The sequence below is a fragment of the Mucilaginibacter sp. SG538B genome (assembly GCF_013376065.1).
Taxonomy (GTDB): domain Bacteria; phylum Bacteroidota; class Bacteroidia; order Sphingobacteriales; family Sphingobacteriaceae; genus Mucilaginibacter; species Mucilaginibacter rubeus.
This window is the reverse complement of sequence record NZ_JABMJI010000001.1, coordinates 2,246,387-2,304,057: the sequence shown is the minus strand read 5'-3', so window position 1 is coordinate 2,304,057 and position 57,671 is coordinate 2,246,387. Positions and strand designations below refer to the sequence as shown.

General features: G+C 43.3%; 43 protein-coding genes (2 of these 43 running past the window's edge). 31 read left to right on the top strand and 12 right to left on the bottom strand.

The genetic code is table 11. The features are described 5' to 3' along the window. Window positions 1-187, top strand: partial view of a rubredoxin gene (locus FHW88_RS09240; RefSeq protein ID WP_255485250.1) — the 3' portion only. 1,256 nt of this gene lie to the left of the window's left edge; the window shows 187 of its 1,443 coding nt (coding positions 1,257-1,443); its start codon lies beyond the left edge, outside the window; the stop codon is at window positions 185-187. Window positions 188-275: 88 nt separating this feature from the next. Here FHW88_RS09240 and FHW88_RS09235 read toward each other — a convergent pair whose 3' ends face one another. Further along, window positions 276-1,253: a DUF1080 domain-containing protein gene (locus tag FHW88_RS09235; RefSeq protein WP_176624805.1), complete on the bottom strand. Its 978-nt coding sequence runs from the start codon at window positions 1,251-1,253 to the stop codon at window positions 276-278. Window positions 1,254-1,376: 123 nt separating this feature from the next. Between FHW88_RS09235 and FHW88_RS09230 the strand changes: the two genes are divergently transcribed. The 5 genes from FHW88_RS09230 (at window position 1,377) to FHW88_RS09210 (ending at window position 9,147) form a co-directional block, all read left to right on the top strand. Continuing rightward, complete coding sequence (locus FHW88_RS09230; protein WP_176624803.1) at window positions 1,377-1,970, top strand: RNA polymerase sigma factor; 594 nt, start codon at window positions 1,377-1,379, stop codon at window positions 1,968-1,970. Between the two features lie 70 nt (window positions 1,971-2,040). Then, complete coding sequence (locus FHW88_RS09225) at window positions 2,041-2,985, top strand: FecR family protein (protein ID WP_176624801.1); 945 nt, start codon at window positions 2,041-2,043, stop codon at window positions 2,983-2,985. A gap of 122 nt (window positions 2,986-3,107) precedes the next feature. Beyond that, complete coding sequence (locus FHW88_RS09220) at window positions 3,108-6,461, top strand: SusC/RagA family TonB-linked outer membrane protein (RefSeq protein WP_255485249.1); 3,354 nt, start codon at window positions 3,108-3,110, stop codon at window positions 6,459-6,461. Window positions 6,462-6,479: 18 nt separating this feature from the next. Continuing rightward, entirely contained in the window at window positions 6,480-8,018 is a 1,539-nt protein-coding gene (locus FHW88_RS09215; RefSeq protein WP_176624799.1) for a RagB/SusD family nutrient uptake outer membrane protein, read from the top strand. A 76-nt stretch (window positions 8,019-8,094) separates the two neighbouring features. After that, window positions 8,095-9,147 carry a metallophosphoesterase gene (locus FHW88_RS09210; protein WP_176624797.1) on the top strand — a complete coding sequence of 351 codons (1,053 nt, stop codon included), beginning with the start codon at window positions 8,095-8,097 and terminating at the stop codon, window positions 9,145-9,147. A gap of 130 nt (window positions 9,148-9,277) precedes the next feature. Here FHW88_RS09210 and FHW88_RS09205 read toward each other — a convergent pair whose 3' ends face one another. Beyond that, the gene (locus FHW88_RS09205; RefSeq protein ID WP_176624795.1) at window positions 9,278-9,694 is read right to left on the bottom strand and encodes a DUF1003 domain-containing protein; all 417 of its coding nucleotides are present in this window, start codon (window positions 9,692-9,694) and stop codon (window positions 9,278-9,280) included. A 177-nt stretch (window positions 9,695-9,871) separates the two neighbouring features. Here FHW88_RS09205 and FHW88_RS09200 point away from each other — a divergent pair, with 177 nt between their 5' ends. From FHW88_RS09200 to FHW88_RS09135, 14 genes are all read left to right on the top strand, one after another. Continuing rightward, window positions 9,872-11,386: a lipase maturation factor family protein gene (locus tag FHW88_RS09200; protein WP_176624793.1), complete on the top strand. Its 1,515-nt coding sequence runs from the start codon at window positions 9,872-9,874 to the stop codon at window positions 11,384-11,386. A 91-nt stretch (window positions 11,387-11,477) separates the two neighbouring features. Next, the gene (locus tag FHW88_RS09195; protein WP_176624791.1) at window positions 11,478-11,831 is read left to right on the top strand and encodes a HopJ type III effector protein; all 354 of its coding nucleotides are present in this window, start codon (window positions 11,478-11,480) and stop codon (window positions 11,829-11,831) included. A gap of 135 nt (window positions 11,832-11,966) precedes the next feature. Then, window positions 11,967-12,632, top strand: coding sequence for an RNA polymerase sigma factor (locus FHW88_RS09190; RefSeq protein WP_176624789.1), 666 nt, complete (start codon window positions 11,967-11,969; stop codon window positions 12,630-12,632). Between the two features lie 64 nt (window positions 12,633-12,696). Further along, complete coding sequence (locus FHW88_RS09185; RefSeq protein ID WP_176624786.1) at window positions 12,697-13,716, top strand: FecR family protein; 1,020 nt, start codon at window positions 12,697-12,699, stop codon at window positions 13,714-13,716. 243 nt (window positions 13,717-13,959) lie between these two features. Next, window positions 13,960-17,214 carry a SusC/RagA family TonB-linked outer membrane protein gene (locus FHW88_RS09180; RefSeq protein WP_255485248.1) on the top strand — a complete coding sequence of 1,085 codons (3,255 nt, stop codon included), beginning with the start codon at window positions 13,960-13,962 and terminating at the stop codon, window positions 17,212-17,214. 28 nt (window positions 17,215-17,242) lie between these two features. Next, window positions 17,243-18,901, top strand: coding sequence for a RagB/SusD family nutrient uptake outer membrane protein (locus tag FHW88_RS09175; protein ID WP_112652357.1), 1,659 nt, complete (start codon window positions 17,243-17,245; stop codon window positions 18,899-18,901). A 179-nt stretch (window positions 18,902-19,080) separates the two neighbouring features. Continuing rightward, window positions 19,081-19,803 (top strand): rhamnogalacturonan acetylesterase, encoded by a 723-nt coding sequence (locus FHW88_RS09170; protein ID WP_255485247.1) that lies wholly within the window; start codon window positions 19,081-19,083, stop codon window positions 19,801-19,803. Then, on the top strand, window positions 19,793-21,448 hold the full coding sequence (locus FHW88_RS09165; RefSeq protein ID WP_176624784.1) for a glycoside hydrolase 43 family protein: 1,656 nt from the start codon (window positions 19,793-19,795) through the stop codon (window positions 21,446-21,448). The genes FHW88_RS09170 and FHW88_RS09165 overlap by 11 nt, the downstream gene beginning before the upstream one ends. Window positions 21,449-21,558: 110 nt before the next feature. Then, the gene (locus FHW88_RS09160; RefSeq protein WP_176624782.1) at window positions 21,559-22,767 is read left to right on the top strand and encodes a glycoside hydrolase family 105 protein; all 1,209 of its coding nucleotides are present in this window, start codon (window positions 21,559-21,561) and stop codon (window positions 22,765-22,767) included. Between the two features lie 109 nt (window positions 22,768-22,876). Then, window positions 22,877-23,716, top strand: a complete 840-nt coding sequence (locus FHW88_RS09155) for a chromate resistance protein ChrB domain-containing protein (protein ID WP_090525779.1) — start codon at window positions 22,877-22,879, stop codon at window positions 23,714-23,716. A 78-nt stretch (window positions 23,717-23,794) separates the two neighbouring features. Then, window positions 23,795-25,201: a TolC family protein gene (locus FHW88_RS09150; protein WP_176624780.1), complete on the top strand. Its 1,407-nt coding sequence runs from the start codon at window positions 23,795-23,797 to the stop codon at window positions 25,199-25,201. Beyond that, window positions 25,198-28,359, top strand: coding sequence for an efflux RND transporter permease subunit (locus FHW88_RS09145; RefSeq protein ID WP_176624778.1), 3,162 nt, complete (start codon window positions 25,198-25,200; stop codon window positions 28,357-28,359). Before FHW88_RS09150 ends, FHW88_RS09145 begins: the two co-directional genes overlap by 4 nt. Continuing rightward, window positions 28,356-29,444 carry an efflux RND transporter periplasmic adaptor subunit gene (locus FHW88_RS09140; protein WP_176624776.1) on the top strand — a complete coding sequence of 363 codons (1,089 nt, stop codon included), beginning with the start codon at window positions 28,356-28,358 and terminating at the stop codon, window positions 29,442-29,444. The genes FHW88_RS09145 and FHW88_RS09140 overlap by 4 nt, the downstream gene beginning before the upstream one ends. A gap of 92 nt (window positions 29,445-29,536) precedes the next feature. Then, window positions 29,537-30,055 carry an energy transducer TonB gene (locus tag FHW88_RS09135; RefSeq protein ID WP_176624774.1) on the top strand — a complete coding sequence of 173 codons (519 nt, stop codon included), beginning with the start codon at window positions 29,537-29,539 and terminating at the stop codon, window positions 30,053-30,055. Between the two features lie 7 nt (window positions 30,056-30,062). On the opposite strand, the gene FHW88_RS09130 is transcribed toward FHW88_RS09135, so the two are convergent. Beyond that, window positions 30,063-31,562 carry a malate:quinone oxidoreductase gene (locus FHW88_RS09130; protein WP_176624772.1) on the bottom strand — a complete coding sequence of 500 codons (1,500 nt, stop codon included), beginning with the start codon at window positions 31,560-31,562 and terminating at the stop codon, window positions 30,063-30,065. Window positions 31,563-31,864: 302 nt separating this feature from the next. Between FHW88_RS09130 and FHW88_RS09125 the strand changes: the two genes are divergently transcribed. After that, window positions 31,865-32,395: a hypothetical protein gene (locus FHW88_RS09125; RefSeq protein WP_176624770.1), complete on the top strand. Its 531-nt coding sequence runs from the start codon at window positions 31,865-31,867 to the stop codon at window positions 32,393-32,395. 20 nt (window positions 32,396-32,415) lie between these two features. Here the strand turns inward: FHW88_RS09125 and FHW88_RS09120 are convergent, their stop codons facing one another. Further along, complete coding sequence (locus FHW88_RS09120) at window positions 32,416-36,720, bottom strand: hybrid sensor histidine kinase/response regulator (RefSeq protein WP_176624768.1); 4,305 nt, start codon at window positions 36,718-36,720, stop codon at window positions 32,416-32,418. Between the two features lie 173 nt (window positions 36,721-36,893). Here FHW88_RS09120 and FHW88_RS09115 point away from each other — a divergent pair, with 173 nt between their 5' ends. Continuing rightward, complete coding sequence (locus FHW88_RS09115) at window positions 36,894-37,106, top strand: VF530 family DNA-binding protein (protein ID WP_176624766.1); 213 nt, start codon at window positions 36,894-36,896, stop codon at window positions 37,104-37,106. A 63-nt stretch (window positions 37,107-37,169) separates the two neighbouring features. Here the strand turns inward: FHW88_RS09115 and FHW88_RS09110 are convergent, their stop codons facing one another. From FHW88_RS09110 to FHW88_RS09095, 4 genes are all read right to left on the bottom strand, one after another. Further along, entirely contained in the window at window positions 37,170-38,468 is a 1,299-nt protein-coding gene (locus FHW88_RS09110) for a DEAD/DEAH box helicase (RefSeq protein ID WP_176624764.1), read from the bottom strand. A gap of 406 nt (window positions 38,469-38,874) precedes the next feature. Continuing rightward, window positions 38,875-39,687 carry a tRNA pseudouridine synthase A gene (locus FHW88_RS09105; RefSeq protein ID WP_176624762.1) on the bottom strand — a complete coding sequence of 271 codons (813 nt, stop codon included), beginning with the start codon at window positions 39,685-39,687 and terminating at the stop codon, window positions 38,875-38,877. Window positions 39,688-39,780: 93 nt separating this feature from the next. After that, a complete protein-coding gene (locus tag FHW88_RS09100; protein ID WP_090525766.1) occupies window positions 39,781-40,005 on the bottom strand; it encodes a CDGSH iron-sulfur domain-containing protein in 225 nt (74 codons plus the stop codon). A gap of 102 nt (window positions 40,006-40,107) precedes the next feature. Further along, window positions 40,108-40,335 (bottom strand): hypothetical protein, encoded by a 228-nt coding sequence (locus FHW88_RS09095; protein WP_139159937.1) that lies wholly within the window; start codon window positions 40,333-40,335, stop codon window positions 40,108-40,110. 149 nt (window positions 40,336-40,484) lie between these two features. On the opposite strand from FHW88_RS09095, the gene FHW88_RS09090 reads away from it, so the two are divergent. The 4 genes from FHW88_RS09090 (at window position 40,485) to FHW88_RS09075 (ending at window position 45,581) form a co-directional block, all read left to right on the top strand. Next, window positions 40,485-41,516, top strand: a complete 1,032-nt coding sequence (locus FHW88_RS09090; RefSeq protein ID WP_176624760.1) for an aldo/keto reductase — start codon at window positions 40,485-40,487, stop codon at window positions 41,514-41,516. Window positions 41,517-41,680: 164 nt separating this feature from the next. Continuing rightward, the gene (locus FHW88_RS09085) at window positions 41,681-42,499 is read left to right on the top strand and encodes a peptidoglycan-binding domain-containing protein (protein WP_176624758.1); all 819 of its coding nucleotides are present in this window, start codon (window positions 41,681-41,683) and stop codon (window positions 42,497-42,499) included. Between the two features lie 318 nt (window positions 42,500-42,817). After that, window positions 42,818-44,149 carry a Gfo/Idh/MocA family protein gene (locus FHW88_RS09080; protein WP_176624756.1) on the top strand — a complete coding sequence of 444 codons (1,332 nt, stop codon included), beginning with the start codon at window positions 42,818-42,820 and terminating at the stop codon, window positions 44,147-44,149. 70 nt (window positions 44,150-44,219) lie between these two features. Continuing rightward, the gene (locus tag FHW88_RS09075; RefSeq protein WP_176624753.1) at window positions 44,220-45,581 is read left to right on the top strand and encodes a DUF1080 domain-containing protein; all 1,362 of its coding nucleotides are present in this window, start codon (window positions 44,220-44,222) and stop codon (window positions 45,579-45,581) included. 107 nt (window positions 45,582-45,688) lie between these two features. On the opposite strand, the gene FHW88_RS09070 is transcribed toward FHW88_RS09075, so the two are convergent. The 4 genes from FHW88_RS09070 to FHW88_RS09055 all read right to left on the bottom strand — a co-directional run bounded on the left by FHW88_RS09070 (window position 45,689) and on the right by FHW88_RS09055 (window position 50,494). Further along, the gene (locus tag FHW88_RS09070) at window positions 45,689-46,717 is read right to left on the bottom strand and encodes a GntR family transcriptional regulator (RefSeq protein ID WP_176624751.1); all 1,029 of its coding nucleotides are present in this window, start codon (window positions 46,715-46,717) and stop codon (window positions 45,689-45,691) included. A gap of 112 nt (window positions 46,718-46,829) precedes the next feature. Next, on the bottom strand, window positions 46,830-47,843 hold the full coding sequence (locus FHW88_RS09065; RefSeq protein WP_317171345.1) for a cytochrome d ubiquinol oxidase subunit II: 1,014 nt from the start codon (window positions 47,841-47,843) through the stop codon (window positions 46,830-46,832). Beyond that, a complete protein-coding gene (locus tag FHW88_RS09060; protein ID WP_176624749.1) occupies window positions 47,840-49,162 on the bottom strand; it encodes a cytochrome ubiquinol oxidase subunit I in 1,323 nt (440 codons plus the stop codon). Before FHW88_RS09060 ends, FHW88_RS09065 begins: the two co-directional genes overlap by 4 nt. A gap of 294 nt (window positions 49,163-49,456) precedes the next feature. Next, window positions 49,457-50,494, bottom strand: a complete 1,038-nt coding sequence (locus tag FHW88_RS09055; RefSeq protein ID WP_176624747.1) for a LacI family DNA-binding transcriptional regulator — start codon at window positions 50,492-50,494, stop codon at window positions 49,457-49,459. Window positions 50,495-50,624: 130 nt separating this feature from the next. On the opposite strand from FHW88_RS09055, the gene FHW88_RS09050 reads away from it, so the two are divergent. From FHW88_RS09050 to FHW88_RS09030, 5 genes are all read left to right on the top strand, one after another. Further along, window positions 50,625-52,100 (top strand): xylulokinase, encoded by a 1,476-nt coding sequence (locus FHW88_RS09050; protein WP_176624745.1) that lies wholly within the window; start codon window positions 50,625-50,627, stop codon window positions 52,098-52,100. 111 nt (window positions 52,101-52,211) lie between these two features. Beyond that, window positions 52,212-53,537: a xylose isomerase gene (xylA, locus tag FHW88_RS09045; protein WP_176624743.1), complete on the top strand. Its 1,326-nt coding sequence runs from the start codon at window positions 52,212-52,214 to the stop codon at window positions 53,535-53,537. Window positions 53,538-53,585: 48 nt separating this feature from the next. Beyond that, window positions 53,586-55,292 carry a sodium/sugar symporter gene (locus tag FHW88_RS09040; protein WP_176624741.1) on the top strand — a complete coding sequence of 569 codons (1,707 nt, stop codon included), beginning with the start codon at window positions 53,586-53,588 and terminating at the stop codon, window positions 55,290-55,292. A 208-nt stretch (window positions 55,293-55,500) separates the two neighbouring features. Continuing rightward, entirely contained in the window at window positions 55,501-56,901 is a 1,401-nt protein-coding gene (gene uxaC, locus FHW88_RS09035; protein WP_090525733.1) for a glucuronate isomerase, read from the top strand. Then, window positions 56,902-57,671: the 5' portion of a sugar kinase gene (locus FHW88_RS09030; RefSeq protein ID WP_176624739.1), read on the top strand. 262 nt of this gene lie beyond the right edge of the window; 770 of the gene's 1,032 nt are visible here — the first part of the coding sequence; the start codon lies at window positions 56,902-56,904; its stop codon lies off the right edge, out of view.

The window sequence follows — 57,671 nt, the reverse complement described above, 5'->3', positions numbered from 1 at the left end:
TAAATCACCCAATCAAAAAACAGTTCATCAATGTAAAAGCTGTTTCACTATTTATGACGAGTTGTATGGAGATATCTTTAATAATATAGAACCCGGAATGCCATTTGAAAATTTAGGCGACTATGAATGCCCAACCTGCGGCGCCGAAAAGGAGAACTTTGCAGAACTGATGTATCAAGCCGATTAATGGTTTTTAAATAAATCAGTTTGAAAAAAATCGGCCTGTTTGCTTAGGTTAAACGGGCCGATTTTTTTAATAATATACCCTCGGTAATTTATTTTGCAGGAGTAATGATAATGTTTCTGTAATCGATAGGTCCGTGATCCCCCTGAATCAGCAGCGGCCCTGGTTCACCTTCTTTACTGTCGATAGCCCCGCCGGTAATGCCCGGAATTTCCTGCTGGCATATCACCATAGTACCGTTGGCTACGATGGTAACTAACCGCCCTACCAGTGTAATATCATATGATTGCCATTCCCCGGCGTTTTTTGCCATCATTTTATTAGGCGGTAGGAAACCGTAAATAGCGCTAAACTGGTTATTGATAGGTTCAGGCTCACCGGTTTTAGTGTCGATAACCTGTACCTCATAGCGCCCTCTCAGGTAAACGCCGCTATTGCTGCCTTTTTGATAGCGAAATTCGATGTGTAATTTAAAATCGCTGAATTTTTGATCGGTAATAAGGTTTGCGCCGGAGTGCTTGCTCCTCAATATGCCCGATTCTACTACCCATTGGTTTTTGCCGTCCGTATGCCAGCCTTTGGTGTCTTTACCGTTGAACAGTTTAACAGGTTTGCCCCAAACCGGTGCCTTTGTCCTTGTCATTGACGGAGCTCTGACACCTGTAAAATGATAAGTAACCCCATCTGAATATACCATTGTTCCGGTTAATTCTTCGCCCTTAACCTCAAATTCAAAATCCATGTTCCGGTTTCCCTCTTCCCATTGCAGCGGGATAGAAAAGCTGTATTTGCCGTCATGTGGTTTTACTTCTGATATTGGTCGCGCACTTCCGAAAGCATAGGTAAAACGGCCAATCAGGGTATGTGTGCCTGATTTTTGAACTTCCAGCCAGGAAGGAAGGCTTTTACCACCTTTGTCGATAGTTATATCCCATCTGCCGATAACGGCAGGGTCCTTTGCCTGTTGAGCTTTGGCTCCCGAAATCATTAAAAGCAGCAATCCTGCGATGAGCTGTATGCGGATGAATCTGCTATTTGAGTTCTTTTTAATAGTAGGTTGGTTTCTCATAATTTTTAAATCTACAAACTATCATCCAATATTTTATTAGACGGTTAGTTTTTTGTAACAACCATGCAGCGATCATTTTCTTAAAGTTTAGTTAACATTAGTAATGTAGGTTTGTAGCATCAAATGATAGAAATTGCCGATACTATTTTACTTTCACGAATCAGGGAAGACAATCATTCGGCTTTTGATCTGCTGTTTGAGCGTTATTGGGAGCGCGCGTACCAGGCAGCCCGTGCCAGGCTTGATGATGAAGCGCAGGCACAGGACCTTGTGCAGGAGATTTTTATAAAACTGTGGCAACGCAGACATACCTTAGCCATTCAAACAAGTTTTGAGCAATATTTATTGAGCGCGGTACGTCTGAGTGTGATCAGTTATTTCAGATCGCAAAAGGTTACGCATGTGCGCCTGGAGGATGCGCTGCAGCGGGTAGAACTGCTTGAAAATTCCATACATGACCATTCCGGATATCTTGAATTGGAGCAAACGCTTGAACAGGCGGTTAAGCATATGCCCGAAATGCTGCAAAAGGTTTACGAACTGCGCAGCGAAAACCACTCGGTAAAAGCAATTGCCAGCGAATTAGGACTGGCTGAGCAAACGGTAAAAAATTACATCTCTGAAGTACTGCGCCGGCTCCGTATCGCTATCTCCGAAAAACACCCCGAACAAAGCGCCGCCTATTTAGCACTAATACTATTTGTGCTTTACAATTAATTAACAAAATGTTGATGTAAATTATAAGTACCTCCAGGGCCTTTTGACGACTTACTGTTGAAAACCCACTATGGAGCTACGTAAATTTATAAAACAACTGGGCCGGTACCAGAAAGGCGCAACTAACGAAACCGAAAAAGCGATCATTGAAGCCTGGTATGATTCATATGATGCCGGGAATGAAAAGCAAGCGCTGCCGGCAGAAGAGCTGGAGCGCGTAAGAAATGCTATGCACGCAAAGATCAGCAGTTCCATCAATACGCCTGTACGGTTAATGTGGTTCAACTATCGAATCGCGGCAAGTATTTTGTTGTTATGCTGTTCGGCTGCGTTGATTTATTTTCTGAGAAAGCCCGCAACTGTAGTTCCGGAAACTTATACCACTTTAAGTACACATAACGGTGAGATCAGGAAACTGACATTGCCGGATAGTTCTGTTGTTTGGTTAAATGCCCAAAGCCGTGTACGGATCCCTTCTAATTTTGATAAAACTATACGCCAGGTTTACCTGGATGAGGGGGAGGCTTATTTTGAGGTTAAGCACAATGTTCACAAACCATTCAGGGTTATCACCGCTCCTTTACAGGTGCAGGTTTTAGGAACCTCGTTCAACATCAACGCATATCACAGCCTTTCTCATGTTAAAATTACTGTTGTTACCGGCAAGGTAGGGGTAAGTAAAAGCACAAAGCTGCTGTCATTCCTCACGCCGGGACAGGAACTTAGTTATACAACGGACGATGGCACTTTTGAGCAGAAAAAAGTGGATGCCGGTCAAAGCCAGAGTTGGAAAGATGGTGACACTTATTTAAATCGAGTAAAGTTTGAGGAACTGTCATTGGTTTTTAAAAACCTGTATGGCCTTACTTTAAAAGCAGGCAGCAAACGGGTGCATGATTATTTATTCACCTTACGTATTAAGCGCAATACACCGGCCACAGAAACGCTGAAACTCATCAGCGCCATACATAATGCACATTTCAGAAAGGAGGGTACTGAAGTAATTATTTATTAACCCTTAAAAAAGAAACCGGTCCTGTTTCAGCAGGAGCCGGCTTTAATTTCAGCAGGTGAAGGTTTGCCGACCCCAGCCTGCAAGGCTCAGCAAAATTTGACTATTACAAAGCAATCAAAAATATGAATTTCCATACACAGTTATGCAGACAGTTTATGCGTATCTCTTTTTTACTAATTTCCATATCAATAACCATCGGCCTGGTATCAGTAAAGGCCACTGAGTTAGCGGCCCAGGGGGTGAATACCCGGCTTGATATTAGCATCGGAAACGAAGACCTTTCTTCAGTTATAAAAAAACTGGAGCAAAAGGCCAACGTTGCTTTTGCCTATGACGAGTTGTTTTTAAAACTCGCTAATAAACACGTCAATGCGGCAAATTATCAGAACGAAAGCCTGAAAAACATCCTTACTGCATTGCTAAAAGGGCAGGAGATAGGCTTTAAAGAACAAGCCGGTAATATTATATTATACAGGCAGCTCTCAGGGCGCGTAAGCGGCAGGGTAACAGATGAAAGCGGGCAGCCCTTGCCCGGTGCATCGGTAAGTGTTGTTGGCACCTCGTTGGGAATGATGACCGATGCCGAGGGCAGGTATAATATCAGCCTGCCCGAAGGTACTTATACTGTGACCGCTTCATTTGTGGGTTACACCCGGGTTGAATCTGCCAATGTTACAATCAACGGTAATCAAACAACTACTTTAAATATAAGCCTTGTGGCCGGTAGCCAGTTAAAAGAAGTTACTGTAAGTTATGGAAAACAGCGTGCAAGGGAAGTTACGGGTTCGCTTACCCAGGTTGATGCAGCTCCGCTTCAGGATATGCCTGTAATGCAGTTTGCTCAGCAATTGCAAGGTAAGGCGGCCGGTGTCCAGGTTGCGCAAAGCAGCGGACAACCGGGCCGTGGCGTAGAATTCAGGATCAGGGGTGCGGCTTCTTTTTATGCCAGCAACCAGCCTTTGGTAGTGATTGATGGAATCCCTGTTACAGGCAGCATCAATAACATGAATCCTGCCGAGATCGAAAGCTTCAGTATTTTAAAAGATGCTTCGGCTACAGCGCTTTATGGCTCACGGGCAGCAAATGGCGTGATACTGATCACTACAAAACATGCTAAACCGGGCGATGCTCAAATTGAATTTAATGCTAATTATGGTGTGCAGAAAATACCGGGCGAGCGTGTTCCAAAAATGATGGATGCCCGTGGCTTTGCCCAGTACATGAATGAAAAATTTGCCGATAGCCGTCAGTACGAACCTGGCTATACAACAGCTACCCCAGCCGATTATTTGAACCCGGAGCAATATGGCGAAGGTACTAACTGGTATAAACTGCTTACCCGTACTGCTCCGATTCAAAGTTATGACATCACCATCCGCAGCGCGCGCGAAAAATCAAGTTCGACAGTTATGGCTGGTTACCAGGAGCAGCAGGGCGTACTGATTAATACCGGCACCAAATTGTTTTCATTGCGTATAAATCAGGACCTTTCATTAAGCAACAATAAATTAAAAATAGGCTTTAATCTTGCGCCAAGCTATCGCCTTGATCATAACAACCGTTTAGGTACTGATGGGGTTGGCGGTTTGTTTGAAAGGATTTTTGAAGCCAGTCCGTTAAAGTCGCCTTATAATGCAGATGGCAGTTACAACCGTGATACTTATTCACCGGGTATGGTGGCTTATATTAACCCGCTGGCCCAGTTCAACCTTACTAACGATGATTATAAAACTACACGCATCCTGGCCAATGGCTATTTAAACTACGAGTTTTTAACCGGCCTGAGCATTAAAACTAATATCGCTGTAGATAAAGGCGCCGAAACCCGGCAGTATTTCCAGTCGGGTGTAGTTACTTCAACGGTAGGTCAGGCCACCGGAACCAGCAGTTCAGTAGATAATGGATCATATACTGCGGAGGCGAACCTGGTTTACCATAGATCTTTCGGAGATCACAATATTGAAGCACTGGCAGGTTATTCTGCTCAAAAATATAGCGGTACTAATAATACGTTAACCGGTTTAGGTTACCCAAGCGACGATATCCCATATTTAAACGCGGCTACAAGTTTATCAGAAGGTGGCAGTTCATATAGTGCTTATTCGTTGTTATCTGGTATCGCTCGTATTAACTACAATTATAAAGGCAGGTACCTGCTGCAGGGGGCTGTTCGTCGTGACGGATCTTCGCGCTTTGGTGCGAACCAGCGCTATGGTAATTTCCCTTCGGTATCGGCAGGCTGGGTAATAAGTGATGAAAAGTTCATGGATCGTTTCAGTTTTCTTAACCTCATGAAGATCCGCGCGAGCTATGGCGTAACCGGTAATAATTTCTTTCCGGGTTACTATGCTGCACAGGCAACAATAGCGAAATATTATTATGAATTTGGTGGCGCATCTGTAGCAGGGCAAACCATTAACCGGTTGGCTAATGATGACCTTCGCTGGGAACGCAATAAACAATTCGATATCGGTTTAGACCTGTCGCTGTTTAACAATCGTTTGAATTTCACTTACGATTATTACCACAAAATATCCGATGGGCTTATCATGCAGCGCCCTATACCTAAGGCATCGGGCTTTACCAGCATCCTGGATAACGTGGGTGCTATTGAGTTATGGGGACACGAGTTTACGGTTAACTCAACCAACCTTACCGGGAAATTGAAATGGACAACTAACCTGAATGTTTCCTTTGATCGCAACCTGATCAAAAACCTGGTTTCTCCGGGTTACATCCGCAGAAACAACACGGTATCGTCTGATTATTACCGCCAGCAGGAGGGACACCACCTGGGCGAGTTTTATGGCTTTGTATTTTTAGGATTGTATAAAGATGCCAACGACCTGGCTAATTCGGCCAAGTACGGCAGCGCTTCTGACGTCGGTACTATCAAGGTTAAGGACATTAATGGCGATGGCGTTATCGATGATGTGAACGACCGTACCTTTATCGGGGATCCAACGCCAACATTTACCGGTGGCCTTACCAACAACTTTGTTTATAAAAACTGGGACCTGAACATACACATGGCCTTTTCAGTTGGGGGCAAAATATTAAATGCCGCTAAATGGGCTTATCAAACCAATCTCGACGGTTCACGTGTGATGCTTGCCGCGGCAGCCGACCGCTGGAGATCGCCGGAAAACCCTGGTTCGGGCGTTTATCCTCGTACAAAAACCGGTACTACAGCAATGGGAAGGCAGGTTAACTCGCAATGGGTTGAGGATGGTTCATACCTAACTGCAAAGAATATTTCGCTGGGATACCGGTTTAATTTGGGCGAAAAGTTTTTGATGCGCAGCCTGAGGGTTTATACATCTGTTCAGCAAGCTTTTGTATTTACAAAATATTCGGGCATGAACCCCGAGATCAACTTTGCCGGGCTTGACCCTACGCTGGGTATTGGCGTTGATGAAAATGCTTATCCTATCCCACGCACCTTTTCATTTGGTGTTTCAGCAACTTTTAAATAATCTCCCAAAGACCATTGTATGAAAAAGACATATATCATCCTTGCATTAACAGCGCTTACCGCTGCTTCGTGTAAAAAAGACTTTATCGACCTTACACCAAAGGACTCCTATACCGATGCTACATTTTATAAAACTGTTGATCAGTTTAAACAGGCCGACATCGCCGCCTACGCACCACTGCGTGACGTTTTGGTAAACGATTACTTTACTTCAGAAATGCGCTCGGACAATACCATTTACCAGCCTTATCCCAGCAATCGCGGTACTGCATATTTATATCGCGAAAGCATTTCAAACTTCACAAATACATCTACTAACGATTACATAAACGCTGTTTGGCAGCATTGCTATACCGGCATCTCCCGCACCAATATTGTTATTGAGCGATTGAAAACAACAGATTTTGATGCAGCAGTTAAGGCGCCCATTGATGGGCAAGCCAAATTTTTAAGGGCTTTTTATTACTTTAAACTGGTTAGGTTATTTGGTGGCGTTCCTTTATTTTTAAAGGAAGTGACCAAGGCCGAAGATGCCTTTTTACCACGTTCAGCAGCTGACGCGATATATAATCAAATTATTGCCGATGCTAAGGATGCCATCAGCGAGTTGAGTGCACCGGCGAAATTCCCTCAAACAGGAGAAGCCACCAAAGGATCGGCAACGATTCTCCTGGCCGAGGTTTACGCTACTCAAAAGAAATGGGCAGACGCTGAAACCTTACTAACTACGCTTTCGGGCATGGGTTACGGATTAAACGCTAATTACGCAGATGCCTTTACACCCGGAAATAAAAACAGCAAAGAATCATTATTTGACATCCAGTTTTTAGAAGGAACAGTTTTAGGCACAACCCCAAATCCGCTGCCTTTTCATTTTTTGCCGCGGAGTACCAACACCTCAATCATCACCGGGATTAATATCAACAACAGCTCAACCGGTGGCTGGAATACACCTACACAGGATTTGATCAATGCCTATGAGCCCAATGACAAGCGCCTTGATGCTTCTATCGGGATTGTTGAAGGTACTTATAACGCCAGCGACCTGTTTGTTTATTCGGCCAATAAAAGTGTAATTGGTTATACACCGGCAGCAGGTAAAATGGGCGTACCTTACATCAAAAAGTACGAGCACCCGCCACTCATTGCGGTTACCGGGTCAAGTGATAACTTCCCTGTTTACCGTTATTCAGATGCATTGCTGCTTTTAGCCGAAGCACAGAACGAGCAGGGTAAATCGCCATTAACTGCACTGAACACAGTAAGGTCAAGGGCAGGGCTACCCGCAACAACCACTGCCGACCAGGCATCTTTGCGCACTATCATAGCACATGAACGCCGGGTCGAGCTGGCCTTCGAAAACCACCGCTGGAACGATCTTGTACGCACCGGCAAAGCTGTTGACGTGATGAACGCTTTTGGAGCTGTACTAAAAACTCAGGTAAACTACCTTACACCTGATACATACAATGTAACAGCCAACAAATTGTTATATCCCATCCCTCAGCCCGAAATTGATTTAAATCCGGGTCGAATGACTCAAAACCCGGGCTATTGATCCATTAAAACTTATCATCCCTGCTTTTCAGATTGCTGAAGGCAGGGATCAGGTTTAACCCTTCAAACAAAAAATTATGTTACTGAAATACAGAAATGCATTATCGGCGGGGCTTTGTTTTGGCTTATTGTCGCTGAATTATAACGCGCAGGCAAAAGAGATATTGCCTTCAATTGATACCGTTTTAAACGCTCCCGGGCCCGCGGCAACGGTTAAACCCGGTGATTTTTCAATCGCTGTAATTCCCGATTCGCAATACTACCTGGCCCAGGCTCAGCTTGGCGGAACTTTTGATATGTTCAAAGCCCAGATTGACTGGATCCAGAAGAACCAGGCCAAAGAAAACATCGCTTATGTAGCACACATGGGTGATATTACCGAACATGGTGATAACCCGGTAACAGCCAGAAGTGAGTGGTATCTTGCCAAAGCCGCGCTTTATGGCCTGGAAAACCCGGTTAGTATTCCTTATGGTTTGGCTGTTGGTAATCATGACCAGTTCCCGTCACAGCGCCCGGTTACAGGCACTACTAATGGATATAATCAATATTTTGGTGTAAAACACTTTGAGGGCCGTTCATATTATGGTGGCCATTACGGCAACAATAATGATAGCCATTATGACCTGTTTACTGCAGGCGGCTTTGATTTCATAGTAATGTTCCTCGAATTTGATGCTTTTAATGAAGATCAGGCTGGCTTGTATGGCTGGGCTAACCAAATGTTAAACAAATACGCTTCGCGGAAAGCGATTGTTGTAAGTCACTCCATTTTACATTTTAACCCTGTAACCGGCTCTAACACACCGCAAGCCCCTTTTAACGCACAAGGTAAGGCTATTTATGAAAGTCTTAAAAACAATCCCAATCTGTTTATGATGCTTTGCGGGCACGTTGGTGATAATGGGGAGGGTTATCGTACAGAAGTTTTTAACGGCCACACAATTAAGGCTTTCCTTAACGATTATCAAAGCAGGCCAAACGGCGGTAACGGGTTGATGCGTTTGTATAAATTTTCGGTTAAGCGCAACGAGTTGTCAGTCAAAACATTTTCTCCTTATGCTAAAACAAGCGAAACGGACGCCGATAGCCAGTTTACGGTTTCTTTATTTGATACATCTGTAAAATAATAGCTATGAAGATTTTTTTTAAAGCGCCGGCAATCATTGCCCCGTAGTTTACACTCCATAACGATTGGCAAAGATTACGAAACCAACTATCCTGAAAAGGCGGTTGGTTTCGTGTTTGTGCGATTATGGATTATTCTTTATCCATTTTTTCAAGCAGTGCCAGGATCCTGTCGAGCTTGTCTACTTCAATGGCGTTTAAGCGCAGTTGTAATTCTTCAATTTCTTTTTTTGCTGCCACATTGGTTCGGAAATCTTCATTGGCCTGGGCGCGGTCACGTTCATTTTGGCGGTTTTGTGCCATCATGATAATCGGGGCTGCATATGCTGCCTGGGTTGAAAACAACAAGTTTAATAAAATGTATGGGTAGGGATCCCAATGACCAATAAAGGCCACTACGTTTAGCGCCATCCACAATGCAACAATTAAGGTTTGAATGATGATGAACCGCCATGAACCCATGCCAGCCGCTACAGAGTCGGCCAATCGCTGCCCAAAGTTCATGGAATCGATATGTCTTTGATACCAGTTTTTTTTATTGTTTGACATTTTTTAAGAATTAAGCTTTAGGTAATAAATATATAAATTTAATTGCCATGGCTGCTTTTATTGGGCTGAACTCCTTAAGCTATGAGCAAGAAAATTCATTTTGATTCGAACACTGCGTTAATTAAATATTTCTACCCATAATCTTCAAATCTCTGTAACTTTAAGATACACGTCACTATGTTATATAGCTTTGAACATACCTCAGCACCTCAGTATTGGCTCACTCGTTTTGTGATCCTTCGTTTGCTGGGTGCGGTTTACGCGGTGGCGTTCCTTGTGGCTATAACCCAGGTGCTGCCATTAATCGGCTCAAATGGCTTATTACCGGTTGATCATTATTTGCATCAGGTAAGTATAGCACTGGGTTCAAAAGGAGCAGGGTTTATGCGGCTGCCTTCAGTGTTTTGGTTTTGGCATTCAGATCAGGCATTACTGCTTGTTTCATGGACAGGTTTAATTTTATCCCTGATTGTTGTGGCCGGTTATGCCAACGGGCTTTCAATGGGGGTATTGTGGGTATTGTATCTATCATTGGTACATGTTGGACAGGAGTGGTACGGTTATGGCTGGGAAATCCAACTTACAGAAACCGGTTTTCTTGCTATATTTTTATGCCCTTTGTTGGATATGCGGCCTTTTCCCAAACGTCCGCCGCCTTTGCTGGTTATCATCGTGTTTCGCTGGCTCATCTTCCGGATCATGTTTGGCGCGGGGATGATCAAATATCGTGGCGATGCTGTGTGGCGTAATGGCACAGCATTGTATTATTATTTTGAAACCCAACCAATACCGGGACCATTTAGCCGCTGGTTTCACTTTCTGCCACATTCGTTATTGCAGCTTGGTGTTTGGTTCAATTGGCTGGCCGAACTATTGGCACCCTGGTTTGTTTTTGGCCCGCGGATATTCAGGCACATCGCAGGTACCGTTATCATTCTGTTCCAATTTGCAATCATCCTGAGCGGGAACCTCTCTTTTTTGAATTGGCTTACCATTGTGCCTGCGCTGGCTTGCCTTGATGATGGTTTTTGGGCTAAACTTTTGCCGGGCATACTTGTACGCAAAGCTGCGAAGGCCGAAGAGCAAGCTGAAGTTTCGCTGCCTATGCAGTACACCGCACTGATAGTAACTTGTATAGTAGGATTGCTAAGCTTCCAGCCCGCGTTTAACCTCCTGTCGCCCAAACAAATTATGAATACCTCATTTGACCCTCTGGAGCTTGTAAATACCTATGGTGCATTCGGCAGCGTGGGACAGGAACGTTTTAATGTAGTTTTTGAAGGAACAAGAGACCTCAATCCCGATAGTGCAAACTGGAAAGCTTATCCTTATAAAGGGCTGCCTGTCGCGCCTGATGGTACGCCCCGCCAGGTGGCGCCATACCAATTAAGACTAGACTGGCAGATGTGGTTTGCCGCAATGTCCACAGCCGATCAGTACCCCTGGACATATCATCTGGCCTGGAAACTATTGCATAATGACCCGGGGGGAGTTGGTTTATTTGCCGGAAATCCCTTCCCGGGAAAACCACCGCGTTATATTCGTGCAGTTATTTACCGTTACCGCTTTGCCCGTCCCACGCCTGGTGCCGGCCCTTACTGGGAGCGGGAAAAGTTAGGATTATGGTTACCCGTACTTTCCGTGCAAAACCCGCAATTTGTTGCTTATCTTAAAGGGCAGGGCTGGCTATAAGCTACGGTTAATCTGGCTCCATTTCAATTGAAATCAACCACCTGCATCAATAACTGTTTTTAAATTTTATTTTCGCAAAAATATTTTCTTAATGAAAGAACAACTGTCTGATCTACTTACCGCCCTAAAAGAGGGTACGGTTACATTTAATGAAGTTATTGAATTTATTGCCAATTATTATGAGCATCAGCCAACTGCATTTAAAAATGGCAATGTTTATAACGAAGCAGCACAAAACCAGGGCAGCGCCAGAGTTTTTGCTTTTGCTCAACTCAATAATCTAAGTGAGCCTGATACGCTTTATTTATTTGCGGAGCATTACAGGGCCGTACTGGCAAATCCAGATGGTACAGATCATCAAAATATCCGACAGTTTATGGCCTATGGCTGGCCGGGAATCAGGTTTGAAAGGGATGGACTTGTATTGAAGTCAGGACAGGTCTGAAGGAGGCCGTAAGATTCCGTTATCACTATATTTAGCAATAATTTAGGATATATCATTTAAGTATTGGTTGACCGGTACGGAGCGTATTATTAATTGTATTCTAAACAATCATTTATTCACTTACTTATTGATTATTTGAATAATAGATTGTTACTTTATGATTCCAATTATAATATTGCCTTGTTCAACAATTTGGGCTCATCCGATACAGGTGACGAAATATCAAATTCGCTGCACCAGCGTCTGTCATCGGGCGATGAGCTTGCTTTTAAGTTATTCTTCCAAAAAAACCAACCCCGGCTTTTCGCCTATATTTATAAAGTTGTCAAGTCTCGCGAAATTGCAGAAGAATTGGTGCTTGATATTTTTGTAAAGATCTGGTCGGCTAAAGAGATCTTAAGTGAAGTAGAAAATGTTGATGCTTTTCTTTACCGGATGGCTGTAAATAAATCACTCGACTTTTTACGTACGGCCACCCGCGAAAAAAAAATACAGCAGCTCCTTAACCAACACATGCTGTATGAGCAGGCAACTGCAGCCTCAAATCACGATTTTAAAGAATATAACCAGCATGTGATACATTGTTTGCAAATGCTTACTCAACAGCAACAATTGATACTCAATTTAAGCCGGGAAGAAGGGCTTACGCATGAGCAAATTGCTGATAAACTAAACCTGTCAAAAAACACGGTAAAAAATCACATTGTTACTGCTTTAAAAAAAATGCGCGAGTTTATAAAACACGGTCAACTATCCATCTTGCTTACAATCTCGTTTTTTTTTATTTTTTTTCAGATCTGATTAGTCCTCTCTTCTCTTTTTATCGTCATGTATATGAATTGGTTTTAAACCAGCCAAGTGCAGCATGTCAACAGCCTCTGTTTTTCGCATAAAATACTTATTTCAAAAATACCTGGACACCTCGTGTACTACAGAAGAGTTTAACGAACTTTTTGAGCTGATGGCCAAAGAGGAGAATTTGCCAGAAATTGAAGGTTTATTGGAGAAACTATGGGCCGATACTGAAATGAAACCTGATGCTGACGCAGAAGTCGTTCACCAGGAAGTTTTATACAATAAGTTGCTTGAGATTGTAAAAAAGGAAAAAAACGTTTACTCATTTCAAAAAAGAAGCTCCAAAACAATTATCCGTTCGGTTGCCGCTACCATTGCATTGTTAATATGCGCAGGCCTGTACTTTTTACACACAAGGCCTAAACCAATGCCCATGCAGGCCCGGGTAACACTATCAAACTCCGTCCGCCATGTGCACGAGATCAGGCTGACCGACGGAAGCGTAGTGACATTAAATAAGAACAGTCATTTAGATTACCCGGCAAAATTCACCGGGAAAACCCGCAAAGTATATTTAACCGGCGAAGCCTATTTCGATGTAAGGCATGATCCGCTTCACCCTTTCCTGGTGCATACAGGGCAAATTACAACCCGCGTGTTAGGTACGGCATTTAATATTAAATCGGCAGGCAGTTTGATCCAGGTAACGGTAACCCGTGGAAAAGTTAAAGTATCTACCCCTAAAAAAACCTTAGGCATTGTATTGCCCAATCATCAGATAAGTTATAACGAAATCAATAATCAATCTTCCATAGATATATTGAATGCCAAAACAACGGTACTTTGGAAAGAGACCGATTTGGTGATGGATCATATAACATTGAAAGAAGCCGCGGCCGTTTTAACAGAAAGATATGGTGTAAAAGTTATCCTTGATAACGAAAAGATAGGAAGCTGCCGTTTTAGCGCAACCTTCTTAAATACCACGGGGTTGGAACAGGTTATCAAAGTATTATCGCACCTGAATAATCTGAGCTATAAATGGAGTAAGGAAGGTGATGTTACGCTATCCGGTTCCGGCTGTGAATAATAACCAATTTTTTACCTCTTAAATAAAAAACCTATGAAACATTGATACTTTAAACCTTCCAGATTAAAAAAGCCCCGTTGCTTACGACTTCTCACATCATTCGGCGACAGGGCAAGTATTTAACCAATTATTATTAACCGATTAAAACCAATGCAAGTTATGAAAAAAACTCTTGCGTTTAAGCAATGGTGCACATTATCCGGTGCCTCTGCACGCCAATTTTTAAACACGTTCCGAAAAGTTATGCGATTCAGTTTTATGATCCTGTTGGTATTTCTGGTCTCCGGCCAATTGCTTTTAGCTTCCTCAAGCAAGGGTCAATCGCTGGATAAGATCAATGTCAGGCTGGAAGTGGGTAACGAAACGATAAAATCGGTAATCAAAAAAATTGAAAAGCAAACCAATTTGCGGTTTGCATACAAAGACAATGTCCTGTCACCCAACACCCGCGTTACCGTTTCTTCCCTCGACAAATCGGTAAAGGATATCCTTGACGAGCTTTTTGCCAACCGGGGAATTGGGTATAGCCAGATAGACAACAATATTATTTTGTTTAATACCACAACTGCAGGGCCTGCTGCGAGCAACAATGGGCAAATTGAAACAATAACCATAAATGGCAAAGTAACCGACGAAAAAGGCGAACCCCTGCCTGGTGTATCGGTAAGGATAAAAGACACTGATATCGGTGTAGCAACTAATGTTTCAGGCGATTTTACCATTACTGTTCCCAATGCCAATACCGTATTGGTATTTACTTTTTTAGGATTCAGGCCGTTAGAACAGAGTGTTAATGGCAAAACCTTTTTAAAGGTGGCTTTAGTTCCTTTAAGCAAATCGCTCGAAGAGGTGATTATTGTGGGTTATGGCGCGGTAAAAAAGAGGGATCTTACCGGTTCCGTTGTTTCTGTTAAGGGGGATGAGATCACCAAAGTTGCGGCATCAAATCCTATGGAAGCGCTTCAGGGAAAGGTTTCGGGTGTAGATATCGTGCGTACAAGCGGTGCTGCAGGTGCAAATGTAAGCGTAACTGTTCGGGGTAACCGGTCTCTATCTGCAGGTAACGGCCCGCTTTATATAGTCGACGGAATCCAGTACAGCAATTATGAAGATATCAATCAAAACGACATTGCATCAATGGAGTTTTTAAAGGATGCTTCATCAACCGCTATTTATGGTTCGCGCGGAGCAAACGGTGTAATTATAATTACAACAAAAAGAGGCAGCAGCGGGCAACCGAAAGTAGCTGCGGGTTCATACTATGGAATTTCGGATGTTGCAGGCTATCCGGTACCCATGACAGGGCCGCAATATGCAAACCTGAAACGTGAAAGCTTCAGAACTATCGGAACATGGAATTCCCCTGCCGACGATCCGAAAGTTTTTACCAGTGCAGGCGATCTGGCTGCAGTTCAAAGCGGCCTGTCATATTACTGGCCGGGATTTTTACTGCATAAAGGCTCCCAACAGGATTATAACGCCAGCGTTTCCGGTGGTAGTGAAAAAACAAAAGCTTACTTTTCTTTTGATTATTTTAAGGAAAAAGGGTTATACGCTAATGATTACTCAAACAGGTATACCCTGCGGTTAAATATAGATCACCAGTTATTCAAAGCTTTTAAAGTGGGGCTGCAAAGTCAGCTTGCTTATTATGATCAAAACCTTCGAAACGATGGGGTATTATCCATAGCCAATAAAATTATTCCTTATTTTAATCCGTATAATGCAGATGGTAGTATAGCTAAATTTCCGGGTAACGGTAACCAGGCCAATCCTCTTTTTGATGATGATGCATCCCAGTTTGTAAATAAAAACAAGATTACTCATTTGCTTTCAACCGCCTATGCAGAATGGAAGCCAATAAATGGTTTAACCATACGGTCAAATTTAGGTATCACACTATCTGGTTCACGAAACGGCCATTTTGAAAGTGCCAATACTATAAACCGGGCCTTATCTTCAGGGTCATTATCGTCAGTAACCAATTCAAACGAAACTAATTTGCTTTGGGAAAATATTATTACTTGGCAAAAGACAATAGCCAGGCATAGCGTAATTGTAACGGGTGTTACCAGTTATCAATCAAATGTTATGGACCAATCTGCAGCACAAGGCACCGGACAATTAATACCCGACCAATCTTTCTACGCGCTGCAAAACAATCCGTCTAACTTAAAAATATCAAGTAATTACGTTGGGCAACATTTAACTTCAGGAGCATTACGTTTAAATTATGCGTTTAAAGATAGGTATTTACTAACCCTCACCGGGCGTGCTGATGGTTCATCCGTATTGTCGTCGGGAAATAAATGGGCATTCTTCCCTTCGGCTGCCGCGGCCTGGCGTGTGGTTGATGAGGGATTTATGAAAACCCAAAACGTGTTTTCTGAGTTGAAATTACGTTTAAGCTATGGGGTTGCCGGCAATGCTGCTGTAAGCGCATACCAAACCCAAAGTAAGGCAGTGCTTATTCCATTTTCATGGAACGATATAACCGCGTTAGCATATGGCCTTGACCCCAATATCGGAAACCCTCAATTAAAGTGGGAGTTAACAGGAACCTTAAACGCCGGTATAGATTTCGGAATTTATAAAGACAGGGTTTCGGGCACTATAGATTATTATGATTCGCACACCAGGGATTTGTTATTGCCACAGCAATTACCTGCCTCAACAGGAGCGCAAAGAACATTGGCCAATGTTGGCAAAAGTCGTAATACAGGTATTGAGATTGCACTGAAAACCATTAACATCCAATCAGAAAGCTTTACATGGACATCCAATATCACCTATACACGCAATAAGGAACGCATCACTTATTTACCAAATGGTGTGAACGACCTTGCCAATGGCTGGTTTATAGGCTACCCGGTTGTATCTTTTTACGATTATCAAAAAACAGGTATCTGGCAAACATCTGAAGCCGCCCAGGCTGCAACTTATGGGTACAAGCCAGGTGATATTAAGGTTGCTGATTTAGATAATGACGGAAAGTTTACCACAACATTTGACCGTAAAATACTTGGCTCAGCTGTCCCAAGGTATAGCTTTGGCTTTAGCAACGATTTTAAATATAGGGGCTTCGATTTAAATGTGCAGGTATTTGGACGTATCGGGCAGATGTTCGTATCTCAATACGCATTGAAGTATGAGCCTAATGGAATTGAAAATGGCGCCAATGTAGACTATTGGACGCCGGAAAACCCAACAAACGCCTACCCAAGGCCAAGTGCCAATATCACAAAGGCATCAGAGCCATTTGCTTCAACCTTGGGCTATAAAGATGGTTCGTATGTTAAAATAAGGAACGCAACGCTTGGGTTTACCTTTCCCGCAAGTGTAACTAAACCCATCCATGTGTCTAATTTAAGAATCTATGTGAGCGCCAAAAACTTTGCGACCTTCTCAAAGATAAAAGATTATGATCCGGAAGGCGGTGGTTCATTTGACAGGCCACTTACTAAATTGTTCCTGGCCGGTGTAAACCTTTCTTTTTAACAAATACTAATATCTTAAAAAATATATTATGAAAAATTTACTAAAAAGTTGGGCGCTGCTGCTTATAGCCATTGCCACTTTATTTAGTGCCTGCAGCAAAAAGCTCGAAGAATATAACCCCAGTAATTTAACCGCTACAACAGTTTATACCAAAGCGGTAGGTTTTGAAACATTGGTTAATGCAGCCTATACCTATACCCGGTTTTGGTATGGGAAGGAAGAAGGGTACCTGGCCTCTGAAATGGGAACGGATATCTGGACGAGCGGTACCGGCGACCCATACCCAATGTTTACTCAATATATTAATTTACAAGGCACCGCAGACCCGCTGCCTTTATTGTGGAACAACTTGTATGCCGGTGTAAATTTATGCAATACGGGCATAGCCCAGATTGCTGCCGTTACAGATTATACGGCAGCCCAAAAATTGAACCGCGAAGCCGAGCTGCGTTTTTTAAGAGCATTTTATTACTGGCATATTGTTGAAACCTGGGGCGGTGTAAACTTTACCACCAAACCAACCGCAGGTGCCAATACAGAAGCTAATAAAACACCGGTTGAGACTTTTTATAAGCAGATATTTGAAGATCTTACATTTGCAGTAGCTAACCTGACTCCAACCACCACCGATTATGGACGGGCAACAGTGCCGGTAGCTAAAGCTTTTTTAGCACGGATGTACTTAACCCGGGGTATGAATGCCGAGGCATTTAACATGGCCGATGATGTGATTAAAAACTATAGCTATGTATTGCAGCCTAAATATGCTGATCTGTGGAATATGGGGAACCTGAAAAATAAGGAAGTGATTTGGGCCATTGATTATTCAACCAACCTGGCCAATAATGATCTTACCTCGGCAACATATCCAAACGGGCACTATCGGGGTTCAAACAACGGGCACTTACTATACCTGATGGTTTATGACCAGGTAAATTCAAGCCTGCTCGTCCGTGATATTCCAAACGGAAGGCCGTTTAACAGGTATATGCCCACTTTAGCTTATTTAAACATGTTTGATCAGCAAAATGATTCACGCTATGCCGGCTCCTTTCAGAGTGTTTGGTATGCTAACAAAGCAGGTACTTATAATGGTAATGCTGTTAAAGTTGGCGATACGGTTTGTTATACCCCTAATGCAACTATACCTGCAGCCTCGCAGAGCAGTAAATACGTTACTTATGACCTGTCCAAGGTATATAAATCAAATGGGGTACCTATTCAGCGTAAGTTTTATGTTTCTTTATCGAAATTTAAAGATTCAACACGCGCAAGTGTGGCTGAGGCCCAAAGTGCCCGCGATGTCTTTGTGATCAGGCTGGCCGAGATGTACCTGATTGCTGCCGAAGCAAAATTAAACCTGGGCGACCCGGGAACCGCGGCAACTTATATTAACGTACTCAGGACAAGGGCAGCAAAACCTGGTCATATAGCAGAAATGCAGATCATTCCCGCACAGGTTTCGCTCGATTTTATTTTGGACGAAAGAGCACGTGAGTTGGGCGGCGAACAGTTACGCTGGTTTGATTTGAAGCGGACGGGTAAATTGGCAAGCCGGATCCAGGCTATGAACCCGGACGCCGCAGCCAATTTCAAGCCATATGAATTGGTACGACCCATACCTCAGGGACAAATTGATGCCGTAACCAATAAAGATGTATTTAAACAAAACCCGGGCTATAATTAATTTGAAACGGTATAAAAGGGATCTGATAAATGATCCCTTTTTATAATTTTTGAGCCTGCTATAAGCATGCAACCGGAGAGAAAACATTTTGCTAAAAACGATATATGATGTATAGGAGTGGTAATATTAAAATTAAAGGCTTATTATTTATTTGTGTTTTAATAAGCGCGTTGTTGTTGATGTCTTTTCTGATTACTCCCAGCCATACCACCGTATACCTGGCGGGTGATTCAACAATGGCCAATAAGCAGCCAAAGGCATTTCCCGAGACAGGCTGGGGAATGCCTTTCAGTGCTTTTTTTGATAGTACGATAGTTGTTGACAACCGTGCGCAGAATGGCCGAAGCACCAAAACGTTTATTAGTGAAGGCTTATGGAGTTCTATTATCGGCAGTTTAAGGGAAGGCGATTATGTATTTATACAATTTGGCCATAATGATGAGGTGCCTACTAAAAAGAGCTATATCAATGAGCAGGGGTTCCGGGATAACTTAGCAAGGTTCATCCGCGAAACCAGGGAAAAAAAAGCAAACCCGGTATTGCTGACACCAGCAGCGCGAAGAAAGTTTGATACAACAGGAACCATAGTTGGCACACATGAAGTGTATTCGGCCATAGTGCGTAAACTGGCAGCAGAACAAAAGGTCCCGCTGATTGACCTGGACAGGGAAAGCCAGGCTTTATTGCAAAAACTCGGACCCGAAGGATCAAAAAAGTTGTTTAATTACCTTACTCCGGGAGAAAGTATTAACTATCCGGAAGGCCGGGCTGATGATACGCACTTTAGTAAGTTGGGAGCCCTGAAAATGGCCGAAATAGTTTTAGCAGGCATCCGGTCGTTAAAGCTTGGACTTACCCCGCATATCGCGCATTCAAATGTTAAACCTTTATATGAAAAATAAATTACTGTTCGTTACGCTATTAATTATAAACGGACAGGTTCTTGCGCAGCAAAAAAAAGGACTATCCGTAACTGGTGCCAATTATATCTCTAAAGTATGGGTGGCAGATCAGGGTAATGGCACCTATAAAAATCCGGTGATAAATGCCGATTATTCCGATCCTGACGCTATTCGCGTTGGCAACGATTTCTATCTTGTATCTTCAAGCTTTGAAGCAATTCCAGGTTTGCCTGTTTTGCATTCAAAAGATCTGGTTAACTGGAGCATCTTAGGTTACGCGTTATTGAAGCAGCCACCCTTTGATCATTTTGACGTACCGCGGCACGGCGATGGGGTTTGGGCTCCCGCCATCCGCTATTACCATAACGAATTTTATATTTATTATCCTGACCCTGATTTTGGCATTTACGTGGTAAAAGCAAAAAATCCCGCCGGCCCCTGGAGCAAACCCGTTATGGTAATGGAAGGCAAAGGTATAATAGATCCCTGCCCGCTGCTGGATAGCGACGGCAGCATGTACCTTGTGCACGGCTTTGCAGGAAGCCGGGCAGGTATAAAAAGCGTAATCGCTGTAAATAAATTAAATAATGACGGAACCAGGGTAGTTGACGATGGCGTGATTGTTTATGACGGACATGAAATGGACCCTACCATAGAAGGCCCGAAGTTTTATAAGCGTAACGGGTTTTACTACATTTTTGCTCCGGCAGGGGGCGTCCCCACAGGCTGGCAACTGGCGCTGCGTTCAAAAAATATCTATGGGCCATATGAGCGGCGGGTGGTAATGGATCAGGGGAAAAGTAGCATCAATGGCCCGCATCAGGGTGCATGGGTGGATACACCAACCGGAGAAGACTGGTTTCTACATTTTCAGGATAAGGGCGTTTATGGGCGCGTAGTGCATTTACAACCAATGATCTGGAAGGATAACTGGCCTGTTATTGGTGTGGATAAGGATGGTGATGGCAAAGGCGAACCGGTATTAACGTATAAAAAGCCCAATGTTGGTAAAATATTTCCGGTGAGCACTCCGCAGGAAAGTGACGAATTTAATACCATGTCTCCAGGCTTACAATGGCAATGGATAGCTAACGCGAAGCCCGTATGGATGTTTATGAACACCAATAAAGGCGCTTTGAGGCTTTATAGTTATCAACCCCCAAATGATCCCGCTAACCTGTGGTTTACGCCAAATGTGCTGTTACAAAAGTTTCCGGCTGATGAATTTATGGCTACTGCCAAAATCACCTTCACGCCTAACTTAAAGCTGGAGGGTGAAAAAACGGGACTTACCATTATGGGTTTCAGCTACGCTAATATAGCCATGCAAAGTAAAAAAGATGGCATATACCTGGTATTTACTACTTGTACGGAAGCAGATAAGGGCAAAAAGGAGCTGGAGGAAGTGATTACGAAGCTATCGTCACCAATTGTTTACCTGCGTGTTAAAGTAACGAAGAATGCCGTATGTAACTTCAGCTACAGCACCGATGGAATAGATTATAAAAGTACCGGCAGGCCATTTACGGCCGAGGCAGGCCGTTGGATTGGGGCCAAGATTGGCTTGTTTTGTACACGTACAAGCCAGATCAATGATTCGGGTTATGCTGATGTAGATTGGTTTAGGGTAACGCCTAATAATTAATACGATGTGTGAGCATATATTGGAACCGGTATCCATCAATTGTAAATCAACAATAAATAAAAATAAACGAAGATGATCCGGTTAGTTTATCATCACCAAAATAAATTTGTATGAGAAGTGATCAGCTTATAAAAAGGTGCCTGCTTGTTATTGCCATCCTTGCACAGTGTTCATTGATATTACAGGCTCAAAACAAGCAGCCTTATTCGCAGCGCATGGCACAAACGGTTATGACTATCTGGAAAGACAGCCTGACAACCGGCGACAAGTGGACTTATGACCAGGGCGTGATTTTGAAAGGCATAGAAGGCGTGTGGCAACAAACAGGCGACAAAAGATACTTCACCTATATACAGCAATGTATGGACAGATATGTTACGGCCGACGGCAATATCCGCACCTATCGGCAAGCTGATTATAATATAGATAACGTATTGTGCGGCCGTAATTTGTTGACGTTATATAAAGTGCTGGGTGCCAAAAAATACTATAAAGCGGCAACGTTGCTGCGTGAACAACTGCGGAAACAACCGCGTGTACCACAGGGAGGCTTTTGGCATAAAAACCGTTACCCAAACCAGATGTGGCTGGACGGTTTATATATGGGCGAGCCTTTTTATACTGAATATGCTGCCGCTTTTCATGAAGATACCGCATTTAATGATATAGCCAGGCAATTTATCCTGATGGAAGAAAAGGTCCGCGACACAAAAACCGGGCTGTTGTATCATGGCTGGGACCAAAGTAAAAAAGAACGTTGGGCTAACCCGGAAACCGGTCAGTCGCCTAATTTTTGGGGCCGGGCAATGGGTTGGTATGGGATGGCATTGGTTGATGTGCTTGATTATTTTCCGGCGCAGCATCCCAAACGCGTGGAGTTACTGGCAATACTTAACCGGTTTGCCGAGGCAATTGTTAAATATCAGGATGAAAATTCTGGCTTGTGGTACCAGGTACTTGACAAAGGTTACGCCAAAGGGAATTATCCGGAAGCATCGGCATCATGCATGTTTGTATATACCATGGCAAAAGCGGTGTGGCAGGGATACTTACAACCAAACTATTTACCCGCCATTAAAAAAGGCTACAACGGAATTATCAAAAAGTTTATTGAAACAGATGCAAATGGGCAGTTGAAGCTTAACGGCACCGTGAGTGTGTCGGGGCTTGGAGGGAAACCATACCGGGATGGAAGTTACGAGTATTATTTAAGCGAAAAGGTAATAACTAACGATGCTAAAGGTGTCGGCGCATTTATATTAGCCAGCGTTGAGGTAGAGCGCCTGGCCGATGTGTATAGCGGAATGATAAACCAATAATTCTGGTAGTCGAAAAAATCTTATGTATCATAATTATCACTAATTCCATTGCCGATTATAGGAATGGGGTCGCCACTAATATGCTTTAGATTTTTAACTTTGATCCACTATGAAATGGATCACGCGTGCCCGTCCTAAAATTGACCGTATTGCCTGCCCCTGGCTCATCAAACGCTTCATTGATCCTGAAGGTGAAATCATCTACGTTCCGTACGAGGAAGTGCTGGCGAAGGCAGCTGAACTGGATGCTATCCCCTTTGATATTCCCAATGTAGAATATACCCATTACGAAGATCAATGCACCTTTGATTATTTCCTTAAAAAACACCAGTTAAAAGATGCAGCTTTAAATCGACTGGCCTCAATAATCAGGGGCGCGGACACCGACCGTCACGATTTTGCGCCGCAATCAGCCGGTTTGGAAGCGGTATTTTCGGGGTTAAGGCATGATATTGCCGATGATCAGCAACTCCTGGCATTAGGCATGGTGATCTACGACGGACTATACAACTGGGCCAAATACCTCCATAAACAAAAACATACAGACGGGCCTGTTGAACAAAGGCTTATAGAGGTTTACCACCAGTACCTCAAAACTAAAGAAGATAAAAAAGCGCCATCCTGGACAAAGGAACTGAAAGAGATGATCCAGGACCAGATCGATACCAATATGAGCCTGAGCCTGCAACAGGCGTCTGAAGAGTTGGAAATCAATCCGGCCTATTTATCCAGGGAGTTTTCCAAATATTTTGAGAATATGAGCTTTGGCGATTATATCCGGAAAATGCGGATTGAAAAAGCCATTAACCTGATGGGGACCACCACCCACAGCTTCACAGAGATTGCTTACCTGACCGGATTTTCTGATCAGGGCCATTTTTCGAGGATTTTTAAACAGCATACGGGGCAAAGCCCTTCGGAGTATAAAAAAAGCCTGGCCAAAAAGTAAAATCTATCCAAATGGTAAATTTTATTCAAGCTTTTCCAGTAGATTGTTTATAGCGTTGCAACCATAAATTTATATATAGTGTATTCAAAAACCTATTCGAAATTTTATCAGGCTAAAACCTCAAAAATTATACTGTTGATGCTGGCCATGGGGTTGTTTTGTCAGCAGCTTCATGCACAGCAATCCGGCAGCATTTATCTTGATTCCCTGCTCAGCACGGCGGCCCGTAATTATCCGCTGATTAAAGCCAAACGTTTGCAGACCCAGGGATTGCAATATGCCGTTAAATTACAGCAAAACGGCATCATTCCTTCTATAAATGCATCTTACCAGGTAGATTACGCTACTTACAACAATATTACGGGTATGATCTACCCGCAATACATCACACCTATCAGCGGCCCGCCAAGCAAATCAAATGATTATAAAGGCACGCCAGGAAGTGCCGCAGCTCTGAACCTGCAATGGGAGCCTTTTACCTTTGGGCAGCGTGGAGCAACCGTTGAATTGGCCAGGGGGAAACTCAAAAACGGGCAAGCCGACGAAACGCTTACCATTTTTCAGCATAAGATATTTGTGATTAATGCCTGGCTCAATTACCTGCTTACGGCCGACCTGGTTAAAGTTTATCAAAGTAATATCAGCAGGGATGCTTATCACCTGAAACAATCGCAGGCTGTTGTATCAAGCGGGTTAAGGCCCGGAACGGATTCATCTACTTTTCACGCCGAACTGGCTAAAGCGCAGATCCAACTCATAGCTTTTGAACGCCGAAGGGATTCATGCCTGATCGTTTTAAAAGAACTTACCGGTGGTAACTTACCCGGTACCCCGGTGGCAGATTCTGCGATGTTTAAGAGCCTGCCTGTTGTTGCGCTCAATGCTGATGATATTGAACATCCGGAGGTTAGCTTGCAAAAAACCAATGTGCTGACCAATGAATTAACCCTAAAAACCTATAAAAAGAGCCTTTTGCCTAAACTAACCATCTGGAGCGTGGGTTATGGCCGAGGATCAGGCGTCGCCGCCGATGGGGCGGTTAATAACGGTGATGGGTGGCGTTTTGAGCGGTATAATTATGGTATCGGCGCACAGCTTTCTTTTCCTATCCTGGAAGTATTTCGACAGAAACCCTTGTTCAAACAACAGCAGCTTAATATCGAGGCCAGCCGGGAGCAGCTTAAACAAACCGAATTGCATTTGAATACTGAGCGGGAAATAGCAGATTCCGCTTTAACTAAGGCCATACAATCCGCCCGCCTGGCCCCGGAAGCATTGAAAACGGCGCGGTACGCCTACCAGGCAATACAATCCCGCTATCAGTCGGGGCTCATCAGTTATTATGATGTGATCCAATCCCTGCAATTGCTTTACCAATCGGAAGCCTCGGTTAAGATCGCTTATTGGGGAGCCTGGAAATCTTTATTAACTAAGGCCGCTTACCAGGGCAATATAGATCTCTTTTTAAATCAATACGGAAAATGAATATCATCCAGCTTTTATATGGCTCATTAAGAAAACCGGTAACGATCATTGTCGCGGTTATCGCCATCATTTTCTTTTCCGTAATTTCTATTCGCAATATGCCCGTGGATATTTTTCCAAAACTGGGCACCCCAACCATTTATGTAGCACAAACCTATGGCGGCCTGTCTGCCGAGCAATTGGAAGGTTATATCACTTCTTATTATGAATACCACTTTCTGTATGTTACCGGCATCAAATCGGTTGAAAGCAAGACTATACAAGGCGTAACCCTGCTAAAGCTGAACTTTCACGAGGGTACGGATATGGGCCAGGCCACCGGAGAGGTTGTGGCGATGGTGAACCGGGCCAGGGCATTTATGCCACCGGGTACTATATCCCCCTTTGTTACCCGTTTTGACGGTGGCAGCGTACCGGTAGGGCAACTGGTATTCAGCTCAACGCGCTCCCTGTCTGAAGTGCAGGACCTGGCCTTGTTTAAGGTAAGGCCCATGTTCTCAACCCTGCCGGGTGTTTCCGCCCCGCCGCCGTTTGGGGGTAACCAGAGAACCGTACTCATTAAAGCTGATCCTGATAAATTGCGTAGTTACAACGTTACACCCCAGGACCTGGTAACCGCCATTGCCAAGGGGAATGTCATCACCCCATCGGGCAATATTCGTGTGGGCGACCAAACGTTGATCACGCCGCAAAATACGGTTGTGGAAAATATCCAGGACCTGGCTAATATTCCCATTAAAACTGGCAGCGGCCCGGCTGTTTTTGTACATGATGTGGCCGCGGTAGATAATGGGGCGGATATTACATCAGGTTATGCGCTCATTAACGGCAAACGCTCAGTATATATTCCTGTAACCAAAAGGGCCGATGCTTCTACCTGGGATGTGGTTCAGCGGGTTAAAGCGGCATTGCCGGATATGCAGGCTGCCATACCGCCGGATATCAAAGTGAGCTACGAGTTTGACCAGTCGGGCTATGTCATCAATTCGATAAAGAGTTTAACTACAGAAGGGATATTAGGCGCCGTACTCACTGGCCTCATGGTACTGTTATTTCTGCGCGATTGGAGGGGATCGCTCATTGTGGTACTTACTATTCCGCTGGCTTTGTTATCAGCGGTTATTTGTCTGAAATTATTCGGTCAATCCATCAATATCATGACTTTAGGCGGCCTGGCGCTGGCCGTTGGTATTTTAGTAGATGAAGCTACCGTTACTATAGAAAATATCCATCATCACCAGGAAAAAGGCGAGTCGAAAGGCCGGGCGATACTGGAAGCTTCTAAAGAGATAGCATTACCCAAGCTGTTAATATTGCTATGTATCCTTGCGATATTTTTTCCGGCATTTTTTATGTCCGGTATTCCCAAAGCAATGTTTTTGCCTTTATCCTTAGCGGTAGGTTTGGCCATGATCGCGTCATTCCTGCTTTCACAATCCTTTGTCCCGGTCATGGCCAACTGGCTTTTTAAGGATCATTTGAGCGAAAACGCGAAAGAGGGCGAAAAGATGAGTAAATTTAAAGACCGGCATGGCAAATGGCTGAAAAAAGCCGCCACCGCATCTACATTGATTGTTACGGTATACCTGTTGGTATCTGTGGTTGCCGCGGTTTTATTGTTCAATGTTTTAGGAAAAGAATTATTTCCTAAAGTTGATGCAGGCCAATTCCAGGTCAGGGTTCGTTTAGCCGATGGCACCCGTCTTGAGCGTACTGAAACCAAAACCAAAGCATTGCTGGCTCTGATAGATAGTTTATCGGGCGGACAAAAAATAGCCATTACTTCTGCCTTTATCGGCAACCAGGGTTCGTCATACCCTGTTAATGCCATCCACTTATGGACAAGCGGCCCCCAGGAAGCAGTTCTTAAAGTCAATTTCGTGGAGAATACAGGCATAAATCTCGAAGATTTTAAGGAAACTTTGAGAAAAGAAGTGGCCCTGAAAATACCCGGTATGCAAATTTCCTTTGAGCCGTCGGACCTGGTAGACCAGGTGATGAGCCAGGGCACCAATACCCCTGTACAGATTAGGATATTGGGTAAAAATTTATTACAGGACAGGGATTTTGCGCAGCGGATCCTGGATCAACTACATAAATTGCCATACCTGCGGGATATTACCTATGGCGCACCTCAAAGTTACCCCGCCATGAAACTGGAGTTTGACCGGGTTAGGTTAGGACAATTAGGCTTAACGGTAGATGACGTCAGCAAATCACTGATAGCGGCCACTTCTTCCAGCAGGTTTACCCAGCCCAATTACTGGCTGGATAAAGCTAATGCCACTGCTTACCAGGTGCAGGTTCAGGTGCCGGAGTTTGTCATGAACGACCCTGGTAAGGTAGATAATATCCTATTGGGTTCAAATGGCGGCAAACAGGTGTTTATGCGTGATGTGGCCAGTTGGAAGATGGGTAGGATAGAAGGGGAGTATGACCGTTTAAATCAAAAGCGCTTTATCACGCTTACGGCCAATCTGCACGGCAAATCGTTAGGCGCGGCCATCGACGACATTGATAAGATTATTGCAGGTTTAGGGAAGTTGCCCGATGGTATGAAGATCCAGCAGCAGGGTCAGGCAGAAGTGTTTCAGCAAACATTTGATGAACTGCAAACAGGTGTCCTGCTGGCCATTGTCGTGATATTCCTGTTGCTGGCTGTTAATTTCCAATCATTCAGGATTTCGCTGATCGTGATCGGTATTATACCAGGCGTATTGACCGGGTGTTTTTTACTGCTGTGGCTAACGGGCAAAACCTTAAACATTCAATCTTACATGGGTTGTATTATGGCCATTGGCGTGGCGGTGGCCAATGCTATCCTGTTTATCATACAGGCGGAAAACTATCGTAAACTAAGAACCGAAAATTCATTTCTGATCGGGATCAGGGATAGGACAAGGCCAATCCTGATGACCGGCCTTGCAATGATTGCAGGTATGGTCCCGATGGCATCGGGAATAGGTGAGGGCGGGGATCAGACCGCACCTTTAGGCATAGCGGTAATAGGCGGGTTATTATTCGGGTTGCTCTTGAGCCTGTTGATTTTACCGCTGATCTATCATGCCTTAGCCGGCGATCGCCCGGTTAAGTTAATCTCACTTGATCCCGACGATAAGAAAAGCAAATACTTTACCATTACCGAACCAAACGCATGAAAGCATTACATACATATTTAGGATTAGGCCTGTTGCTGGTACTTGGGGCTTGCGGCAGCAATGGCAATAAGACGCCGGTAGCTACGGTGGCGCCAGCAAAACAACCTGTAGAGATCGTTGAGCTTAAAGCCGGTAAAGTGAGCAATAAACTCAGCCTCACCGGAGAAATTATACCAAACGACCGGGCCAATATCTATGCCCGTACAGCCGGCTATGTAAAAGATGTAAAAGCGGACATTGGCAGCACGGTGAGTAAAGGCCAGGTGCTTTGTATCTTGGACGCGCCTGAATTAAAAGCCGGCGAGGCGCAGAGCCGCAGTAACAGCCAGGGAGCTTATTCTAAGTTCCTGTCCAGCAAAAGCATTTACTCACGGTTGTTAAAAGCATCCAAAACACCCGGCGCCATATCAGATAACGAGCTGGATATTGCCCGCAACCAAATGAAAACGGATAGCTCCGCTTACGAAGCTTCCAAAGCTGCCAACCAGGCTAACCATGCATTAGAAGATTACCTGGTTATCCGGTCACCATTTAACGGAGTAGTTACCGCGCGTAATATTTTTAAAGGCGATTATGTGGATAATACCGGTAAGATCCTGCTTTTTACTGTAGAGGATAACTCGTTGTTAAGGATCCAGGTCCCGGTACCGGAGGCTTATAATGCCACTAAAATAGAAGATAACCAGGCCTCATTTACTGTTTCTGCTTTGCCCGGAGTTGTATTTAAAGCCAATCTTGCGCGAAAATCGGAAGCGATCAGCTCAGATACCCGGAGCGAAACATGGGAGTTTAGTTTCCCCAATCAAAAAAAACAGCTTAAGCCCGGTATGTTTGCCCAGATCACCTTAAATGTTGATCGTCCTGATCCTGGCTTTACGGTACCTTACAAGGCTGTTGTAACCACGCAGGAACGCAAGTTTGTGGTGAAACTGGTAAACGGCAAAGCCAATTGGGTAGATGTAAAAACAGGATTTACAGGCAAAGAAAAAGTAGAAATTACCGGTGAGTTGAAAGATGGTGACAAGCTGGTTAAACAAGCTAACGAGGAGATGAAAGAGGGCACAATTCTTCCTGTTAAGCAATAGTTGATTAATGTATTACACCGAGGTTATAAATTAATTTCGGGGTTCCAATCGAAACATTGACAGTAAGCCAATGCAGTGACTCAACAGGGCGGATGTTAGCCGAAAACGGCAACGGAATTGCAATACTTTATTCAAATGATTTTAAAAGTGTAGTCGGTACCGGCCCTATAAAAGACGGTTTAAAAGACGGCGCCTGGAATGGATCATTAAACGATACCTTACGATATGAGGCAACTTATAAAAGCGGCAACGTGATTAAAGGAAACGGCTATGCTAAAAGCGGTAATAAATATCCTTTTAATATGGAATATACTGTCCCTGAATTTATGGGAGGGCTAAACAAATTTGGAAGCTATCTTGCGAAGAGTATAGTATACCCGCCTGAAGCACGCAATCATAATATACAGGGGCGGGCAATCTTAACCTTTACTGTTAACCGGCTGGGTATTCTACATGACATTCACTGCGTACAGGGAAATGAAATCCTGGCCGAAGAAGCTTTGCGTGTAATTCGTTTATCCCCGCCCTGGAAACCCGCCACCAGTTATGGAATTACTGTTGATGCAATTTATTCTGTACCAATAAGTTTTTCCTTGGCTTATGAAAACTAAGCTAATTTTAAATCAATCCTAACACTTTGCTCGTTCTTTCCCTGGTCTCGTCACTCAAAGCCTCGTTACTGGCCAATGACACACCGTATGAAGGGATCATTTGCCTGAATTTTTGTTGCCAGGCCTCTGTTTTGACATGGTTTTTAAAACAACGTTCGATAAGCTGGATCATAATAGGTACCGAAGTCGAAGCGCCTGGTGAGGCGCCTAACAAGGCTGAGATACTGCCATCAGCAGAGGTAACCACCTCTGTGCCAAACTCCAGCACACCAGTATGTTTGGCGTCCTTTTTAATAACCTGTACACGCTGACCGGCTATATCCAGATCCCAATCTTCGGCTTTGGCCGTTGGCATGTAATCCTTAAGTGCGTTAAGCCTGTCGGCAGGCGATTGCATAACCTGAGAGATGAGGTACTTGGTTAAAGGCCAGTTATCGCGCCCCACAGCAAGTAAGGGAAGTATATTGTTTAACTTAATAGAACCAAAAAGATCAAGCAATGATCCTTTTTTCAGGAAGCGGGTTGAAAAACCTGCATATGGGCCAAAAAGTAAAGCTCGTTTACCGTCAATCATCCGGGTATCCAGGTGAGGAACCGACATTGGCGGCGAACCAACCGATGCCTTACCATAAACTTTGGCTTCATGTTGTTTTACCACATCGGGGTTGTTACACACCAGCCACTGGCCGCTTACCGGGAAGCCGCCAAAGCCTTTACTTTCCGGGATCCCTGATTTTTGCAGCAAAGGCAAGGCACCACCACCGGCACCAACAAAAACAAATTTGGCATTCAATTTTCTTTTATTGCCTGTGTTCTTGTCTTTCACGGTAATTTTCCAGGTGCCGTCGGCATTGCGTTTAATATTCCTTACATCATGATTAAGGCTTATGTTTACGCCCCCTTTTTGTTTAAGCTCGTCTATAAGCGCACTGGTAAGGCTGCCAAAGTTAACATCCGTACCAATATCCATAAACGTTGCCGATACTTTTTCATCAGGGTCGCGGCCTTCCATCACCAGCGGGATCCATTTCTTTATTTGAGCCTTATCCTCCGAGTATTCCATCCCTTTAAAAAAGTGATGCTTGGTAAGGGCCTGCTGACGTTTTTTTAGATATTCAACGTTTTCTTCGCCCCAAACAAAGCTCATGTGCGGCACTTTACGGATAAAACTTTGCGGGTTATTTAAAAGGCCCTGTTCAATAAGATAAGCCCAAAACTCCTTACTGGTTTCAAACTGCTCGGCAATTTTAATGGCTTTTTTTATTTCAACGGTACCATCGGGAAGCTGGGGGGTGTAGTTTAATTCACAAAATGCCGAGTGACCGGTACCTGCATTGTTCATCGGGGCCGAGCTTTCGGCAGCGATAACATCCAGGCGTTCAAAAATTTCAATCGTCAGATCGGGCTGCAGCTCTTTAAGCATTACACCAAGGGTGGCGCTCATAATACCTGCGCCAATTAAAACCACATCAACTGTTAAATTTGAACCTGTACCGCTATTAGTCATTTTATTATGATATCCTGCATATGCCGCAGTGTTATTTATAACAAGGTAAACCCCCGTTTTTTTAAAATTGTTATGATGGTTTAAGTCCTGCCGCTAATTAACCGGCCCGGCAAAATAAATCAGGCAATTTTAAGAAATTTTTATAGAAAAACTGTCCTTTACCTGTCCATTAAATGCAATAAAATCTATGTTTAAATTGTTTAAACTCCATTTATAGATTAATACTGCATTTGGTATATCAAAACACTATAACACAAAACGGCTAAAATGATGTATATAAGTTAAGAGCTAATTTATAAACCATGATTCTGTTTAAACCATGTATTTGTTTTTGCGCCTTGGCGATGACCATATTTGCCTGCAAACAAAATAAACCGAAACCTGTATCAAATGATATTTCAAAAACAACAGTTACCGTTGCAGGTAAAAAGGATAGCGTGATCAATAATCCGCGCAAAAAATATGGGGAAGCCACGGTGGGCGATCCATGCGTAAAATGTTTGCTTGCAGTTATTCAGGATAGTAAAAGTTACAAAGAAAGTACTAATGGTATTTCGCCGCAAAGTATAAATTATACCATTAACTGGGTAAAAGCGTCGGCCCCTGCATTAACACCAGACACCAGTAACCAAACCAACGGTATAAGAGTTGACGTGAAGAAAGATGAAGACGGTGAAGACGCGCGTTTATGCTCATATATTTATAACAATACCAGCGGTACCATGTACCTGCTCAATAACCAAAATAAATATCAGCATGAAGTGTCAAGCATAACACCTGCCATTCTTAAAAAAATCCGCCATAGTTGTTACTGGGGTGTGGCATCACAATAATTAGCTTTTGTTTGCAACAGTTAAACATACTTGCCCTTTAAATTTTTCATCATTTTGTAAGCACCCTTTAAAACATTGATCAATGCTTCGGTTTTCATAGGCTTGGCAATATAATCGTCCATGCCTTCGCTTATACACATATCCCGGTCGTCGGGGCCGGCATTAGCGGTCATAGCAATGATAAAAGGCTGCTTAAAAGCATATTGACGAATATGCCGGGTTGCCTCAAAGCCATCCATCTCAGGCATTTGTACATCCATGAAAATTACATCGAAGGTTGGATTAGCCTTTAGTTTATCGAGCGTTTGATGCCCATTATGGGCCAGTTCAAAACTATAGCCCAGCTTCTCCAACATGCGGCTAATGAGCTTTTGATTAACCGTGTTATCTTCAGCTACAAGTATGCTAAGGGGGTGATCTTTCGCGAAATTTACATCGAGCAGTCTATCCGGCTTTGCTTCAGGAGCCGGCACCGGTTTTTTCCCTTGGAACTCGGCCTGTAGGCTTTTACCTAATTGCGATTGTTTTACTGGCTTGGTTAAAATAGTTGAAAATAAACCCGGATATTTTTTCTTTGAACCATCGCCTATGGAACTGAGCATAATTACCGGCAATTCCCCATAATTGCTCTTGATTTCCCGGGCCAATCCTACGCCATCCATCTCAGGCATTTCCATATCGGTTATAACCAGGTTAAATCCATTATTGGCAGTAAGGATGTCAAGCGCCTGCCTGCCCGAGGCCGCCGCCACCGTTTGGATTCCCCATTGTTCGAGCTGCGTTTGCAGGATAAACCGGTTTGTTTTATTATCATCAATTATAAGTACCTTTTTGCCCTCCAGCTCTTCGGCATTAAAAACAATAGGTACATGTTTGGACTGTTTGTTGCTGATAGTGGCTTTTATGGTGAATACAAAAACAGAGCCCTCTCCATAAACACTTTCAGCCCATATTTCGCCCCCCATTAAGTTTACCAGGCGCTGGCTGATCACAAGGCCAAGCCCGGTGCCTCCATATTTGCGCGTGGTAGATGAATCAACCTGCGAAAACGCATTAAACAAAGTTGTCAATTTATCCTCCGGGATTCCTATACCGGTATCCATCACGCTAAAACCAATCTCAATTTCCTTATCGCCAATATTTTTGGATAAAAACACTTTAATAAATACTTCGCCGCATTCGGTAAACTTAAGTGCATTACCAGTTAAATTAGTGAGCACCTGTTTTAATCTCAAGCTATCGCCAATTACCTGCTGTGGTAGGGCGGGGTCAATCTGGTAAACCAGCTCCAGTTCGCGTTTGGCTGCATTTTGCGAAAAGATATCCATCACCTCTTCGATACACTGGCGCAGGTCAAAATCTTCCTGCTCCATTTCCATCTTTCCTGATTCGATTTTGGAGAAATCAAGGATATCATTGATCACATTTACCAAACTATCACCGCAGGAAATAATGGTATCCGTATAATCACGTTGCTCGGCATTCAGTTCAGTTTCGCCCAGTAGCGAGGCCATGCCAATAACGCCGTTCATGGGCGTCCTGATCTCATGGCTCATGGTAGCTAAAAATATGCTTTTGGCCTGGTTAGCTTTATCAGCTTCTTCCCGGGCCTCACGTTCCTGTTCTTTTTGCAGTTGCAGCTCTTCCGATTGGGAAAGCAGTTCTTCGTTCAAAGCCTGTAACTCTTCTGACTGATTTTGGAGTTCGGCATTTAAGGTCTGCAGGTTTTCGGACTGTGTTTTCAACTCTTCCGATTGTTGCAGTACCTCGGCGGTACGTTCGCTGACCTGCTTTTCAAGCAGGTTTTTTTGTTTAACTATAGCATTTACTTTATAGCGATAAAATGCATAAATGGCCGTAACAATCAGCACAATCAGCAAACTGATAAACCACCAGGTAAGCCAGAAAGGCGGAAGCACAGTAACATTCAGGCTTACCTGCCGGATAGACCATTTTCCATCGGCGCTGCGGCTTTTCACCCTGAATACATAATTTCCGGCCGGCAGATTGGTATACGTGGACGTGTTTTTATTGCCTACATAATTCCAGGTTTTATCAAAGCCTTCGAGTAAATAAGCATAGGTTCCCTTATTGCTTAGGGCAAAGTCCATAGATACATATTCAAACGATATAACCGATTGATCATGCGTTAAGGTTATTGATTTTGTTTCAGAAATATCTTCTTTCAGGGGCGAAGGATCATCGCTGTTTTGAGCTACGCGGATAGAATTGTTATAAATCTGAAAATCGGTAAGTACCAGCGGAGGGTTATATACATTTTCATGGATGTTTTCAGGATTGAACATGTTAAACCCGTTGACCCCGCCAAAGTACATGGTGCCATCATGACTTTTTACAGCCGAGTGAGGTTTAAACTCGTCGGCCTGTAAACCATCCTCAATGGTGAAATTTCTGAATTGATTAGTTTTAGGATTGTATTTGGAAATGCCTTTATTGGTACTGATCCATAAATTACCGCTGTTATCTTCTTCAACAGCATAAGCGTAATCATTAGGAAGGCCATCCTTTGCTTTAAAGTTTGTAACCTTACCTGTAGCAGGATTTAAGCGATAGATGCCGCCGTAAGTGCAGATCCAGATATTACCCAGGTGATCTTCAAAAAGGTCGAGCGCTGTATTGTTGCCTACCGCGCTGTTCAGTTTTTCGTATTGTACCGGTTTAAATGAATCAGTTGCGGCATCATACAGGTTTACACCTCCATCATTAGTGCCCACCCAAAGGTTACCTTTCGAATCGCCAAGCAGCGAATTGATGTTATCGCTGCTTATGCTTTTGGGGTTATTGGCTTTATGGCGGTAATGAATAAATTTATTGGTTTTAGGGTCAAATAAATCAAGCCCTGTCCCAAGCGTGCCAAACCATAGTTTTCCATCAAGTGTTTTGGTTATGGCATAAATGTTATTGCCGCTTATGCTTGTACTGTCGTCCGGGTTGTGTTTAAATGTCCTGAACCTGCGGGTTTGCGGGTTCATCATGCTTACCCCATCGCCCCAGGTGCCAATCCACAGGTTATTTTTAGCATCTTCCTGTATAGCCAAAACATAGTTGCCGCAAATACTGGCATTGTCGTTTTTGTTATTTTTATAAACCTTAAACTCACCCTTCTCCGGGTTGAAAAGATTGAGGCCGCCGCCATCTGTGCCTTGCCATACGTTGTTATTTTTGTCTTCGTAAATGCTTAATACAAAGTTATTTGACAGACTATTTGGCTGGGCGCCGTGCTTGTAGTGTATAAAGTTTTCGCTTGTTTTTTTATAAAAGTTAAGGCCTGATGCAAATGCAGCGATCCATATATTCCCGCTCTTATCTTTCAGGATCACATCTACCGAGTTATTAGCAATACTGCTGTTATCTACATCATCCTCAAAATGGTTGTTAAATTTTCCTTCGGCATAATTAAAAATACTTAACCCGCCGTTTTCCGTACCTATCCACAAGTTATGATTACTGTCTTCGACCATGCATTGCACCGTGTTGTACGAAAGGGAATTATTATCGTGCGGATCATTCTTATAATGAGTAAAAGTTTGGGTTGCCGGATTAAACAAATTAAGGCCCCCATCACTCACCCCAACCCATAAACGATGATCGCTATCCTCCAAAATAGCATTGACCTTGTTGGCTGATATAGAAGAGGAGATGCTTTCATCATGATCAAAGCGGGTAAAATCACCGCTTTGAGGCTTATAAAGATTTAGTCCGCCGTAGGTTGTGCCCACCCATACCTTATTTTGACTGTCCACATAAACTGTACGGACATTGTTATCGCTTAAACTGGTTGCATCGGCTGCATTATAGCGGTAATGTGTAAACTTTTTTTTAGCAATATTAAACTGATCAAGACCTTCTTTTTGATTCGAGATCCACAGGTTGCCGCTTTTATCAAGCGCTATTTTAACTAAAATATCGCTCGCAATTGAATTGGTATTGTTTCGGTTATGGCGATAATGGATAAAACGATCAAGTTTACGGTCGTACATGTTTAATCCCCCGCCGCTGGTCGAGATCCACAGGTTTCCGTTTTTGTCCTCGAGTACATCCTGAACAAAGCTGTTGCTGATACTGTTAGTATCGTTAATGATGTTTTTAAAAACTTTGAATTTGTTACCGTCATAACGGTTAAGACCGTCGCGCGTGCCCACCCATATAAAGCCGCGGCTATCCTGCATAATGCAATTGATGTTTAACTCAGAAAGCCCTTCACGGCTGCCGATATGCTGAAAATGAATGGGGCGTTTTTGTGAGAACGCGCATAACGAAATAGCTTGCAACAATAAAACAAGATAACACTTATAGCTATTCATTAAAATATTTTTGGGCAAATTGAAGAAGTGGTTTAACCGTGCATGATTGGCTGCATTAAATTTAATAAAATTTACCGTTTATTAAATATCAGCTAATATCATTTACTATTTAAACGAGATGGTAACAAATTTTGTTATACCATTTTAACAAAACAAACATTTACTTTTGCCATATGCAGCAACAGCCCAATAACCCCTTACATGGCAAAACACTTGAGATGATCCTTAATGAACTGGTAGCTCACTATGGCTGGAAAGAACTGGGCACACGGATCCGGATCAATTGTTTTAACGATGATCCAAGTATAAAATCAAGTCTCAAGTTTTTGAGAAAAACCGATTGGGCAAGGAAAAAGGTAGAAGAGTTGTATTTGGAGATAGTATAGTAAAAATGCGATAGAGACTTACGAAGTTTTTAAAACTTCGTAAGTCTGGATACAACGGAGTCTTTATCCGTGCTTTTTCTTCTTGTTCATTTTGGCCTTAGTACTGGCGCTTAAATTATAAGTTTTGGCATTCGACGCTTTCTTTTCATGAAAAGCTTCGCCAACGCCTGCTGGTTTAACATCTTCCTTAGCATCCGCTTTTTTAGGCTTCGACTCGGTTACTATCATCAGGTCATCCGGCAGCTCGGCTACTGGGATTTTATTCCCTATCATCTGCTCAATCTTTTTTACCTGGCTCAACTCGATATCAGTAGCAAAGGTCATGGCCAGCGTTTCTTCCTTATCGTCGGGATTAGCATTTGCCACACGGCTAATAAACAGTTCATTATCTGTAGGCAAATCAAAATGGATCAGGAAGGGGATACCGCTCAGGTTAAGGTTTTCGTCATTTTCGTTAGTCACGATCAGGATTCTTGCACCCGCTTCGGCTTTAAACTCTTGAATGGTTTTGAACCCCTTTGAGTCGAAAAACTTAGGGTTTAAATATGCTACACCGGTACGTAAACGGCTTTTAAGGCTTTGAAAAAGCTTTTCGGCAGTTGTTTGGGTGTTTACGAATACAATGGTTTTAGTAAACAGCTCTTCATCGTACATGAATAAATTGAGCAGGTTTAGCTTCGTGCCAAAGTTTGGTACGTTATATAAAAGCTGCTCATGGGTTTCAATTGCCGTTTCGCTCAGTTCCTCAATCTCAATTGTAGCCGGTTGCCTCATGAAAGGATCAAGCATTTTTTCGAGTTTGGCGTGCAACACCTCGGTAAACACCAGGTGTTGGCCCTTGTCAATACTGTTAGCCAGTTCAACAACCGGCAATTGCAAACCTTTTTTTACAATCTGGTCGGCATCATCTATCACCAGCAAATCAACCTTATTTAAATTTAAGGCCAGTTTAAGATAGATGGCCCTCGCCCTGTCGGGAGTGGCTACAACAATGTCGGCACCGTCGGCAAGCTCATCCATCTGGCTTTCAAAGCCAGGGGTGACGTACAGGCCAACTATGCGGATAGATTTATTTTTGTTAAGCCTGTCAAACTGTTCTATAACAGCAAACACTTGTTCCTTTTCCGGCACAAGCACCAATACACGCGGAACGCCTTCGGGGGCATAGTTAAAGCGGTTTAATACGCCTAATACATAAGTGGTGGTTTTTCCGCTGCCTTCAGGGCCAATGGCAATAATGTCCTGCCCGCCAATAATGCGGTTGATGGTTTTAAGCTGGAGCTCTTTAGGGTTTGCAAAACCGGCTTCGTTAACCGAACGCAATAATTGTTTGTTAAGCTTCAATTTATCAGACCACGCCATCAGGATACTTATTAAAATTTAAAATGAGGGTGCAAAAGTACCAAATTAACGCGTCATATTTTTAAAAATCAGCAGATAAGGCAGGGGAACTGCATCTAAATATTTAGCGGCGACGATTTGTTATAAGATCGCTAACGATATAAGGTTATGATCTTGATGAGCAATCAGTATCAAATGATACTTGTTTTAGGGCCTGATCGCGGTTAATGTCCCTGATTTCATATGTACCTGCTTTTGCCGATAACCAGCACAAACATTCGGACATGTTTAAGTGCTCAAAACATCAGTTAGTGTAACCCTTGCTTCGGCTTAAGTGTCTTAATGTTAGTTATTTAAACGCGTTTTATTTAAAAAGTGTTAACCCTGTTAACCCCCATTTACATACGTTTGCCATGGCAAATAAATGTTATAGGGGGTACCAGTCTGTACTGTTGAGCAGTGAAAATGCCGACCGCGGTTCAAGATCAAGGTAACGATAAGTTACTTTTGAAAGATACAAGCCCTGGGGGTGTGCCGGAATAATGATTTTGGGTGTTTGTTTGTTGGCAATATAAAACTCAAATTCATCTGTGCTCATCTGTCCTTTGCCAATTTCAAGCAGGCGGCCAACAGTGATCCTGATCATCTTATATAAAAAGCGATTGGCAGTAATGTTGAATCTGAGTTTGCTTCCATTGCCGTCGATATAAAGCCCTGCAGATTTTACGTGGCAAATCGTGTGCTCAATCCTGTCGGGCGTTTTGCATAAGGCGCGGAAGTCGGTGTAATGAGGCAGGATGGAAACAGCCTTTTTCATTGCATCCAAGTCAAGATCCTGATCCGGATAAAGTGAACTGAAGTTACTAAGAAATGGGTCTTTATAATTATGGATGAAATAATCATAGGTACGGATTACGCCATCAAAACGGGCATGCGGATCGCCCTGCATCGGGATAATATCGAATACAGCAATATCATCCGGCAGCAGTTTGTTAAGGCGAAATAGCAGGTCGAAATCTAAATTATCAGGAATATCTGCGTGAAAAAAATACTGACTTGCATGTACCTTGGCATCGGTACGGCCGCAACCATTAATGGCAACAGGTTGTTTCAGGATTTTGGAAAGGGCCGTTTCAATCACCTCCTGCACCGTAATTGCTTTTGAAAGTTTTTGCCAGCCCGAATACCTGGCGCCATGATAACCTATATGAAAAAAGTGCCGCCTTGTTGATTTAAGCATAGTTTTCAAAAATGCAGATTATTTTAAAAATCGTGTATAAAACAAAAGCCCAATGTAATTAAACACCGGGCTTAATGTATATAAAACAATTGTTTATACTTTTTTTGGAGGCAGATCAAATGCGATAGCGTTATGCTCGAAATGGCCTTTGTGCGAACCATCACAAAATGGTTTGTTTGCTGATAAGCCGCAACGGCAAATAGAAACCACAGTACGGCCCTGTAAGCCGTAAGCGTTGCCCTGCATATCAACAATTTCAAAATCGCCTTCTATTTTAACCGAACCGTTATTATTAATGGTAAGTTTAGTTTTCTCCATGTGTTAAATTTTGGCCAAAGTTAAAACTTGACAAGCCGTCAAAATTGTTTATTTGTTATTTAGAAGTGTTCCTGATTGGACGAAGCAGGGGGAGCGGATTAATTAGTTGAATGACTGGTTAAACGCTACAAGCACCTGCAAAAACACATCCCTGTCGAGTGCAAAGGAGGAAGGCTGTTCGGGTTTTAACGGTCTGCCATTTTTTATTTTAAGCGGAAATAACGCTATGAAATCACGGATACTGATTTCATACCTTAGCATAGGATCGCGGCGATGGATTTCTTCCAGCCTCATCTCAAAAAGGGAAACGCTTAGCGGGTCTGCAATCATTACTCAAAACTAAGATTTGTTTACTGCTCTGCAATGAAACACTGGCCATAAATGACAAACTTATGATGCGCAAAAACCCCACCGGGAGATCCATTCAACATAAATTTGCGATACAGGCTGCGGCCATTACATCACAAAAACATTAAACTATGGAATACAGACAATTAGGCGCATCCGGTTTAAGGGTGCCAGTATTAAGTTTTGGCACAGCCACATTTGGCGGCGGCAATGAGTTTTTTAAGGCATGGGGCAATACCCAGGTTGACGAGGCAAAGAAGCTAATAAATATTTGCCTTGATGCAGGTGTTAATTTATTTGATACCGCAAACGTTTATTCGCACGGCATCTCTGAAGAAATATTAGGTAAGGCCCTGGAAGGTATCCGTAATGAAGTACTGATCTCAACCAAGGCTACTTTCACGATGGGAAAAGGGGTTAACGACTTCGGCTCATCACGCTATCACCTGATCAAATCGGCTGAGGACAGTCTTAAGCGTTTAAATACCGACAGGATTGATATTTATCATATGCACGGCTTTGATGCCAACACCCCGGTTGAAGAAACATTAAGGGCACTTAATGATTTGGTGACCAGCGGTAAAGTGCGCTACATTGCCTGCTCAAACTTTTCGGGCTGGCATTTAATGAAATCACTGTCGGTGTCTGAAAAATATGGATGGAGCCGTTATGTAGCCCATCAGGCATATTATTCGTTGCTTAACCGCGAGTTTGAATGGGAGCTGATGCCATTAGGTATCGATCAAAAAGTAAGCACTATTGTTTGGAGCCCGCTATCATCCGGCCAGCTTAGCGGAAAATTCAGGAGGGGAGAGCCGATCCCCGAAAACTCAAGGACCGTGCAGGGTGGCGCACATGGTCCGGCCACAAATTTTGAGCATTTATATGCCATCGTTGATGTGCTTGACGAAGTTGCTGAAGAAACCGGTAAATCTGTGGCACAGGTAGCATTGAACTGGTTACTGCAAAGGCCTACTATTGCCAACCTGGTAATTGGCGCACGTAACGAAGAGCAGCTTAAGCAAAACCTCGGCGCCATAGGATGGAATTTGACGGTTGAGCAGGTTAAAAAATTGGATGCCGCCAGCGAGGTAGACCCAATATATCCATACTGGCACCAGCGCCAGAACTTAAAGCTGGTACCGCTGCCAATACAATATTAAAAATCATTAACAGGAAAGCTTACGTAGTTTTACGTAAGCTTTCCTGTTAAATCCCGTAACAGTACGCTGTTATAGTTGTAATGATTGCTTTAGCTTTGCTTTTGAAGGTAATAAAATATCCATTATTACGATATCTAAACCTTATCACTATTAACCTTTCCTTTATGATTAAAAAACAATACCTTAAAGAAATAGCTATATCAGCTACCCAACAAAAAGGCAGTGCCTCAAACAATCAAAAAGAAGTAAGTAAAATTCAAAGCTGGCTTAACCTGTATGCGGTTACCAACCCTTCGGCAGGTACAGCAACAGGCATTGACGGGAGCTTTGGCCCGGGTACCGAAACAGCGGTTAAGAATTTCCAGAAGGCAAAAAACCTGCCGCAAACCGGCATTGTTGACAGTAGTGTTTTCGGTGAGTTATGCCAACCCATGATAAAAGCATTTAAAAGCCCAGTTGCAGGTACCGGCTTAAGGGAATTGGTTGTGAATACGGCTATACAGCATTTAAGCAACGCACCATTTGAACTTACTGTTAAGGGGCAAAGTAATTGCGGTCCCTGGGTGCGGGCCTATATGGATAATAATGAAGGAACGGAGTGGTTTTGGTGCATGGGTTTTGTACAAACCATTATTGACCAGGCTGCAAGCCAGTTAGGAAAAGATTTTCGTACACTTATGCCGCTAACCTACAGTTGCGATACTGTTGGTACTACCGGCATTAATAAAGGTTTGTTAAGCCGTGTTGCAACAGTAAGATCTAATCCTGCTGTAGTAAAGCCCGGCGATATTTTCCTGGTTCAGAAAACGCCTAACGACTGGGTACATACAGGCATTGTTATTGGCGTACATGGCGACTTATTTGATACTATTGAAGGAAATACCAATACCGATGGAAGCAGCAACGGCAACGGCGTATACAAACGTGTACGTAATTTTCAATCTTCAAAGCTCGATGTTTTTTCGATACAACCTCTTGTTTAGAGCATGTCCTGCAAATTAATACTCCCGGAGCCCCTTGATGGGGCTTTTCGCTTTAAAAGCTAAAAGCTTAAGGCTGAAAGCCTAAAGCCAATAGTTTGATAGTCGAAATTATTTAACGTTGACTACTTCGCTTTCAGCCTTAGGCTTTCTGCTTAAATAACATTTATGATCTTCGCTTTCAGGTCAATTAAGTAACAGTTAAATTACAATTGCTCCATAAAAAAATGGCCGGATAGCTTTAGCCCTTTCCAAAACTTAGCTAATTTGCGGCGCAGTCCGCCGGGGCGCGCTTATCAACCCAATTAACCTGTTTTGAATATGATCAATCGTAGAAAGTTTATTCAATCCACTGCTGTAGCTGGTACAAGTTTCCTGCTTGCGCCGCAACTATCAAAAGCTACCGGATTTTTTAAAGGATCGCCCAACGAAAAAGTAGTATTGGGAATGATGGGCACTAACAGCCGGGGACTATACCTTGCTCAAAGCTTTGCCAAGTTACCCAATGTAGAGATAGGTTATATCTGCGATGTTGACTCAAACGTAGTTGCAAAAACGATTGATGCCATCTACAAGCAAACAGGCAAAAAGCCGCAGGGATTAACAGATATCCGCAAAATGCTGGAGATAAAGGATCTTGATGCAGTAGTGGTTGCCCCGCCCGATCACTGGCACGCACCCGCAACCATTATGGCCTGCCAGGCCGGCAAACATGTGTATGTAGAAAAGCCTTGCAGTCATAATCCGCACGAGGGAGAGATGGCCGTTGAAGCAGCAAATAAATATAAACGACTGGTGCAAATGGGCAGCCAGCGCCGCTCATTCTCCAATGTGCAGGCCATGGTGAAGGAATTGCATGATGGGGTGATCGGTCGTACTTACTATGCAAAGGGCTGGTATACCAATCATCGCGCAAGTATTGGTAAAGGCAAACAGGCATCTGTACCTGCCAATTTAAATTATGATTTGTGGCAGGGGCCGGCGCCACGAAAGCCGTACCAGGATAACCTGATCCATTATAACTGGCACTGGTTTTGGAACTGGGGCACAGGCGAGGCCCTGAATAATGGTACGCATGAACTGGACGTGATTCGTTGGGGGCTCGGAGTTGATTACCCGAGCAAAGTGGTATCAACAGGCGGCCGCTTCCATTTTAATGACGACTGGCAAACGCCGGATACGCAAAACATCCTTTACAATTTCCCCAATAACACCGCTGCAGAGTGGGAATGCCGTAGTTGCAACGGCTTCGATATCGAAAAGTTAAGCAGGGGGGTAGTGTTTTATGGAGATAAAGGAACTCTTTTTTATGATAGCGGCAATAGCTACCGGGTTTACGACGGTGATAACAAACTGGTAAAAGACGTTAAAGATGATACCAAGGTTGATGGCACCAACAAGGTAAGCCCAACGGAGGCGCTGGATGGCTTCCACATGAAAAACTTTGTCGATTCAGTAAGAGGGACAGATAAACTGAACTGCCCGATTGAGATCGGTTTCAAATCAACCCTGTTGCCGCAATTAGGCAATATCTCATATCGCGTCGATCGTGTATTGCATATCGATCCAAATAATGGTCATATTTTAAATGACCCCGAAGCTCAAAAGCTTTGGCGCAGGGAGTATGAAAAGGGTTGGGAAGTGAAAGTGTAATTTCTTAATTACGTCGTTGCTTCGTGTTCGCAATGACGATTTATTTTAATCAAACAAGACAATATCAAATATGAAAAAAATAATCTACCCTGCAATTATGCTTTTGGCGTCAACGGCATTCAGTCCGGTAAACGCGCAAACCAAACTGTTTGATGGTAAAACCCTTAAAGGCTGGAAAAAGCTTGCCGGCAACGCCGATTATAAAGTAGAAGACGGGGCCATAGTAGGCACTACTGTGCTCAACTCTGGCAATTCATTTTTAGTTACCGAAAAGGAATACGGCAATTTTATATTAGAGCTTGATGCTAAAATCGAAAGTGAACTGAGCAATTCGGGCGTGCAAACCCGCAGCCATTTTGACCCTGAGGGTAATAAAGGCAAAGGGAAGGTTTATGGCAGGCAATTTGAAATAGACCCGTCCTCACGCAAATGGACTGGTGGTATTTATGACGAAGGCCGTCGCGATTGGCTTTATCCGCTTGATCTGAACCCTAAAGCCAAAGATGCATTTAAAGTAGGCGAATACAATCACATTAAAATTGAATGTATCGGCAACGAGATGAAAACATGGGTAAACGGCGTCCCTGCAAGCGATGTTGTTGATACTATCGACAGCAAAGGCTTTATCGCTTTACAGGTGCATGCGGTAAGCGAAGAAAAGCAGGCTAATAAAAAGGTATACTTCAAAAACATAAACATTAAAACCACTAATTTAAAAGCTACCCGGTTTCCAAAGGATGTGTATGTTGTTAACCTTACACCAAACAGCATAACTGCTGCTGAAAAAGCAAACGGATGGAAATTATTATACGATGGCAAAACCAATACAGGCTGGCGCGGTGCTACCCTTAAAGGTTTCCCGGATAAAGGCTGGGAATATGCTGACGGTACTATGCATGTGCTGCCCTCTGCCGGACAGGAAGAATCTGGCGGCGGCGATATCGTCACCAATGATAATTATAGCGCTTTTGACCTGTCGTTTGAGTTTAAGCTTACTCCGGGTGCTAATAGCGGTGTCAAATATTTTGTCACCCTGTCTGAAGTTACCAAAGGGTCGGCTATTGGCCTGGAGTACCAGGTACTTGATGATAAACTGCACCCCGATGCCAAACTTGGCCGTGATGGCGACCGTACATTAGCCTCGTTGTATGACCTTATCAAAGCCAATAAACAAGAACGTTTTATACACCCGATAGGTGCCTGGAATACTGGTCGTGTGGTAGTATATCCAAACAACCATGTTGAGCACTACCTGAACGGCGTTAAAGTGCTGGAATACGACCGTGGTTCAAAAGCTTTTCGCGACCTGGTAGCCATCAGCAAGTACAAAATCTGGAAAAACTTCGGCGAAGCTCCCGAGGGCCATTTATTGCTACAAGATCATGGCAATGAGGTGTTTTTTAGAAGTATTAAGGTTAAGAACTTAAAATAAAAATAGCTTCAAATTGCGGAATCCGGACTTGCGAAGTTTTAAAACTTCGCAAGTCCGGATTCATCGTTACTTTTAAACTATCGTTCCCCCTTTAGGAGGTTAGGGTGCTACAACGAACTCCTCAACCTCACCGTAAACGGCACTGCAAAATGCTCGTGGCAGTTATTCAACGCAAACTCGGCGGTTTTGCTGCCCATTAATTTAAAATCGGTTGAGATGGTGGTGATACCGTCAAGAATGATCTCTTTAAGCGCCGTTTCGTTATAGGATATCACGCCAACGTCCTTAGCCACTTTTAAATCGGAAGCGATGATTTTTTTAATGAGCTCAACCAGGTCATCCTCTGTAAGACTGATATATACCGTATTTTTTTGGATTGTTTCTGTCGATAGCGTTTCAACGATATCATACTCAAAAGCATACTGCCTGCAAAAATTCAGGAAACCCTTCATGATCTCTTTAGAATGATAGGTTTTACCGGGGAAAATCAGCTTGAGCGTATGGTATTTACTCAGGTTATCCAACATGTTCTTCAGTGCTTCATAGACATCCGTAGCAAAATTCTCATATATCGCTGCAAATTTACCGTTTACACCAGGTACAAGGTTATCCAGTAAAATCAGCTTGTCTTTAGGGATGGTGTTGATGATTTCATGAGCCTTGGTTTCATTATCTAAAAAATGTGGGATAATGATGTATTTGGCATAATCGCTCTGGATACTCTCGGCAACGATCTTTTTAAAAAAGTAAAAATCGTTGTTATAGATATAAAAATCGATAGCAGCCTGTTCGCCGATAGTAGCAACAAAGGCATCATAAATAATTTTCTTGTGCGTACTGAGTTTGTTGAATAACAGGAAGATCTTAAGTGGCTTCTGAAAATCGGTATTGGAAATAAAAAAGCCTTTTCCCGGAACCGAGCTTACTATGCCTTTTTCCTTCAGTTCCTTATAAACGCGCTCAATGGTATTGCGTGAAGTATCCAGTGCATAGCTGAGATCATTGATAGAAGGGAGCATATCATCCTTTACAATCTGCCCGCTTTCAATGGCCCTGATAATAGCATTGGAGAGTTGCAGGTACTTAGGCGTAATGGAGTATTCGTCGATTGACAGGATCTTTAAATAGTTCTTCACAACACAAATGTAATATTTGAAAATAAAACTCTATCGACAACAGGATAGACAAGGATGGTTATATCAAACTATCGATCAATACAGAATCAACGAAATCAGCATAATCAAAAAATCAACGGTCTTTCTTCTTAAACGCGTAATACAAATACCCCAGCGCCGGCAATATAAATAAGCTACCTACCAATAAACCAATCCCTAAGTCATCAATACTGTTGCTGTTGGCGTGTTCGGTAAGTAAAGACATGGAGCTGCCGTCCTTAAAAATAACAAATCTCGGGAAACGCGAAAACCCAACCGATATCAGGATCATACACACCTGGAAAGCAGCAAGTACCCTAATCCATTGCCGGTTACGGCGATGTGATATGATCAGATAAAGTACTGCCAATGAAATGGTTGCAGCTATTACTGCAACTAAACTTACAGGATTGCCAAAAATCCAGTTAGCGAGGTGAACATGTTCAAAATGAGATGCCAGGAATACCAATGCACCGCATATTACGGCAGCAATGTTCATGATCTTCGCCTTGCGGATGTAGCGTTTAATTTCGTCAACATCTTCCGTTTCACCAACTATATAAATAGCTGCAAGGAAGCCACATAGTGCCACGGTAAAAAAGCCAACAGATACCGAAAACCAATTGAACCAGCTAAAGATGTAAGCGTGCAGAAAATCAGTGGCTTTAGGATCAATCTGCCCGGATAGGGCGCTGCCTGCAATGATGCCCAGGAACAACGGCGTAACAAAACTTGAATAAACGAATATGTGTGTATAAAATGCCTGTGTTTTTTCGTCCTTAATAGCATCATAGTTACGGAACGAAAATGCGGTGCCCCGGGCTATAACGCCAAGCAACATCACCAGCAGCGGAATATGCAGGTAGATGCACATTTCGCTATAGATAACCGGAAAGCCCACAAACAACACTACCACGGTAATAATAAGCCACATGTGATTGGCCTCCCAAATAGGGCCGATAGCCTGGTACATGATCTTGCGCGTGCGGTGTTTATTGTCGGTTGATGTAAAAAGTTCGATAATGCCGGCGCCGAAATCAGCTCCGCCCAATAAAAAGTAGAGGGTGATAGCCGCAAAAAGAAATAGGATTACAATATATAGCATCATGACTGAGCGGTTTTACGGTCATACAATTCAGGCACCATCTGGATTTGCCTTTTTAATAAAAATATAACAGCTACACTCAGCGTAAAATAAATAAAGCTGAACAGGTAAAATGAATATTGGATACCCGGCATTGGCGTAACTGCCTCGCTGGTACGCATAACACCTTGTATGATCCAGGGCTGCCGGCCAACCTCGGTCACCGTCCAGCCGGCTTCAAGGGCTATAAAACCAAGTGGTGTCGCCCAGATAAAAGTTTTCAGGAACCATGGTTTAGAGAGCAGGTCCTTCTTTTTCCAGAGTTCGTAAAAATAAATGACCCCTATCAGCATCATCAAAACGCCTATACCCACCATAATCTGGAATGCGTAATGAGTAACAGCCACCGGCGGCTGGTTTTTAACAGGGATTTTATCCAACCCGTTTACCTGTGTTTTAAAATTGTCATGCACTAAAAAGCTTAACAGGCCGGGGATCTCTAAACCGTAATTCACTTTTTTCGCAGCGGTATCAGGAATACCACCGATAACTAGCGGTGCGTATTCCTGGGTGTGAAAATAAGCTTCCATTGCAGCCAGTTTTGCGGGTTGGCGTTTAGCTGCATTTTTGGCTGATAAGTCGCCGCTGAAAGGTTGTAAAATAGCTGCGGCTGCCCCAAAGATGATAGCTATTTTAAACGCCTTAGTATGGAAAGCGATATTCTTTTTACGGTAGATCATGAGCGCATGGATCCCGGCCACTGCAAAACCTGTTGCCGAAAAGGCGGCTATGATCATATGTAATGACTCGGAAAACCAGGCCTTGTTAAACATGGCTTTTACCGGATCGATATTAATATATTGCCCGTTTACAAAATCGAAGCCCGAAGGGCTATTCATCCAGGAATTGGCTGACACCACCAAGATACCTGATGCAACGCCGCTTATTCCAACAATAACGCCAGCTGTCCAATGTACCCAGTTATTTAATTTGTTCCAGCCATAAAGGAATAAGCCAAGCGCTATCGCTTCAATAAAAAAGGCGACACCTTCCAACGAAAACGGCATCCCGAAGATCGGTCCGGCGTGTTTCATGAAGCCGGGCCAAAGCAACCCGAGCTCAAAAGAGAGCATGGTGCCGGATACCGCGCCGGTAGCAAAAAATATAGCTACGCCTTTACTCCAGGCTACAGTGATGTTTTTATAAACCGGGTCCTGGGTTTTGATCCATTTATAATGCGATATGGCCATGAAAACCGGCATTACCATACCGATACAGGAGTATATGATATGAAAACCTAAGGATAAGGCCATTTGAGATCTGGCAGCTAAAAAATCATCCATACATGTTATACTTAAATAATGGTTGAAATTAAAGCTTAATGTAACAAATCTGTAACTAAATCCTTATCGATATTGAATTTAAAATATGTTTTTTATCGGACGAGTGTTGTATTAATGAGGATAATTTAGTAAAAATTTACAAACACAGAGTTCATTGCGAGAGAGAAACGACGATGCTTTTTACTGACTTTTACTGGCGCAAGTATGGAGGGTTGACTATTAACGAAAACTATTTGTGCTGCTAAGCCGCGGCACAAGTAGCCTCCACTTTATGCTTGCCCAAGTTAGAGGGGGTTAGACCGAGCTGTTCTTTTTCGTCGATCCCCTTATAATCAACTCAGGCTTAATACTGATGATCTTGGGTTTAACCGAAACCTCGACGTTGGCAATCTCCTGGAAAAACAGGTTGCCAATGGTTTTGCCCATATAAACGCTAAACTGGTCTATAGTGGTTATCGATGGACTGGTAATCTCCGTAAAAGCTTCATTAGAGTAACCGCAAATGCCCAACTCAGAAGGTACTTTGATATTCATAACATTGGCTACCTCCAAAACACCTAAAGCCGAAAAATCAGACGTAGAGGCAAATATTGCATCCGGCGGGTGGGGGAGGTTAAGCAGCTTACGGGTAGCTTCGGCACCAAGCTCCTTTGTCCATGCATTTTCAACCACCAATTCCTCAATTACTTTCACCTTATGCGTTTCTAATGCCCTTAGGTACCCGTTTTTTCGCTGGCGAAAAATGTTGAGATTTTGCGGACCTTCAAGCAAAGCGATACGTTTATAGCCGTTTTCTATCAGGTGCGATACCGCTTCAAATGAAGCCTGTTCGTTATCGTTGATCACTTTAAGTGTTTCCAGTTCTTCAGCAACACGGTCAAACTGGATCAGCTGAATACCATGGTCAAGCACATTTTGCAGGTGCTGGTAATCATAGCTATCGGCCGATACCGAGATCACAATACAATCCACATGCTGGTTAATGAGCGTATTAACGCACTGGATCTCTTTATCATGCACTTCGCCCGACTGGCAGATGATGAGGTTATATCCTTTTTGATAAGTTGTTTCCTCAATGCCAGCTATCACGTTACTGAAAAAGTTCTGATTTATCCGCGGCACCACTACGCCAATAGTTTTTGAATGCCCTTTGCGTAGGTTGGAGGCAAGGGTGTTGCGTTTATAATTGAGCTCATCGGCGGTTTTGATGATCAGCTCCCTGGTTTTTTCGTTCACCTGGCTGCTGTTATTCAGCGCTCTTGATACAGAAGACGCGGTTATGCCGAGCTTAGCGGCAATGTCATAAATGGTGGTGCGTTTAACTTTCTTCATTATAGCGTGCAAGTTGGAAAAAATATTTTACGCAATCGATTGCAATTTTTATTTATTTCTTTATTTTCGTTGCGTTAAGTTACCAATTAATAAATACAACCAAAAAATCATACAAAAATCTGAATAGGCTATGCTGTTATTAGGGATCGATATAGGTACTTCGTCGGTAAAAGTAAGTGTTGTTGACGCCGCAACGCAAAAAACAATCGCTTCGGCACAATACCCTGACCAGGAGTCGCCAATCAAAGCATTGCATCCCGGCTGGGCCGAACAATCTCCCTCAATGTGGTGGGAGCAGGCACAAAAAGCATTGGAGCGCTGTCATGCTAAAGGCAATTATAATACAAAAGATATAGCAGCAATAGGTATAGCATACCAAATGCATGGCCTGGTATTGGTTGATAAAGATCAAAATGTTTTACGCGATAGTATTATATGGTGCGATAGCCGCGCTGTTGAAATTGGCGATAAAGCTTTTGCCACCATTGGCGAAGAGCATTGCTTATCGCACCTGCTTAATTCGCCGGGAAACTTTACGGCCTCAAAACTGGCCTGGGTAAAGGAAAATGAACCGGAGATCTACAGTAAAATTGATAAGATCATGCTGCCTGGTGATTATATCGCCATGGAACTTACCGGCGAGATCACCACATCTGTATCGGCATTGTCTGAAGGTGTGTTCTTCGATTTCAAAACCAATGGCATCTCCAAAGAGATCATCAATTACTTTGGTTTTGATACCAGCCTGTTCCCGGTTATTAATCCTGTATTTTCATCGCACGGAAGTTTGCAGGCATCAGTCGCCGAAAAACTGAATTTAAAGGCAGGCATTCCGGTTACCTATAAATCAGGAGATCAGCCCAATAATGCCTTATCGTTAAATGTACTAAATCCCGGCGAAGTAGCTGCTACTGCTGGCACATCGGGCGTTATATATGGAGTAAACGATCAATTGGTTTATGATCAACAATCGCGCATTAACACCTTCGCACACGTTAATTATGCCACCGAACAGAAAAGGCTTGGTGTACTGCTTTGCATTAACGGAACCGGCAGTTTGTATCGCTGGGTAAAAAACACCTTCGGTACAGGCTATACCTATAACCAAATGAACGCAGAAGCTGAAAAAGCACCTTTGGGCAGCGAAGGCTTACAGGTACTGCCTTTTGGCAATGGTGCCGAGCGTATGTTAAATAATAAGCAGGTTGGTGCGCATTTTCAAAATATCGACCTTAACCTGCACACCCCCGCACATATTTTCAGGGCTGTGCAGGAGGGGATAGCCTCGTCGTTCCGTTATGGCTTTGACATTATGCGCGGCAATGGTATGAACCCTACTGTGATCCGTGCGGGCAAAAGCAACCTTTTCCTGAGCGATCTGTTTACCCAAACTTTTGTAAATGCTACAGGCGTTCCTGTCGAGCTCTATAATAACGACGGCAGTGTAGGTGCGGCCTTAGGCGCAGGTATAGGCGCAGGCATCTTCAAATCACCGGCTGAGGCATTCAGTAATATCAAGGCCATTAAACTGGTTGAACCTACTACAGACCAATTTGAACCCGTTTACCAGGAGTGGAAAGCGCTTTTAGAAACGAAACTGAGGTGAAAGGGAAAAGGTTAAAGGCGAAAGGTGTTGCCCGTGTATCCAAATAAATAATTAAACAATTGCCCAATAAAAAAATCACTAATTCAATAACTCACTAATTCAATAATTAACATGATAGTAACAGGCGAAAAAGAATTTTTCAAAGAAATAGGCCAGATCAAATTTGAAGGCCTTGAATCAGACAACCCGCTGGCGTTTCGCTGGTATGATGCAGATCGGGTAGTGGCAGGCAAAACCATGAAGGATCATTTACGCTTTGCAGGTGCATACTGGCATTCGTTCTGCGGTAACGGTGCCGATCCGTTTGGCGGCGCTACACACGTTTTCCCTTGGGATGAAAAAGCTGACGCTGTTGAGCGAGCTAAAGACAAAATGGATGCAGCGTTTGAGTTCTTGACAAAAATGAACCTGCCTTACTACTGTTTCCACGACGTTGATGTGGTTGACTATGGTAATGATGTTGCTGAAAACGACCGCCGTTTGCAGGCTTTGGTTGATTATGCCAAACAAAAACAGGCTGCCAGCGGTGTAAAATTGCTTTGGGGTACTGCAAACCTGTTCAGCCACAAACGTTATATGAACGGTGCATCAACCAACCCTGATTTTCATGTGTTAGCACATGCCGGTGCGCAGGTAAAAGCGGCACTTGACGCGACGATTGCATTAGGCGGCGAAAATTATGTTTTCTGGGGTGGCCGTGAAGGTTATATGAGCCTGCTGAATACCAATATGAAACGCGAACAGGAGCATTTGGCTAAGTTTTTACATACTGCTAAAGATTATGCCCGCAAGCAAGGTTTTAAAGGCACGTTCTTTATTGAGCCAAAACCATGCGAGCCAACCAAACACCAGTATGATTATGATGCGGCCACCGTATTAGGTTTTTTACAGAAATACGACCTGATCAACGATTTTAAACTGAACCTTGAAGTTAACCACGCTACTTTAGCAGGTCATACTTTCCAGCACGAACTACAGGTTGCTGCCGATTCGGGTTTATTAGGTTCGATAGATGCAAACCGCGGTGACACGCAAAATGGCTGGGATACCGACCAGTTCCCTAACGATATTAATGAAGTAACCGAGTGCATGCTGATTATTCTTGAGGCAGGCGGTTTCCAGGGTGGTGGTATTAATTTTGATGCCAAGATCCGCCGTAACTCAACCGATCCGGCTGATTTGTTCTATGCTCACATTGGTGGTATGGACCTCTTCGCAAGGGCTTTGGTTGCTGCTGACAACATTTTACAAAAATCAGAGTATAAAAAATTACGTACCGACAGGTATGCCTCATTTGATGCCGGCACCGGGAAAGATTTTGAAGAGGGTAAGGTTTCTTTGGAAGATTTGCGTAACTATGCGATAGCTAACGGCGAACCTAAAGTGACAAGTGGTAAACAAGAATACATCGAAAATTTGATAAATCGATATATATAGTTTATAATTGTCAATCATACATATTAAACCCAAAGACAAACCAAAACAATGAACCTCAAAACCCTTTCAAATGGCGATTATGCTGTTTTCTTTATCTACTTTATAATTGTTGCCAGTTACGGCTGGTGGGTGTATAAGCGTAAACACAACGCCGATGCCACCTCAAAAGACTATTTTTTGGCCGAAGGGTCGTTAACCTGGTGGGCTATCGGAGCATCGCTCATCGCCTCAAATATCTCTGCCGAACAATTTATAGGTACAAGTGGGTCTGCGTTTAAAATGGGCTTAGCCATATCTACTTACGAGTGGATGGCTGCAATTACCCTTATCATTGTGGCGGTCTTCTTTATCCCGGTATATCTTAAAAATAAGATTTTTACCATGCCACAATTCCTGCACCAGCGGTATAACGGAACGGTGGCCATGATCATGGCTATCTTTTGGCTGTTGCTGTACATTGTGGTTAACTTAATGTCGATCCTTTACCTTGGTGCATTAGCTGTCAGCGGTATTTCAGGTCTTGATATTCACCTGTGTATCTGGTTGCTGGCCATATTCTCGGCGGTTATTACACTGGGCGGTATGAAGGTTATCGGCTATACCGACGTTATCCAGGTGGCGGTATTGATATTGGGTGGTTTAATGGCATCTTACCTTGCACTTACTTTGTTAAGCGAAAAAGAAAATACAACAGGCTTACTCAATGGTTTCAAGATCCTGCATAGTGAAGCTACTGATCACTTCCATATGATCTTCAAAAAGGATAATCCAAATTACATGGATCTTCCCGGCTTATCTGTTCTGATAGGCGGCATGTGGATCACTAACCTTAACTATTGGGGCTGTAACCAGTATATTACCCAAAGGGCTTTGGGCGCAAACCTTAAAACTGCCCGTGGTGGAATCCTGTTTGCAGCTTTCCTTAAGTTGCTGATGCCTGTTATTGTAGTGCTGCCTGGTATTGCGGCTTACCTTTTATATCAAAAAGGGATGTTCCACCAGGAAATGGCGAGTTCATCTGGAGTTTTGGATCCTAACAAAGCGTATCCATCACTGTTAAACTTATTGCCAAGCGGCTTAAAAGGCCTTTCATTCGCTGCGTTAACGGCTGCTATTGTAGCGTCGTTAGCGGGTAAAGCAAACAGTATCGCTACCATCTTTACGTTGGATATTTACAAAAAAGCAATCAATCCTGAAGCTACCGATAAAAAACTGGTTAACCTGGGTAAAATATCGGTACTTGTTGCCTTGTTGTTAGGTATCCTGTTATCTGAGCTTATCGGTAAAGCATTGATGGGCGAAGGTAAGCAGGGCTTCCAGTATATCCAGGAATATACAGGCTTCGTATCTCCGGGTATCTTTGCCATGTTTATCCTTGGTTTCTTCTGGAAAAAAGCTACTTCAAATGCGGCTTTATTTGCAACCATTGGCGGTTTCATTTTCTCATGTTTCTTTAAACTTTGTCCAAAGTTTATTGACCTGAGCTTCCTGTCGCCGTATGGCTTCTCAAAATTAGCCTTGCAGGATGATAAAGTAACGAAGTTATATGAAATCCCTTTCCTTGACCGTATGGGTTTTGTATTTATTCTGTGTGTTATTGGTATGTACATTATTTCAAAAATTGACCAGGCCAGGGGCGTTACAACAAATGGCCTTGAAATTGATGGCTCAATGTTTAAAACTTCGAGAGGATTTTTAGCTGGCTCCTTAATTGTAACAGGTATTGTGGTTGCATTGTACTCAATTTTCTGGTAGCAGAAATTTTACCAATAGATAAAAAGGCGATGAGGTGATAACCCCATCGCCTTTTTGCTTCATAGTAGTTGTTTTTACCCGTTAACGAAAACGTTTGCGTGGATTGTTTAGGCTTATTACTTCCAACTTGCCCGTATGATGTGTAATTTGCCGCTTACAAGTATAAACTACTATACCGCTAACTCCGGTATATATCTGTTAATAACCAATGAAGAATTTTTTAGATCAGGATTTTTTACTTCAAACAAAAACGGCGCAGCGCTTATATCATGAGTTCGCCAGCCATCAGCCTATTATTGATTATCATTGCCACCTGCCGCCAGATCAGATTGCTGACGATATCAATTTTAAAAACATAACGCAGATCTGGCTTTATGGCGATCATTACAAATGGCGCGCTATGCGGGCAAATGGTGTTAATGAAGCCTATATCACCGGTAATAAAACCGACGAAGAAAAGTTTATGCAATGGGCCGCTACGGTTCCTTACACTTTGAGAAACCCGCTATACCATTGGACACACCTTGAATTGCAGCGATATTTTGGCATCAATGAGTTGCTCTCACCAGCATCGGCACAAAAAATATATGCCCAGTGCAACGAAAAACTACAATCGCCGGAGTTTAGCATCCGTAATATCCTCAAAAGTAAAAACGTAGAGGTTGTGGGTACTACTGATGATCCGTTGGATAACCTTAGCCATCATCAGAAACTGAAACAGGACGGGTACAGTGTGAAAGTATTGCCAGCCTACCGCCCCGATAAAGCTATGAACGCCGATGACATTGCCGGGCTCAACAAATACATTGACCAACTGGAATCAGTGGCAAATGTATCTATATCTAACATTGATGAATATCTTTCGGCCTTAAAAGCAAGACACGAATACTTCGCCGAAAACGGCTGCAAATTATCAGATCACGGACTGGAGCAAATTTATTCCGAAGATTATACTGACGCAGAGATAGCTACCATCTTTACCAAAATAAGGAACAGCGAAGTGTTGTTGCCTTTGGAAATCCTGAAATTTAAATCGGCTATGTTGTATTACTTTGCCATTTGGGATCATGAAAAAGGCTGGGTACAACAATTCCACCTTGGTGCATTGCGTAATAACAATGCGCGTGCTTTAAACAATTTGGGGCCTGATACCGGCTGGGATTCTATAGGCGATTTTGCACAAGGCAGGGCATTATCCAAATTCCTGAACAGGTTGGATACCACCAACCAGTTAGCCAAAACCATTATTTATAACCTTAACCCTGCCGATAACGAGCTGTTTGCTACTATGGTGGGCAACTATAATGACGGTTCGGTAGCCGGCAAAATGCAGTTTGGATCGGCCTGGTGGTTTTTGGATCAAAAGGATGGCATGATTAAGCAATTAAACGCTTTATCAAACATGGGCCTGCTGAGCCGTTTGGTTGGGATGCTTACCGATTCGAGGAGCTTTATGTCGTTCCCGAGGCATGAGTATTTCCGCAGGTTGCTTTGTAACTTGTTGGGTGATGACATTGAAAACGGCGAATTACCAAACGATATTGAATGGACAGGAAAGATCGTGAGCGATATTTGCTATTTTAACGCCAAAAACTATTTCAATTTTTAAATGAGCAATATCGAAAATACAAAAGGGAGCATCCTGTCGTTCGGCGAATTATTATTACGCATGTGCCCGGACGGCGAAGGGCAGTGGCTTGCAAAAAACAAGCTGCCATTTTTTATGGGCGGTGCTGAGCTTAACGTAGCCAATGCTTTAGCCCTTTGGGAGCAGCCAATAAAATATTTTACTGCTTTGCCTGATAATGCCTTATCCGAACAGATTATCGGTTACCTGGAAAACAAAAACATCGACACATCAGCAATACATCATAGTGGTAACAGGATAGGTCTTTATTATCTCACCCGTGGTAAAGATGTAAAGAACAATGCCATTGTATATGACCGTGCCGGTTCGGCATTTGCCGATCTGAAACCGGGCATGGTTAACTGGGATGCTGTTCTGGAAGGGGTGAGCTGGTTTCATTTCAGTGCGATATGCCCGGCCTTAAGCCAGCAGGCTGCCGATGTTTGCGAAGAAGTTTTACAGGCAGCAAGCAAAAAACATATCACCTTATCTGTCGATCTTAATTATCGCCCCAAATTATGGCAGTACGGTAAAAAGCCAACGGAGATTATGCCAAAGCTGGTGCAATATGCTGATATCATTATGGGGAATGTTTGGGCAGAGGAAACCATGCTGGGCATTCCCGTTACACCGGATATCCATGAATCGGGTCAGCAGAGCATCTACCTTAAAGAGGGGCTCTACTCGTCTGAAAGGATCATGGATGCTTATCCGCGCTGCCGGGCTGTTGCCAATACCTTCCGCTTTGATGC

Bases quoted from the DNA above. Each gene is read 5' to 3' on its own strand.
- FHW88_RS09235 (WP_176624805.1), bottom strand. From the start codon at position 1,253: ATGAGAAACCAACCTACTATTAAAAAGAACTCAAATAGCAGATTCATC.
- FHW88_RS09230 (WP_176624803.1), top strand. From the start codon at position 1,377: ATGATAGAAATTGCCGATACTATTTTACTTTCACGAATCAGGGAAGAC.
- FHW88_RS09225 (WP_176624801.1), top strand. From the start codon at position 2,041: ATGGAGCTACGTAAATTTATAAAACAACTGGGCCGGTACCAGAAAGGC.
- FHW88_RS09220 (WP_255485249.1), top strand. From the start codon at position 3,108: ATGAATTTCCATACACAGTTATGCAGACAGTTTATGCGTATCTCTTTT.
- FHW88_RS09215 (WP_176624799.1), top strand. From the start codon at position 6,480: ATGAAAAAGACATATATCATCCTTGCATTAACAGCGCTTACCGCTGCT.
- FHW88_RS09210 (WP_176624797.1), top strand. From the start codon at position 8,095: ATGTTACTGAAATACAGAAATGCATTATCGGCGGGGCTTTGTTTTGGC.
- FHW88_RS09205 (WP_176624795.1), bottom strand. From the start codon at position 9,694: ATGTCAAACAATAAAAAAAACTGGTATCAAAGACATATCGATTCCATG.
- FHW88_RS09200 (WP_176624793.1), top strand. From the start codon at position 9,872: ATGTTATATAGCTTTGAACATACCTCAGCACCTCAGTATTGGCTCACT.
- FHW88_RS09195 (WP_176624791.1), top strand. From the start codon at position 11,478: ATGAAAGAACAACTGTCTGATCTACTTACCGCCCTAAAAGAGGGTACG.
- FHW88_RS09185 (WP_176624786.1), top strand. From the start codon at position 12,697: ATGTCAACAGCCTCTGTTTTTCGCATAAAATACTTATTTCAAAAATAC.
- FHW88_RS09180 (WP_255485248.1), top strand. From the start codon at position 13,960: ATGCGATTCAGTTTTATGATCCTGTTGGTATTTCTGGTCTCCGGCCAA.
- FHW88_RS09175 (WP_112652357.1), top strand. From the start codon at position 17,243: ATGAAAAATTTACTAAAAAGTTGGGCGCTGCTGCTTATAGCCATTGCC.
- FHW88_RS09170 (WP_255485247.1), top strand. From the start codon at position 19,081: ATGTCTTTTCTGATTACTCCCAGCCATACCACCGTATACCTGGCGGGT.
- FHW88_RS09165 (WP_176624784.1), top strand. From the start codon at position 19,793: ATGAAAAATAAATTACTGTTCGTTACGCTATTAATTATAAACGGACAG.
- FHW88_RS09160 (WP_176624782.1), top strand. From the start codon at position 21,559: ATGAGAAGTGATCAGCTTATAAAAAGGTGCCTGCTTGTTATTGCCATC.
- FHW88_RS09155 (WP_090525779.1), top strand. From the start codon at position 22,877: ATGAAATGGATCACGCGTGCCCGTCCTAAAATTGACCGTATTGCCTGC.
- FHW88_RS09145 (WP_176624778.1), top strand. From the start codon at position 25,198: ATGAATATCATCCAGCTTTTATATGGCTCATTAAGAAAACCGGTAACG.
- FHW88_RS09140 (WP_176624776.1), top strand. From the start codon at position 28,356: ATGAAAGCATTACATACATATTTAGGATTAGGCCTGTTGCTGGTACTT.
- FHW88_RS09135 (WP_176624774.1), top strand. From the start codon at position 29,537: ATGTTAGCCGAAAACGGCAACGGAATTGCAATACTTTATTCAAATGAT.
- FHW88_RS09130 (WP_176624772.1), bottom strand. From the start codon at position 31,562: ATGACTAATAGCGGTACAGGTTCAAATTTAACAGTTGATGTGGTTTTA.
- FHW88_RS09125 (WP_176624770.1), top strand. From the start codon at position 31,865: ATGATTCTGTTTAAACCATGTATTTGTTTTTGCGCCTTGGCGATGACC.
- FHW88_RS09120 (WP_176624768.1), bottom strand. From the start codon at position 36,720: ATGAATAGCTATAAGTGTTATCTTGTTTTATTGTTGCAAGCTATTTCG.
- FHW88_RS09115 (WP_176624766.1), top strand. From the start codon at position 36,894: ATGCAGCAACAGCCCAATAACCCCTTACATGGCAAAACACTTGAGATG.
- FHW88_RS09110 (WP_176624764.1), bottom strand. From the start codon at position 38,468: ATGGCGTGGTCTGATAAATTGAAGCTTAACAAACAATTATTGCGTTCG.
- FHW88_RS09105 (WP_176624762.1), bottom strand. From the start codon at position 39,687: ATGCTTAAATCAACAAGGCGGCACTTTTTTCATATAGGTTATCATGGC.
- FHW88_RS09100 (WP_090525766.1), bottom strand. From the start codon at position 40,005: ATGGAGAAAACTAAACTTACCATTAATAATAACGGTTCGGTTAAAATA.
- FHW88_RS09095 (WP_139159937.1), bottom strand. From the start codon at position 40,335: ATGATTGCAGACCCGCTAAGCGTTTCCCTTTTTGAGATGAGGCTGGAA.
- FHW88_RS09090 (WP_176624760.1), top strand. From the start codon at position 40,485: ATGGAATACAGACAATTAGGCGCATCCGGTTTAAGGGTGCCAGTATTA.
- FHW88_RS09085 (WP_176624758.1), top strand. From the start codon at position 41,681: ATGATTAAAAAACAATACCTTAAAGAAATAGCTATATCAGCTACCCAA.
- FHW88_RS09080 (WP_176624756.1), top strand. From the start codon at position 42,818: ATGATCAATCGTAGAAAGTTTATTCAATCCACTGCTGTAGCTGGTACA.
- FHW88_RS09075 (WP_176624753.1), top strand. From the start codon at position 44,220: ATGAAAAAAATAATCTACCCTGCAATTATGCTTTTGGCGTCAACGGCA.
- FHW88_RS09065 (WP_317171345.1), bottom strand. From the start codon at position 47,843: ATGATGCTATATATTGTAATCCTATTTCTTTTTGCGGCTATCACCCTC.
- FHW88_RS09060 (WP_176624749.1), bottom strand. From the start codon at position 49,162: ATGGATGATTTTTTAGCTGCCAGATCTCAAATGGCCTTATCCTTAGGT.
- FHW88_RS09055 (WP_176624747.1), bottom strand. From the start codon at position 50,494: ATGAAGAAAGTTAAACGCACCACCATTTATGACATTGCCGCTAAGCTC.
- FHW88_RS09050 (WP_176624745.1), top strand. From the start codon at position 50,625: ATGCTGTTATTAGGGATCGATATAGGTACTTCGTCGGTAAAAGTAAGT.
- xylA (WP_176624743.1), top strand. From the start codon at position 52,212: ATGATAGTAACAGGCGAAAAAGAATTTTTCAAAGAAATAGGCCAGATC.
- FHW88_RS09040 (WP_176624741.1), top strand. From the start codon at position 53,586: ATGAACCTCAAAACCCTTTCAAATGGCGATTATGCTGTTTTCTTTATC.
- uxaC (WP_090525733.1), top strand. From the start codon at position 55,501: ATGAAGAATTTTTTAGATCAGGATTTTTTACTTCAAACAAAAACGGCG.